This is a genomic window from Anaerostipes sp. CAG:276, from assembly GCF_000432215.1.
Lineage (GTDB): Bacteria > Bacillota > Clostridia > Lachnospirales > Lachnospiraceae > Anaerostipes > Anaerostipes caccae.
Window position 1 is genome coordinate 26,004 of sequence record NZ_FR889199.1, and the last position, 57,671, is coordinate 83,674.

Here is a 57,671-nt window from a genome sequence, read left to right on the forward strand (position 1 = left end):
CTTACATCCAATAAGGTCTGCCCGTCTGCCGCCTTTTTTATGGGCTTCTGCATCTGCATGATTTGTTTCTTCCCAGTCTTTTTGATCTTGGGCTGCTCCTGCTTTTCATCTGAAATCTGCTCTCTGGCAGTTTCCATGAGCACTTCCGTCTTCAGAAGTTTGTCAGCCTCTGTTGTTGTTTCTGTCACAGCTTCTGCTGTACTACCGGACTCCTGGTCCTCTGCAAAAACAGTTCCCTGTACTGCCGCCACAGCTAACACTGCGGCCAATATCCAAATGCGTCTTTTCTTCTTCATCTCTGTATTCCCCCTGATTTTTTACCACTTCGAGTTTTTATATCAGGTGAGACGGTTCCAAAAAAAAGTTAGTCCAATCAGCAGGATTCCTTCTCTTCCAAAAGCATCTCTACAAGATAAGCGGTCTCAGAATCCGGTATCTTCATATGCAGACAGTCCTCCAGAGGCCGAAGGCTCCTTTTTACCGTTTCAAATATATGTTTATATTTCTCCTTTAAAATTTCCGTTTCCTGGTGAGGCAGAACTTCCTCCTGGATCAGGCGCTCCAGCATACAGCACAGATGAATCACATACCGCACAGCCAGTTCTCTTGTCACTTCCATATGTAATGCCCTGACAGATTCCTTTAAGCATTCCATGGCCTGGCCTGCCATTTTTTTAGGATTCAGAAAATATAAAAGCTGTTCCAGAGTTCCGGTCAAAAGCTTTTCATCCATGACTGCTTCATCTTTTGTCTCACAGACAGTTTCAGCCTGTCCCTGTATCATCTCGCTGAGCCTTGCCATTCCGTCTCCTACAACGAACTCGTCCACGGAGATAAACGGGACATTGGGAAGTTTCAAATCAACCGTACCGACCACTGCATCTGCCCCGGACAGATCTTCCTGCCCTTCTGCTTCCTTTACCGCATCCATCCCTTCAAAATCCATACAGCGGATCTTAAACCGGCTCTGCTGCTCTGCCGGGATCATATCCCTGATAATTTCGGAAAGCTTCAATGCCGTTCCCTGCCCTGTAAAACATGTGACCAGGATTGTATGGATACTTTGTTCTCCATGCTTTTGGTCAAACACTTTTCCGATCTGTCTCATCTCCTTCGCAAGCCGGTCGATGTCCGCACCCCTGAGCATCGCTTTTCTTACCGCCTCAATGACCATGATGGTGGACACCATGGGAACTGTTTTCACAGGGATTCCGGTCCGTTTCTCGATCATTTCCGGGAACATGAGAAGGGAGCCCATATCTGCAAGCACAAGCACTCCTCTGCCTTCATCTGTTTCTTTTGCCAACACCACCGCCTTTTCCAGTACCTCCTCCGCAGGCACATCCAGAGGCATGTCGATGGCATGGCAGTGTCCAGTCTTTAAAAGCTTATTTGCTACCTCTGCCATACTGCTGGCTGTGCTCTCCCCATGGGCCATGACGATGACCGCTATTTTCGGATAGATCGCCTCCTCATCCATGGCACACAGAAACATGGTAAAATATCCGATCTCCTGCTTTGGAACCTGTATCCCGAGTTCTTCTTCCAGGAGCCTTAACATGACCTTTGCTGTCTGAAATTCCTGGGGATGATTCAGGACAATGTCATTTAATTCTTTTTCCTTAAGCATGATCCCTTTGGAAATCCTCTCGGTCATGGCATTGACATGCATGGCAATTCCGACCTTGATCCGCTCCGGCATCTTCCTTCCAAGTTTTATCTCCGCAAACTGCAGGATGTCCTCCACCGCGTAATACACTTTTGCGTCAATAATCTTGAGAAGATTTTTCTTTTCATAGTGTTCCTTCTTCATATCATACTTTTTGAGCAGCGCATTCATATACTGCTCCAGATCATCCTCGATGATATCGCTGATCTCACCGCCGGATCTTCCCTGCTCCAGGAATTTTTCGTACTTTTTGGAAATCTCCATGTATAGATTCTCGGTTCCCGGCTCACCGTCAGCCTCGCTGTCCAGAAACATATGATAATCTTCGGAGTACTGCAAAAATTCGATCAGATCGCTCTTTTTCTTTGAAGATTCCAGGCGTCCGTTCTGTATATAGGACGGCAGGATTTCAAAGTTGATCTCCACCACTTCCTTCTGTTCTACCTTGAATTCCAGAAATGCTCTGGCGCATAAGAGCTGGATATCGGCAGAAAGCTGCCCGATGTTCCCCGGACAGGAATACAAAAGAAGGGCAATGACCACATCTTTATATACCTGGATGGGCGCCCCGATCTTTTTCTGTTCTGCCGAAAAAAACTCCTCAATCAGCCGAAGCCGCTCGATGAGCGGCCGCTTTTCCAGCGATGGCAGATGAATGACCACCGGCATTCTCCGAAGGAAGGTCTTAAGGAGGGTCGTATTCAGATTTTCCGTCGTAGCGCCGATGATCAGGACACTCGCCTTTCTCACTTCCTCTGTCTCGCCGAGCCTCCGGTAGCATCCCTTATCCATGAGGAGAAACAGCATTTCCTGTCCATAGGGAGGCAGGCGGTGGATCTCATCCAGAAACAAAATGCCTCCGTCTGCCTTTTCCACCAGTCCGGGTTTGTCCTTTTCAGCTCCGGTAAAAGCGCCTTTTTTGTGGCCAAACAGCTGGGAAAGAATCAGTTCCTGATTCTGGGCATACTCCGCGCAGTTAAAGACAATAAATCCGGCATCTTCCTTCATCACCTTCATGGCTTTGGCATACTGGTACAGTTTCTCCGCAAATGTAGTCTTACCTGTTCCAGTCGGACCTGCCAGCAGCGTGTGCAGACCATTGGGCGGATACAGCACCGCAGACTTCCCCTGTTGAATCTGCGTTTTCAGCGATCCGTCCTCCCCGATCATAAAAGCAAATTCTTTCGATTCCCTCTTCTCAGGCTCCGGTTTCCGGTAAAATTCTGCGGGAACAAATTTGACCGGTCTTCCGTCCAGCTTCACTGTCAATCCCTCCCGCGCAAGTTCGTTCAGATCTCTGCTCACATTGCTCCGGTCGAGTCCCAGCCTTTCTGCAATATAGCCTGAGTCCGCCTCCGGCTCAAAGCCGCTGTCTGTCTGTATTCTTGCATATTCTGATAAATACTGAAATATTTTCTCCTTCCGGTTCATACGCTCTCTCCCTGCTCTCTCTTTGGCGTCCTGGTTTTCTTATGACTATTGTACCGAATGAAGTACATAAACTCAAGAAAGGGCTTCTTCCATTATCTCCCGTCAGTCAAATACTATAATTCCTTTTACATATTCTTCAGGATTATTTTCAAGCAGTTCAAATCCCCGGGAAATCTCCTCAAACGGAATTCTGTGGGTGATCAGCCGGTCCGTGGGGAAGATTCCTTTTTTGTAGGCACTCACTGCTTTTTCCAGTGTGTCCATATAGTCTTCGCAGTACCACGGATGTACCACATGGAGGATCGGAGAGCGATACATCATATGATAGGCCATTTTCTGCGTAAACACTTCATTCCTCGTATACATAGACGGGAGAAGGATCTTTCCTCTTCCGCTGATCCTGGAAATAGACAGGGCAGAAGCCAGTCCTCTTAGACTTCCTGTGATTTCCACGATGACGTCAAATCCCTTTCCTCTTGTAATCTTCATCATGGTTTCCTCTAAAGACTCTTTTGCCGGATTCACCGTATGGTCCGCTCCATATTCTCCTGCCACAGCCAGCCGTCCGTCCATCAGATCAACAGCCGTTAGACTTCCCAGACGGTCATTCTTCAGTCCGGCGATGGTCAAAAGGCCCATGAACCCGCATCCGATCACCGCCACATGGTCACCGAATGCCGGTTTGGCAGCCTGAACGATATTTGCCACACACATCATCGGCTCTCCAAGACAACATTCAAAAGGTTTATCCATTTCCGGCACTCTGATGATTCTCTCCTCCTCCCTGATGATCTTGTGTGTCGCCATACACTCTGATGTCACTCCAGTCACCTGGTCGCCCGGTTTGAATTTTGTCACAGCATTTCCCACGGCTTCCACCACAGCGGTCGGTTCGTGGCCGATTCCTATAGGATAATGAGGTTTAACCACATCTTCATATCCAAGAGGATTTCTTCCCATGGCGCTGGTGCCCATATACGCTGGAATGTCAGAATGACAAAGTCCCGCGCTGACCATTTTGAGCAGTATTTCGTCTGATTTCAGCTCCGGCAGGTCTTCTTCAAAAAACTCAAATGTTTTTGGTCCGGTCAGCTTTGCAATCCTGCGTTTCATCTCTCCACCCGCTTTCTCTCTATGGCTTTTCTAACTTTCTGAGCGATATCATCTGCCGTGAGGCCAAACCGTTTTTTCAGATACTCCATATCTCCCACTTCACCGAACTCATCTTTTATTCCCACGGCCTCCACCGGGACAGGATTTGTCTTTGCCAGCACCTCACAAACTGCACCATACAGTCCTCCGTGGATATTATGGTTTTCCGCCGTCACGACAGCCTTCGTCTCCTGTGCACAGCGCACTGTCAGTCCACAGTCCAGCGGTTTAATCGTAAACATATCCACGACTCTTATGGAAATACCCTCCTTCTCTAATATGTGGGCTGCTTTCAGCGCTTCTGCCACCATGATGCCGCTGGCGATTACAGATGCATCCGTTCCGTCTTTCACGATATTTCCTTTTCCTATTTCAAACTCGGAACCTTGTTCATAAATCCTGGGTACATTTTTTCTCGCACAGCGTATGTAGCACATTCCTTTCTTCTCTGCCAGCTGCTTTACCAGATCTTTTAACATCACATGATCCGTCGGCTCAACAATGGTCATCCCGGGAAATGCCCTTAAAACTGCCACATCTTCAAAAGGCATGTGAGTTCCGCCATTGTATGCTGCCATGATCCCCGGATCAGATCCCACAAGTTTTACATTGGCACCCGCATAACATCCGGAAATAAAAATCTGATCATTGGCCCTCCTGGAAATAAACGGCGCAAAAGAATGGGCAAACGGGATTTTCCCGGCAAAAGACAGGCCGCAGGCAACCCCTGTCATGTTTGCCTCCTGAATTCCGCAGTCAATGATCTGTCCCGGAACTTCCTCTGCCAGTTCATTCATCTGGTTTCCCATCAGGCAGAATCCCAGGTCCGCCTCCAGCTCCACAATGTCCCGGTTTTCTTTCATCAGTTCCATCATGGTCTCTGAGTAGACCTCCGCCATGGATCTCTCTCCGTTTTCATGTGTATTGGATATTACTACGCTCATATTCTCCCTCCTTACGCCATTAAGGCTTCGATCGCTTCTTTGGCCTGCTCTCCGGTCACATTGATATGATGATTCCATATAGTTTCCGCAAACTTACATCCTTTTCCTTTCAGTGTATCAAGAATCACCGCTGTGGGCCGCTCCTGTTCCTGTATAGCCTGGCCAACCGCATCGTCTATGGCTCTGCAGTCATGTCCGTTTACCCGGACTGTATGCCAGCCGAAACTTTTGAATTTCTCTTCAAAATCCTCCATGTCACAGATTTTTTCTGTGTCATTGTCCAGCTGTTTTTTATTGTTATCCACAAACAGAGTCAGGTTCCCCAGACGGTTCTGTGCCGCAAACATTGCAGCCTCCCAGTTCTGTCCTTCCTGGCTCTCGCCGTCGCCGATGATACAGTAGACCCGTTCTTTCCTTTCGTCCAGTTTCTTTGCCAAAGCCACGCCGCAGGCTGCTGAGAGCCCCTGTCCCAGAGAACCGGTCGTCACATCGATCCCCGGTGTCTTTCCCGCGTCGCAGTGGCTCGGCAGCCTTGTGCCCGGCTGGTTCAGCGTACACAGCCACTCCTTCGGGAAGAATCCCTTTAATGCCAGTGCCGCATACACCGCCGGCCCTGCATGTCCTTTGGAACATACCAGCCAGTCCCTCTCTTCAAAGGAAGGGTCCTCAGGACAAACCTTCATCCGTTTCCCGTATAACACACTCAGCAGATCGCAGATACTCATAGCCCCTCCCATGTGTCCGAACCCTCTCTCTGCCATCTGCCGTATTGTCCAGATCCTGATTTCCTGCGCAAAATCAGTAAGTTCTCTTAACTCCTGCTCTGTTACCATACACGTACCTCCTTTTTGTTCCGTTGATATGACAAAATAGAAAGCAAAAACCATGCCAACATAGTGTGTTAATGGGAAAATCTCTCTGTAAGTGGTATCATTATAAAAATTGAGCAAAAAACAACTTAACTCCCATTACATAAGTTGTTTTTTGCTCAATTTTTTAACTTCTATTCCTATGAATAAAGGTGCTTTAAAGCCTTATTTTATCAGGTTTTTTTCAAAATTATTTGCTGCAGGAAAAATGCTCTTGTTCAGCATCATATGGAATACCGCTTTATAATGTTCTTTTTGTATCGCTGTTATAATCTGTATATCTTGAAAATTCTCAGGAATCTCTTCGACAATCCTATCAATTTCTCTTACATCCAAATGCTTTACAAACCTTAATAATGCAGCTGTACAGTCAGGATTTTCAGCGCTTTCGATATACTGAAATGGATGAATATTTTTATCGTTTTTATCTGTAAAATAAGAAACACCGGTACCAAGGGCATCCTGATAGATATCTCTTTCATTTGCAATTCTCCTTTCTGCCACAGAAGGATTGCATTTATTAAACAGACAATTTCCATTGTCATAAACAGGTGCCAATTTTCCTGTTCCGTCTGCATTAATAAAAATGCCCCAGTTTCCGTTATCGCGGTCATTATTCCGAATAAAGGCATCTGCAATAAACATATCCCAAAATCTTTCTTTCACCCCAGGAGTCTTTTGAAAAACCGGCGCTGTGGAAATAACATTCAGTACATCCATCAAAGCTTCTCTCTGCTGGCCTGATGAACTATGCACCGATTCTATCTCTGTGTCTGTCAATGAGTTTTTTATCTGTCCATATTCTACCAGCCTGTGTAAAGGATCAAAATCTTTACATGCCACAACTAATTTGTTATCTCTTATTCCTAACATTGTCTCATGCACAGGAATACCTAATGATTGGTAAATCTGAGAACCAATATTCACTCAATGGACTGGCTGTATAGGATGGAAAGTGGGCGTTCTTTTTTTGTCTTCCCATAAAATCCTTTGTACTCTCTGGGAACTTTATCATCCATCGTTCTCCGTCAATTATAATCGCATATTTAGACCCACTTCTCCCTCCATAATAAGTAGAAAAATCACGCTCGTATTTATTTAGATCTTTTATATCAATCATTCTTTCCCTTTCCATATCCTTTTGTCCAATTTTTTGCAGCCATTATACCAGAGCTTCTATACTGTATAGTATGCCACGTAAATACGTGGTTATCAATTCATTTTTCTCTCCCCAATCATCAACGCAGGCAGTATATAAATTGCCGACATAAAGACCCCTCTCATGACAAAGATCATATCGTGCATATGACTTTCCAGGTTCTCCAGATAATAATTCGGGAACATTCCCGCCAGCACGCTGGTCTCGTCGAGCATCAGCACAGAAGATATGACTGCTTCCAGCAGAAGGAACAAAAGGCTCATCCCCAGTCCCAATCCCCCGTTTTTAAAAGAAAAGCACAAAAGCCCGAAGACTGCCGCATAGACACTCATCAGCAGGAATTCAAAGAGCAGTTCCAGGATGAACATCCACACATCCGGCTTTCCAAGCCCAAAGTTAAGCGTCAGCCCTATGACATAGAGCGCTGTCTGAAACAGCAAAAGCCTTGCCATCGTATTTTCTACTTTTATGTATTTCCAGAAAAATGAGGACGGCTCCCTCCGCCTCATCACATCTGCTGTATAAACTGCCACGCATAGTTCCAGGATTCCGGAGGACATGGAGGTGAGATGGACCGCATTGATCCCTTTTGGAAGAAATCCGTAAAGAGCTTCCAGACTCAGCTGGTATCCCTTTGGAGAAGGCCCGGTGCTCAGGTACGAGAGCACTGCCATGTCCATGACCGCATAGCAGGACAGAGCCGTGACACAGGCCACGAGAATCTTCCCGCTGTGATATTGAAAATCTCTTCCCTCCGAATAGACTTTAAAGCAGGCCACAAGGATACCGGCCAGTGCCGCACACGGTGCCGCGATGGAAAAATTGATTTCCTGAAGGAATAGAGATACGAACTCATCTTCCATCATCATCTTGACTGCTGTGTAGACAAGGTATCCGGCGCAGATATCGTTTAGGACCGGAAACTCTTCCATCCACTCTGCAATGGTTCCGCTGAACCAGAGAAGCAGCGGCACACAAAATGCCAGGCCGCCGAAGATCAGCAGAAATTCTCTCATATGCAGACCGCCGCCGTCCGCAGACACGACTCCGAGGATAGCCAGCACGTTGTCAAAACTCATACTCACATCTGCTGCCACGATCGAAATGATTGCAAACCAGAAGCTGTCCTTCCGTCCTGTCTGTTCACGCTTTTCACTTCCCGTTCCGCTTTCCATCATCATCGTGAAAGTGACATATAAAAGCATCACACCTCCCAGTATTCTGATGTGAAGCCATGGAATCCTGAACAAAAATCCGATGATCCCCACAAAGATCATCTTAAGAAAGATAGACAGCCAGACGCCCAGATCTCGGGCCGCTTTGGCCCGGCGCTTTGAAAGCCCCCTGGTTGCCATGGCGATGACGCCGATATTATCCAGAGACACGACAAGGTTGATAAAAACAATCTGAAGAAGCGTACCCAAAAGGCCTTCCCCCTGTGCAAACTTTATTATTTACCATATATATGCAAAAAGCCGCCCATTCATTTCTGAATGTACGGCTTTTTTAACTATTAATCTCTTACTTTGATGTGTGTCTCTCTTAACTGAAGCTCTGACACTTCTCCAGGAGCCCCGCACATAAGATCCTGTGCAGTTCCGCTCATAGGGAAGGCGATTACTTCGCGGATATTTTCTTCATTTCTAAGGAGCATGATCATACGGTCGATTCCCGGCGCCATTCCTGCATGAGGAGGGGCACCGAACTGGAATGCGTTATATAGCGCTCCAAATTTTTCTTTTAATGTCTCTTCGTCGTATCCTGCGACTTCAAATGCCTTGACCATGACGTCCAGATCATGGTTTCTCACCGCACCGGAGGAAAGTTCCACTCCGTTGCAGACGATATCGTACTGGTATGCGAGGATATCCAGAGGATCTTTTTCATTCAGCGCTTTCAGTCCTCCCTGTGGCATGGAGAACGGGTTGTGTGTAAAGGTCACCTGACCTGTCTCCTCGTCTGTCTCATACATCGGGAAATCGTTGATGTAGCAGAAACGATAGGCATTTTTTTCACAGAGATCCAGGCGCGCGGCAAGTTCGTCCCTGATCTGTCCCGCAAACAGACAGGCAGGTTTTTCACTGGCTGCGATAAAGAAGATCACGTCCCCAGCCTCAAGATGTGCTTTCTCGGCAAGCTCACTCTTCATATCTTCCGGGATAAACTTGTCGATCGGTCCCTTGTAGGACATATCTTCTTTTACTTCCAGATATCCGAGTCCGGCCATGCCGATGGACTGTGCAAATTTAAGAAGCTTTTCATGGAATCCTTTTGAGAGATTTGCGTGAACTTTCACGGCCCTTACCGTCTTGTCATGAAACGGCTTGAAGGTACATCTCTGGAAAAAGTCTGTCACGTCCACGATCCTTAAAGGATTCCTTAAATCCGGTTTGTCCGTTCCGAATTCCAGCATTGCCTGCTGATAACTGATCACCGGGAATGGCGTGTCTGTCACAACAGACCCTTCCGGCGCAAATTTCTTAAAAGTCTCTGCCAGCACTTCCTCACCGATTTTAAAGACATCTTCCTGTGTGGCAAAACTCATTTCAAAGTCCAGCTGATAAAACTCTCCCGGAGAACGGTCGGCGCGGGCGTCCTCATCTCTGAAACAAGGCGCAACCTGATAGTATTTGTCGATGCCGGATACCATCAAAAGCTGTTTGTACTGCTGCGGAGCCTGAGGGAGGGCATAAAACTTCCCTTTGTATTTTCTGGACGGCACGATATAGTCTCTCGCCCCTTCCGGTGAAGATGCGCAGAGGATCGGTGTCTGAATCTCCATAAATCCAAGGTCATCCATCTTTCTTCTCAGGAAACTGATGACTTCGGAGCGGAATTTGATATTGTCCTTTACTTTGCGGTTTCTCAAATCCAAATACCGATATTTTAAGCGGACATCCTCACGGATCTCTTTGGAACCTGATACTTCAAACGGAAGGTCAGTATATACCTTGCCGAGCACTGTAATCTTATGGGCTTCCAGTTCGATGGTTCCCGTAGGAATTTTCGGATTGTAAGTCTCTTCGTCCCTGTGCTCAATGATCCCTTCGATGGAAAGGCATTCTTCTTTTCTCACTTCATTTAAAAGACTTGCATCCCTTAACACGACCTGCATGACGCCGTACATATCTCTTAAATCAATAAATGAAACTCCGCCGTGGTCTCGGATATTTTCCACCCACCCGGCAATCTTTAACTGGGACCCGATATCACTCTCAGAAATCTTATCCATAGTCTTGCTGCGGTACATATCTGACATTTCTTTTTCTCCTTTTACTTTCATCGTGATAAACTTTTTTGTAATAAAAAAAGTCGTCTATCCTAAAAAATCATTCAGGACGGACAACTGTACAAGTTCCGCGGTACCACCTGATTTGCTGCCCTGCAGCCTCTCTGGTATGCTGAATAACGCACAGCCTGCGGCGCACCTACTAATCCTTAGGATGTTCAGATTACAGCTCCTGAGTGTTCTTCACATAAATTCACTCTGCGGAGTTCCCACTGTCTCCCGCTCACTGGAAGCGATAATTTATGCTACTTTTCTCAATCTACGCTTTTTGGATCATTATAGTTCAGTTTTGTCTGTCTTGTCAATTTATTTTTCTCTTTTTCTATATTTCCTCTCTTGTGATTGACTGATTTACACAAAAAATACTATAATAATAAAGTACTATATAGTAAATCCGCCTGACAGGAATATACATATGAATTCTAATAATTTTACTTCGGAAACGAGTATTTATATCATTGACGATCATTACAGGATCGTGCATTTCAACAGGGAGCTTCAGCAGGTCTTTCCACAGATCTGCTGCGGCGATATATGCTATGAAGTCTTCTGCGGGGAGAAAGCACCGTGCGGCGGCTGTCCTCTTCATGTATCTGAGAATGAAAGCACGCTCTTTTATAATAAGAAGATTCATCAGTGGATCGATGTGAGCACCGGCACGATAGACTGGCCGGGGAAAGGGCTCTGTCACGTTGTCCTGTCCAAAGCCATCTATGAGGGCAATAAAAATTTATTTTATAACCTCACGAATCTCTCTGCCTATGACGAATTATTTGAACTGAATCTCACAAAAGATTCCTTCAAAGTTTTATTTCATCTTTCTGACAAATATATTATTCCCTCAGAAGAGGGATCTTTATCCACGATGATGGCAGAAGTTATATCCCGGGAATTAGTTCATCCCGATGATATTGCGGACTATCTTGACTTCTGGAATCTGGATACGATCATGGAACGGCTCAGCAGCGCGTCTCCGTCTCCGTTTCTTTTAGGCCAGTTCCGGAAAGCAAAAAAAGACGGCAGCTACTGCTGGGTTGCCCAGACTGCCGTGGCTGTCCGCCAGAGCAGAGATGATGACCAGATCATTATGTGTTTTGTTCAGGACATTCATGAGCAGAAGGAAAAAAGCCTGGAAATCAAGGAACATAAGCCGCTTCCTTCCACTTCTATTGACCCTCTGACAGGACTTTACCGAAAAAATATATTCGTTCAGAAAGCAGTCCGGCTGCTGCAGACATCAGGAACACATGAGCACTGTCTCATGGTCATTGACATAGAACATTTCAAGCTTTTCAATGAATGGTACGGACAGGAGGCGGGTGACCAGTTTCTCATAGACATCAGCCTCCATCTGAAAAAGGCACAGGAGGAGCACGAAGGGATCGCCGGCTATATGGGAGACGATGATTTCTGTATTATTCTCCCCAACGATCAGGCAGTTATTTCTTCTCTCCAGCAAAAGATCATGGGTTATATCAGGCACTATCAGGGCAATGTAGGGTTTCTGCCTGCCTTTGGTTTATATATGATCGAAGACTGCGGCGTACCCATTCAGACCATGTATGACCGTGCAGCCATTGCCATGTCTTCTGTCAAAGGAAATTACACAAAGAGGTCCTGTATTTATGGCAGCGGCATGATGCAGAAAATGAAGAATAACCATATTCTCCTGTCGGAAGTCCAGCATGCCCTGGAACAGGAAGAATTTACGTTTTATGCTCAGCCGAAGTGCAACATGGCTACCGGAAAGATCATCGGTCTGGAATCTCTGGTCCGCTGGAATCACCCAAAACGCGGCATGATATCTCCGGGAGAATTTATCCCGCTTCTGGAAAGCAACGGATTTATTACAAATCTGGATCTTTATGTGTGGGACAGGGTGTGCCGTTCGGTCAGAGACTGGATTGACCGGGGCCACAGAGCCATTCCGATCTCTGTCAATGTTTCCAGGGTAGATGTTTATTCACTGGACATCGTACAGACTTTTAAGGATCTTACAGAAAAATACCGTCTGGAACCGCATCTGATCGAGATCGAAATTACAGAGAGCGCTTATACGGAAGAATACGAGCTCATCAACGATACGATTGAAAAACTCAGAGCCTCTGGATTTACTGTCCTGATGGATGACTTCGGAAGCGGTTACTCTTCCCTGAACATGCTGAAAGACGTCAACGTAGATGTCTTAAAAATTGATATGAAATTTTTGGAGATGGATGAACAGAGCGCTGAAAAAGGATACGGCATTTTGGAAGCCATTATCAGCATGGCCCGTTTCATGGGTATGAAAATCATAGCCGAAGGCGTTGAGACAAAGGAACAGATGGATTATCTTTTAAATATGGGCTGTACCTATGGACAGGGCTACTACTTCTACCATCCTATGCCCATCAGCGTGTTTGAGCCTTTACTGGCCGATAAGAACAATCTCGATCTCAGAGGCATCAAGGCACGCCAGCTGGAACGTCTCCATATTAAAGAGCTGCTAAATGAGAATATTGTCAGTGAGGCAATGCTGAATAATATTATGGGCGGTGTAGCTTTTTATAAAATCCATGGACGTGAAATCGAACTTGTGCGCTGTAATGAACAATATTTTAAAGTTACGGGTTCCAATGCCGTTGATCTGGAAGAACAGCGCAGAATCATCCTGGAAAATATTTATGAAGAAGATCATCAGACAGTCTTTGATTTATTCGACAGCGCTGACCGCAGTATTTTAAACGGAGCCGAAGCGGACGTCCGGCGTCTTAAAGATGACGGGAGCACCATCTGGATTCATATGCATGTGTACCTTCTGAAGAAACAGGGAGGGGATAAACTCTACTATGGTTCCATCAGTGACGTGACTGAGCAGAAACAGAGAGAACAGAGGCTGAATGCATCCCAGCGGGCTCTGTCTGCTGTTGTCCATATCTCGGAAAAAGATCCGTCCTTTATGAAACTTACGGAAGAAAACCGCAGGACTGCTGCCTCCATCTTCGCCCAGATGTCGCCGGGAGGAATGATCGGCGGCTACTGTGAAGACGGTTTCCCTCTCTATTTCGCCAACCATGAAATGGTCCGGCTTTTGGGCTACGGTTCCTTTGAAGAATTCGAGCAGGCCATAGACGGCAGAGTCATCAATACCATTCATCCGGATGACAGGGAACAGGTGGCAAAAGATATCGGGCCGGAATACTACGCCGGGCTTGAGTATACGACTACATACCGGATGCCCAAAAAAGACGGTTCCTGGTTCTGGTCCCTGGACAAAGGAAAGGTCATAGAAGCAGAAGACGGCCGCTTTGCTATCGTCAGTGCCTGCACTGATATTTCTGAACCGATGAGCGTCCAGCAGCAGCTGGCGGAGCGCAATGCCATACTGATGCGTAAATCCCAGGAGCTGGCATTCCTGAACAATGATATGCCCGGAGGCTATCACCGGTGTGAAGACACTCCGGATTATGATTTTCTCTATATAAGTGACCGATTCCTCCAGATCTTTGGCTTTACCAGACAGGAGATAAAGGACCGCTTCGGCAATAAGTTTATGAACATGGTCCACCCTGACGACAGACACCTGGTGTCAGCCGGAGTAGAAGAACTTGAGCGGCAGGATGTGATAGTCAATTTTGAATACCGTATGCTCAGCAAAAACGGATACATCTGGGTCATAGATCAAAGCAGGTATATGGAGTATCAGGGCCGGCAGTTTTTACAGGGGATCATCACGGACATTACAGAGACTGTCAATCTCCGAAACCGAATGAGCCATCTGTTTGTCCATCTTCCGGAAAGTATTTTCCTGCTTCGAATAAGAGAAGGCAGAATTGAATTCAGGCTGCTCTCTGAGGGCTTTTTTGCGGAATATGGCTATACGGCAGAATCATTGGACCAGTATGTCAGAACCCGTTTTTACAACGATACCGTGTATCCTGAAAATCTAAGACAGATAAGACAGGACCTTTTAAAAGCTATGAAAAAAATTCAGAATTTAAGGCTTCTGTCAACATACATTTTCCTCAGAAAGAATCATTCGCTATATCACTGGAAGCCAGCCCGATAAACGGAAGTACAGACAGTTTTTCTTACATGTGCATCTGCAGAAGAACAGAATCTTTATGATCATCCAAAAGAGCTGCCGGGACCGGCAGCTCAATTAAATGTGAAACAGAATCATTTTTGGCAGTCTTTGATATGCAGCTGATAGTCACTTGTCATTTTCCCCTGCTCATACATCTCTATTTTATAATCCAGGCGTTCCAGTGTTTCCTGTATATCCTGCATTTTCCGTACCAGACGTTTTCTCTGTTCAATGAGAATCGTTTTCCGGGCATCCATCGTTTCGTCACCCTGACGAAACAGCGCTACGTATTCGATCAGTGCCTCGATCTGCACCCCGGCTTTCCGCATGCACTTCATCAGTTCCACCCACTGGCAGGATGCCTGGTCATAGTCCCGGATGCCGTTCGGCTTCCTCGGGACAGCGGGTATCAGCCCAATCCTTTCATAATATCTCAGCGTATCTGCGGTTATGTCATACTTCTTACTCACTTCTGCGATCGTCAAAATACATTCCTCCATTCAATTCAAAGTCCTGGAAAATGACAGCGGCAGTTCCATCCCATTGTCTTCCAAAAGTGTTTGATCCCTTAATATTTCTCCCGTAGGTCCGTCTGCTGCAAGTCTTCCGTCTGCGATCAGGATAGTCCTCTCACACGTATCATAGATGAAATCCAGGTCATGGGACGCAATGATTTTCGTCCCGGAAAGTCCGTTCAGGAGATGAATCAGGCTGCGCCTGTTTTTCGGGTCCAGAGCCGCCGACGGCTCATCCATAAGGATCACCTCCGGCTCCATGGACAGGATTGATGCGATGGATGCCCTTTTTTTCTCTCCTCCGGACAGCCGGTAGATATGCCTGTCTTTCATCTGCTCCATATGGACACTCTCCAGTGCTCTCATCGTCCTCTCTCTTGTTTCCTCCTCAGAGAGCCCGTAATTGCGCGGCGCAAAAGCCACATCCTCGTATACCGTAGACATAAAAAGCTGGCTTTCCGAGTCCTGAAATACATATCCCATCCTTCTTCGGATATCCGCCAGAGAATCTTTCTCCACACTGACCCCGCCGATTCTCATATCTCCTTCATAATCTGTCAGAAGCCCTACCATGAGTTTGAGCAGTGTAGACTTCCCCGCTCCGTTAGCCCCGATCAGGCCGATGCGCTCTCCCTCCGCTGCCGTAAAGCTTAAATCGGAAAGCACATTTATTCTGCCTGATGAAGCTCTTTTTTCATAAGAAAAAGTGAGACCGTTTACTTCTATTTTGTTCATACTTCCTCCGTATTTTATTTTAGCAGGCTTCCGGCAAGTTTAAAAACAGAAACATACCGCAGCAAGACAACGATACCCAGCCAGCCTGCCAGATAAACGGCACTGCCCGGGTCCATTTTCTGTTTCTTTGACAGATGAAAGCTTCCGTCAAAGCCCCGGAGCAGCATGCTCTCATAGACCGTCTGGGCCCGGTCGATGCTTCTTAACATCAGCTGTCCCAGCAGGGTCCCCCATGCCCGGTAATGGATTCCCTTCTGAGCCGGCGCTCTCAATGAGTACGCCTGGGAGATCCGTTCGGCTTCTTTCAGCAGCACGATCACATACCGATAGATCAGAAGCACCATGGTCACCATGATCTTCGGCACATGCAGGAGACGCAGAGCATAACAGATGCTCTCCATGGACGTTGTCAGGATCAGCAGGTAAGACGCCAGCACCGCAAAAACTCCTTTGAGCATCAGCGTCGCCATGGAGATCATGCCGCCAGTTACAGGCAAAGGTCCTGCCCGAAAGAGTACGGCCCGGTCAAAAAACGGATTCGCGATCCCCACCGCACAGACGAGCAGAAGAACCGGACCTAATTTTCTTATGCTTCTGACCACAGAAATGTTTCCTGCCCGCATGATTACTGCGGGATACAGGATCATACAAAAGGTTCCGCTCAGGTCACAGGCCGGAAATAACATGGTAAAAGCGATATACCAGACCGTCACGAGAAGCTTACTCAGAGGATGAATCCTGTTGATCCGCCCCTCTCTTTGGGCCATGGCATCCAGATGGTGTATTTCATGTACTGCCTCATTGATTCTGCTCATGTTTCCCTTTCTTCCTAAACAGGCCGAACAGGTAACAGACGGCTGTGCATAACACGATCACCGCGATTCCTCCGAAGATGCCTGACAGAGAAGTTCCAAGCATCGTCTCCCGATCCGGGATAGAATAATCCGGCAGGAGGGAGGTCAGGCCCTGAATCCTTTCGGCCGCAGCGTGAATCGGACCGGAAGCCGCAAGCTCCGCGGATCCTGTGATTTTTTGTATAGACCATTCAAGCCCGTCCGGATTTGAGGATGCAGCCAGGGATAATGCGCCTCCGATCAGTACAAATGCGCCTGCAAGTGCAAGCAGCACTTTTCGGAAAGAGAGCTTCGGCTTCTTTGCGCCTGCCGCAGATTTCCCGGAGTCTCCGGTCCAGATAAGCTCCGGCCTGGCCTCGTACAGGAAACAGAGCACCGCAGCAGTGATCAGTCCTTCCACCAGTCCGATGGCCAGATGGATCGGCTGCATAGCAGCTGCAAACACTCCAAAAGGCAGCTCTGTAATGCCCGAAGCAAGTGTCTCTGCTGTCACGGAAAGTGCTCCCAGCTGTAAGGTAAGGATACATCCGATAACGGATGCATATGTAATTTTCCTTTTATCCGGTCCGTTTTTCATGAACCGCCTCCAGAGAAGCCCGGCTCCTATAAAACAGCCGTAAAACGCCATGTTCCAAATGTTGCATCCAAGTGCGAGAAGCCCTCCGTCCGCAAAAAGAAGGCACTGGATCAGCAGTACCCCGATCATGGTCAGGAATCCCGCAAATGGTCCCAGTACTGCCGACGCGAGCATTCCTCCGCACAGGTGCCCGGAAGAACCTGTTCCCGGGATCGTAAAATTGATCATCTGTCCTGCGAACACAAAGGCTCCCATGACCCCCATCAGCGGAACTTTTTTCGGGTCATCTTCCTCCTGTACTTTTTTTACCGCCCATCCTGCTGCCGCCGCAGAACAGGCATACATGGTGCCTGCCACCGCAGGGGCCACAAGCGCATCTGCCATATGCATATCCTATTTCTCCTTTCCCTGTTTCAAGTGAGTGTCCATGCTGCCGGACCTGAATCCCTCCAGATCCACCGTAATGTATGTAAAGCCTATTTCTTTCAGCCGCTTTACCGCAGCCGCTCTGTTTTTGACCAGACCGGGAAGATCTTTCTCGTCCACTTCGATCCTCGCCGTATCTCCGTGAATACGGACACGAACATTGTAAAAGCCCAATGTTCTCAGAAACTTCTCCCCTTCCTCTGCCATCTTCATTTTCTCCCAAGACAGTCTGGTCCCATAGGGAAATCTCGTGGCAAGACAGGGACTTGCCGGCCGCTCTGCCACAGAAATCCCATATTCCGATGCCATCCTGCGGATATCGGCTTTGGTCATCCCGGCCTGCACAAGAGGACTGAGAATTCCCAGCTCTTTTACTGCCCGGATTCCCGGACGGTAGGCGTTCAGGTCATCCGCATTGGTTCCTTCCAGTACAGTCTGTATCCCCAACGCTTTCGCCGATTTCAGCAGTTTTGTATACAGATATCTCTTGCACAGATAACACCTGTTTTCCGGATTGTCCATGATCCCCGCATGGGAAAGTTCATCCACATGAATGACACGGTGAACGGCTCCCGCTTCCCCGGCAACTCTCTCCGCAATTTTGGCATCCCCAGACGGGTGAAGTTTTGTCACCATCGTAAATGCCGCCACCTTTTTCCCGGTTTTCTCTGCCGCAAGGCACAGAAGCTTTAAGAGCAGGCTGCTGTCCACTCCTCCGGAAAAAGCAAGCGCCACATCTTCCTTTACAAAGCCTCTGACTGCCTCTTTTAAATTTGCGCAGTGTTCCTCATATCTGTCCATAGCATTCCTCTTCGATCCTTTGGTAGGTTTCCTGGAAAGAAAGCCCGTTCTTTCTGCACAGTTCCCTGACACTCTCATACTCCGGATAGGCTCTCATTCCGTTTTCCATAAAACACACCTTGATCCGGGCTTCCCCCAGAGAAGTCTTCACTGTTTTCACCTGCCGTTTCAGTACACTTCGTTCCATCTTCTGTCTGCGGATGCCGATGGTCGTCGTCTCCCGGAAAATGATCCCCTCAAGTTTCTCTATGTCTTCCTCCTTGCAGATAACATTGAGCTGATAGGCCGGTCTGTTCTTCTTCATAAATACGGGTGTATAGTGGACATCTCTTGCCCCTGCCTTCATCAGCCGCTCCATCACGTATCCCAGCGCTTCCCCGGTACAGTCGTCAATATTGCTCTCCAGCTTGTATATATAATCGCCGGCGCTTCCGTCTTCTGTTTCCCGGATCAGCATGGCCCGCAGCAGGCTCGGCCGTTCATACTCTCTCTTTCCGGCCCCGATCCCGGTTTTCTCGATCACAAACCGCTCCGGCAACCGGGCGGAAGTCCGGATGGCCGCTGCGATAGCGGCGCCGGTCGGAGTGACCAGTTCTCCCTGCACATCCGTCATGTGCAGGGGAATGGAGTATTTAGACGTGACGGCGGTAACTGCCGGAACCGGGACCGGGATCACACCGTGCTGGCAGCGCACAGACCCGCTTCCCTCACAGAGCACAGGAATAATGACCTTGTCAATCTGAAGGTTGTCGAGGCAGACAGCTGCTGCCGTAATATCCACGATAGAGTCCACGGCTCCCACCTCATGAAAATGGACCTTTTCTATACTGGTCCCGTGAGCCTTGGCCTCCGCCTCTGCGAGTATCTCAAAAATTCTCACCGCCTTCTCTCTTGCACCGTCCGTGATCTGTGCCCTGCAAAGGATCTCAAGAATTTCTGCGAGCCCCCTGTGTTCGTGGTCATGAGAATGATGTCCGTGATCTCCGTGAGAATGGTCGTGGCTGTGTCCGTGAAGATATTCCATATCGTGGTCGTGGTTCTCATGTTCGTGATCCAGAATCACATGGAAATCACATGCGTCCAGCCCAGCCTTTGATACTCTTCTCACCTCTGTCCGAACTCCCTTTACAGGAAGGCTTTCAAGAGCCTCTGAAAGGACCTTTTCATCGGCCCCGAGATCCAACAGAGCCGCTGTCATCATGTCGCCGCTGATCCCCGAATAACATTCTAAATAAAGTGTCTGATTCATGATCGTTCCCCCAGTCTGTTGATCTGTGATGCCATGTAGCCGGCACCGTATCCATTGTCAATATTTACAACCGCAATGCCGTTGGCACATGAGTTAATCATCGTGAGCAGAGCCGAAATGCCGTTCAGACTGGCCCCGTAGCCCACAGAGGTAGGCACCGCGATCACCGGCTTGTCAACAAGTCCACCGATGACACTTGCCAGAGCGCCCTCCATTCCCGCCGCCGCAACGACACAGTTGGCACTCTGAATCACATCCAGCCGGGACAAGAGCCGGTGAAGGCCGCTGACTCCCACATCATAGATGCGGTCCACGTGATTGCCGAAGAACTCCGCTGTCTGGGCCGCCTCCTCGGCCACAGAAATATCCGCCGTGCCTCCTGTGCATACCGCAATCTTTCCAATCTTCTTTTTCCCGGGCTTTTCAATCTTCATAATGCGGGATACTGCATCGTATGTAAGTTCCGGAAGTTCCTGCCGGACAAGTTCATACTGTGCCCGGGAAGCTCTCGTTCCGAATACTTCCCCGTTCTGTTCCCATAATCTCTGAAAAATACTGACCAGATGGTCATCAGCTTTACCGCTGCAAAAGACAACCTCGGCAGCTCCGTTCCTTAATTTTCTGTGGGTATCCAGTTTGGCATACCCCATATCCTCAAAGGGCTCCCTGCGGAAAAATGCTTCTGCCTCCCCAACGGACATTTCTCCCCGGCTGACTTTTTCTAATACTTCATGTGCTTCCATCTCTGCGCACTCCTTACTTTTTTATTTGAAGGCCGCGGCATCTTCCTGCCGGCCACTGTGTGCTCCTGAATTTACCATATCACCTGGAGCTCACTCCAAGTCAATATTTTTTACAATCTTCCTTAATTGGTCCAACCAATATTATCATATTTTTTCACCAGTGGGAAGACTGGTGAAAAAATCAACTCTCTTATTCTTCTTTTGCCCATCCGTATGAATAGCGGACTGCCCGTTTCCATCCGGATACTTTTTTCTCTCTTTCTTCCTCACTGATCTGAGGTTCAAAGACACAGTCGATCTCCATGTTCTCGGACAGCTTCTCTTTGCTGTCCCAATAGCCGACTGCAAGGCCTGCCAGGTATGCCGCTCCCATAGCTGTCGTCTCCACACAGGCCGGACGGTGTACCGGGGCACCGCTGATATCTGCCTGCATCTGCATTAAAAGATTGTTCTGGCTGGCGCCTCCGTCTACCTTGAGAGAACTTAAATGAATGCCTCCGTCGGCCTCCATAGCCTTCAGCACATCGTTGACCTGAAATGCAATAGACTCTAATGTCGCCCTGATAATGTGGCACTTGTTGACTCCGCGGGTAATGCCGAGGATCGTTCCCCTGGCATACTGGTCCCAGTGAGGAGCACCCAGTCCCGTAAACGCCGGCACTACATAACAGCCGTTGCTGTCCTTCACTTTTTGGGCCATATACTCAGAATCCTGGGAAGAATCGATGAGTTTTAACTCATCCCTCAGCCACTGGATGGCAGCTCCCGCCACAAAAATAGATCCTTCCAGCGCATAGTCCACCTTACCGTCCAGGCCCCATGCGATCGTTGTCAAAAGCCCGTGCTGAGAATTCACCGGCATCCGGCCCGTATTCATGAGAAGGAAGCCTCCCGTACCGTATGTATTCTTGGCTTCACCCGCCCTGAAACAGGTCTGTCCGAACAGAGCCGCCTGCTGGTCTCCCGCCGCGCCAGCGATAGGAACCGCACCGCCGAAATATGACGGGTCTGCCTCACCGTATATCTCACTTGACTGGACAGGTTTCGGAAGCATCGCTTCCGGGATATCAAGAATCTCAAGGATCTCCTTATCCCATGTGAGATCTTTGATATTAAACAGCATGGTTCTGGACGCATTGGAATAATCCGTCACATGGACTTTTCCTTTTGTGAGTTTCCAGATCAGCCATGTCTCCACGGTTCCAAAGAGAATCTCTCCCTTTTGCGCCCTCTCCCTTGCTCCTTCCACGTGGTCCAGAATCCACTTAACCTTCGTCCCGGAAAAATAGGCATCGATAATCAAACCGGTCTTATCCCGTATCTTTTCTTCCAGTCCCTGTTCTTTCAGGGAATCACAGAGCTCTGAGGTCCTGCGGCACTGCCACACAATAGCGTTGTAGATCGGCTCCCCTGTCTCCTTGTCCCAAAGGATCGTAGTTTCCCTCTGGTTGGTGATGCCGATGCCCGCGATCTGTTCCGCCGTGACACCGATCTTCTGCATGGCCTCCACCGCCACTCCAAGCTGCGTAGACCAGATCTCTCCCGCATCATGCTCCACCCATCCCGGATTCGGAAATATCTGAGTGAATTCCTTCTGAGCCACACTGCAGATCTTGCCCTCTCTGTTGAACAGGATACACCGGTTGCTCGTTGTTCCCGCATCCAGTGCCATAATGTATCTCTCCATATTGCCCTCCTAGATCTCCATTATTTCTCTGTGCTCCCACACGTTATGTCTGATTTATTATAGCATATTGCACAAATATATCCAACAGAACAGCAATTATTTATAAACTTTTCATCCATGCAGAAGGACGCAGACAAATCCTCTTCATTAGATTACGACCGGTCAAACACCGCCAGGGATGTTACCCCTCCGATGATCAGGGCGAATCCCAGAACATCCACACCGACAAAGACCTCTCCCAGCAGCAGCGCGGACATGACTGCCGCCACCAGCGGTTCCACACACGCAAACATACTGGCTCTCACGGGTCCCAGCAGACGGACGCCTTCCAGATAACATCCAAACGGAATCACCGTTCCGAAGATGATAACGGCCAGTGCCAAAAGGACCGTTGTCATATCCCATATACCGGGTACATGAAAAAATCCCGTCACAGGTATCATAAGAAGTCCCCCTATAAACATCCCCCATCCCACGGTCTCCATGGACCCAAATTCATTGAGGAGCTTTTCCGGCTGAATGTTATAGACAGCCAGAGCCACGGCAGCCGCAAGTCCCCAGAACAAAGCCCTGCCTGTGACGGCCAGGCTTCCCGGATCTCCGTGAGTCGCCAGCAGGAAAACACCGGCTATAACGCAGACTAAAACAATCACTTCCAGACGCTTCGGCTTTCTCTTTTCCACTGCCAGACAGAACAGCATGATCAGCGCCGGGGCAATGTACTGGAGCACCGTGGCTGTCCCCGGGTTAGAATACTGGATTGCAAGAAAATAAGACATCTGGCAGGCTGTCATCCCAAACAGACAAAATACCAGCTGGCTGACTGCCGTCCGTTTCTTTTTCCATACACGGAATATATCCCCCTTCTTCTGGACTGCCGCCAGCATAAGCATAAGCAGTCCTGCTGACAAAAGCCTCAGCGTCACAAGCCAGACGGCCGTGAGCTGCTTTTCGTCAAACAGATATTTCCCGATAATCCCGGAAATCCCCCAGAAGATTCCGCCCAGCATCGTAAAGATTACACCTTTTGTATTTTGGTTCATAGGTTTCTTAAATCCTTTCTTTTGTAGTTCAGTTTATTATAATATAAAACAGTGATATCGTCTTGCGAATTTTTTAAACTTCCATCACTATTTATACACAATTCACAGATACTATAAAGACAGAATCGGAAACATCGTTTTTATAAAGAGGTATCCTATGGAAACAAAAGATCATTACGCCCTTTCAAAACTGCTGGCCCGCCGAATGTTCCTGGACAAGCCCAAAACATTTGCATTTATTCTGGGAAATGTTCTGCCCGATTTCAATCTTTTCTCCTATCTGGGCGGCTCCAACGCCGCAGATCTGCAAGGACACAGTTATGACTCCCGCAGACATCTGATGGATCAGGCTTATTCGTCAGGCTTTCGGAATACTTTTACGGGCTGGTTCCGGGCGGGTGAGATGATGCATTATCTCGCTGATTCTTTTACCCGTTCCCATAACAAAGAATTTCACTATTCTCTGAAAGAGCATATAAAATATGAACGCCGGCTCCACCTGGTCTTCTCAAACTATCTGAGAACGGACCAGGTCAGCCGGCGTATAAAATCTGACTCAGGCATCTGCGGATTCGAACCGTGGCTTAAAAACCTGCACCGGCAGTATATCCGCTCCACCTCAACACCGGGAAATGACTGCCGGTATATTCTTCATTCAGCCCTTATCGTTTGCAAAGGACTGGCACAGAAAAATGAGTTTTTGTCCGGGAGATATCATACAGTAAACCCACTTTTATAAATTTCCCAGTCGATATGTTTGAATACATTAAAAACTATACCTTATCACGCAAAGCGCGTCCACCCGAAGGGTATGAAATACGGGATGCCCTGTGGGTATGACATTTTCCACATGATTTCCGTTCGGCTCTTAGAATGCCTCACTCCAATCATGTAGAAAATGGACGTAATATCTGTTGGCACAGGCTGCTTAAAGACAAAAAGCACCATCTGCGATAGTTTTCCCTTTTTTCATAGCAGAAAAACAGGAAGTCCTTTCGGATCTCCTGCTCAGTGATGCTTCTGTGAAAGTAGCGATTATTAAGTTGTTTTATGTTCTATACAAACTGGAAGTTGGCTTGCCTATTTTCTTAAAATCTCATGTGGGGCTTCTATTTCATTTGCCAAGGTATGCTCTGTTAATTCTGACATCAATTTCAGCTTCTTATTAATCAATGGCCGCATACAGTTAGGAACATGTTCTTGATGCGCCCTGTGGATTGCTACACATTCCTTACAGTTTCCATGATAACGACAGGCTTTCAGACAAGGACAATGGTCTTTGTCTTCATATTCCTTGCGGAATTCTGCTGCGAATTCCTCTTGCATCCTCAACCCCTCAACACGGTTTCCCTTATGAAATTCTGCCATTGCGTCCAGTTCCTTCTGGTTCCCTTCAATCTTCATATTGTTGAATCGCCTTCCTTCTTTTATAATTTTCTATTGATAAAATTATGAGTCGTTAAATTTTCTTTCACATTTTCCTATCTTCCGAACAAGAAGCCTCTCTATTGCAGTTCGGTCATTTGCGATTTCTCATTTCTTTCAATTATTCCTCAATTTCTGATAAATCCATGTTTTCCCATCCATAACGGATAATAGATATAATCATAGATACTTCACTAACTATTTCATCTAATATTCCAGCCCAAGAACCAACAACGATATCATATACAATCCACAACGGTGAATTGATCAACATTCCAACTATACGGATTTTCCGTGCGTTGTATGTGTATCCACCTATCGTTGCTGCAATATTGGCAACAACCGGAAGTATCGACCACCATCCGTTCCAAGTAAAAACCAGCGTTGTTACCTGCAATATGCAGAGTATACAACATACCAATCTGCCTTTCAAAAAATCATTCTTACTTCCCAAGCAGAAAGAACGCACTGTATTCAATATATAGCTTATCCCACCAGTAATTGCTCCTAACAGCAATAAATGTATGGTATAACATAAATAAGAAACAAATTGAACTTGAAACAGTGTTTTATTATTTCTACACTGATAAGATAAGAAAAATAAAATGGTTCCCCAAAATCCTATTCCCTGTATCAACAAAAAACGCATTTACATTATTACCTCTCAAAAATCTGATCTCCACTTTGATTCCCAGTTCATTACATATTCTTTTTCGCCAGTGAATTCATCCATCATTTCACACTAAATAGTAAACCCTTCTCTTTGGTAAAAAGACATTGCCCTGACATTCTTCTGATATACGTTTAACTGTAATCTGACTTTTTTATCCTTGATATAATCCAACAAAATTTTGCCAATACCATGTGACTGCATTTCATCAAAAACAAAAATACCCTCAATATATTCATTTCTTACACCTACAAAGCCTTGAATTATTTTATCATCTTCATACACGTAGACTTCCGCCTGTGGCAACATTTCCTTCACTAATTCATAATTACTTGTCCAGTATTGTTCAGAAATAAAAAAATGTACTTTCAGATTGGTCTTTAACCATATGTCAGCAACCCTATTTATATCTACTTTCTACAAATTTCTAATCATAACGGTCATTCTCCATCAAATTTGATTATGGCACGATTAACTTAATTCGGTAAATTCCGATTTGTAATGTTTTCTCACTTTCAAAATCATACCATACCAGATGTAAAAATTCTATGTGATGATACGCTCAATTTACCGCAAGTAATTTTTCGTAGATTTCTTTATCTAAGTCTTTGTATACATTAAAGATAACTCTCTCAATCCTTGTATCCACAGCGAGAACATCTTTGACTGTCTTAATCGCAATCTCGGCTGCCTCCCGGTTTGGAAACATAAAAACGCCGGTTGAGATACAGCAAAAAGCAATGCTCTTGCACCCGGATTCAGCTGCAAGCTGTAAACAGGAACGATAGCAGGACGCGAGCTGCTCTTTCTGCTGCTCACTTGGATGTCCCGTTTCGATGATTGGGCCAACGGTGTGAAGTATATATTTGCACGGCAAATTGTATGCTGGTGTAATCTTCGCCTGCCCGGCAGGTTCTTCGCGGCCTTGTTTCTGCATAATCTCATTGCATTTCAGACGCAGGGCAATACCGGCTTTTGTATGCACGATATTATCGATACAGGAGTGCAAAGCCCGGAAACATCCACACATCTGACTATTCGCTGCATTTACAATCGCATCACAGTTTAACACGGTAATATCACTTTGCCATAATACAAGACGCGGATATTGAGGAACCACGGGAAGGGATGCCGCATCAACAACTCCTGCTGCATCACGTTCATCGGACAAGTAGTTATCCTGCACTTCCATAAATTCGCGGCTGACAGCCTTTGGCGGTCTAACATTCATTAAACTGCGCAGCAGCAGTTTTTGCTGCTGCACATCTTCTGGAATAACTACATCTTTATATTGAATATCCTCATCAAGAAGTTTCTGAATCAGATATTTTCTTTGCTCGTCATGTGTCATTTTTTCTTTCTCCCTTCCTGATGTTTTTACACCCCATCAGTGTAACCCCCATATCCACTTCTTAATTGCAAGAATTCTTTTTTTCGTCAATCAAGTCAATTTTCTGACTCGAAACACAAATATCTATAAGTTTCCCAATATCCCCGTCAATACAAATCGACTGCGCTTCTATTTCCCTTGGAGAGTACGCTTCCCCGGAATTGACACAGACATAGACTGCCTTTGGATTCTCCGCAGTCATCTGCCAGAAAGGGTACTTTATAATCCCCGGTGTATTCATTCCGACGCCAAGTTCCAGAAACAGAATTCTTTTACCTCTGTTCTCACTGAGAAATCTTTTATACCGTCCGGCCGCCTCATGCCACTTCTCATCTTCTATGAAATATTCATCTTTCCTAATGTTTACTTCCATTTCTCCGCCGCAGACCGGACATTTTGGTATCAGGGACTTTGGTATCCTGCAGTTCCTCTGCTCCCGTACCATGGCCCTCACCTGAGTCTCATTATCGTAGAGCTTCGGATGGCACGCTTTTTTACACTGAAACAGGCCGTAATCTCCCTGGACGGCAAAAATTCTCCGATCCTCAAATCCGGACAGCCAAAACTGATGATCTACGTTGGTTGTCAGCACGAAATAATTTTTATCTCTCACTGCCTGAAACAGATCTGTATATGCTTTTCCTGAGGGCATATCATATCGGTTTAAATAAATATGCCTGCTCCAGTAAGCCCACTTTTCTTCCGGGGAAGGAAACGGATAAAAACCTGCGGAATACATATCTCTGAGTCCGTACCGCTCTATGAATTCCTTAAAATTCTTCTCAAACCGTTCTCCGGAATACAGCAGTCCGGCTGCCGCCGACATCCCTGCGCCTGCGCCAATTACAATGGCTCCTGCCTGCGAAAGCTTTTGTTTTAACACCCTTTGATTTTCTGTCCCCATATTTCATCCCCCTTTTGCACCTTTCATTCTCTTCTTTTATTCTAATCGGTCTTCCATACTCCGTAAACCACGCACAAAAAGGTGGCATGGTATCCAAAAGATACTATGCCGCCGCCAGGTTACTTATTGTATTTCTAAATGGGAAGATATAAAATAAACATAGCAAGGAGGAAGTACACAATGTCAAAAAAACGAAACATCCCGGAATGTCCTGTGGAAATGACACTGCAGCTGATCGGTGACAAATGGAAGGTCTTAATCATACGTGATCTTTTGACCGGAACGAAACGGTTCAGCGAACTGATGCGCTCCGTGACCGGAATCACGCAGAAAGTCCTGACCAGCAATCTGCGCTCTATGGAAGCCGACGGACTGGTAAACCGGAAAGTCTACCCTCAGGTCCCTCCGAAAGTAGAATATTCTCTCACTGAAACCGGCCTGAGCTTAAAACCGATCCTGGACTCCATGGTGCAGTGGGGAACCGAATACAGAGACAAAATGCACCGCAGTGAGACCTCATTTCTTTAACACCACATCTATGATCACGTATTCACAGTGGCCTCCCGTGCGGATCGGATACCCCCATCCCGCCATGCCGGATGTCACCACGGTCTGGAGGTTCCCGATCTTCCGGTAACCATAGTTGATCTCATTGATTCCAAGAAGCTGCATCAGCTGCCCGGTCGGCCAGATCTGCCCGGCATGGGTATGTCCGGACACCTGAAGATCGATGCCCTGCCTGTTATTTTCCTTCAGATCTCCGGGCTGGTGATCCATCAGGATTCTGAAACTGTTTTCCGGTGCATCTTTCATGATCTCTTTCAGACTCTTCCGGTCCCGGTCACCGGCATCCTTTCTCCCGATGATACAGATATCCTTCCCTGTCTTAAACACCTCATCCTCCAGCACACGGACTCCGGCTTTTTCTAACGTATTCCTGAGATAACCAGAAGTGTACTCCGGCTTTTCCCTGTACTGATTGGAATCATGATTCCCATATACATAAAAACTTCCATAAGTACTCTTCATATATCCCAAAGCTTTGGCCGCCCGTTCCATCTCTTCTCTCTTTGTATCCTCATCGAAGATATCTCCAGTCAAAAGAACCAGATCCGGCTCCTGACTCTGTATTTTGCCGCACCAATTCTCCAGATCTTTGGCACTCATCGTAACACCCAGATGGATGTCTGACATGAGAGCTATTCTGAGCGTTTCCTCCTGCTGTATCTTAGGAGTCCCGATCCTGTAACTGGTCTTCTTAATCTGCTGCATATTAATATATCCGTAGGAAAAGACAACCGCAATGATGAGAAAAGACAGTATCCCGCTTCTGTAAATCAGATCCCATTTCTTGAAAACAAACGGCGTTCTTTTTAAGAGAAGATTGATCAGCTCAAGGACCAGAGAGACTCCCACAAGATGCAGGACCGCCACTCCTCCCCATCCATAGGCCGGCCATGCTGAAAACACACAAGCCAGTGCCAAAACCGCACTCACCACTTTCACTATGCGTACGTCTCTTTTTAAGAAAAGGCTTAAAATCCTGCGGAAGAAAATATATAAATAAATCCCTGCCGGTATGAGAATCAGGATCGGCAGTATAAAAAATAATAAGTACAATGCGAATTCTCCTTTGGCTTATTGTGCGAATATTTCAGCGGCTTTTTTCATGTTTTCAATGATGGACACTTCAAACGGACACCGATTCTCACAAATACCGCATCCAATGCACTCTGATGCCTTATGTTCTAGAACCGCATAGTGTTCTCTCACTGTTTCAGGAACATCATCCTGAGCCTTTGCCAGATTTAAAAACTTAGTGACAGAGGCCACCTCAATTCCCTTCGGACAAGGCGCGCAGTGGCCGCAGTACATACAGTGGCCTTTCCAGCTGATATTCGGAAACTCAGCCAGGGCACGGGCGTAATCCTTCTCATCTTCGCCTGCCTCTTCATACCTCAGACTGTCTGAAAGTTCTTCGGCAGTGTGAGCCCCAGCCAGGACAGATGCTGCGGCAGGCCTGGTAAGTGCATAGTGAATGCATTGACTCGGTGTCAGCGCTCTGCCTGCGGGTGATAATTCCTCACTCAGCAGATCCCCTCCTCCGAAAGCTTTCATGACGGTAATGCCCACACCCTGTTTACTGCACATTTCATACAGCTCCTCCCTGGCCGGGTCCATATTCACAAGATCCCCTTTATAATTTTTGTCATCCCATAATGCCTCACAGTTTTCCCCGGCGGGCTGCAGATCATAGCAAGGATTGATGCTGAACATAAGAACCTCGATCTCTCTGCTCTTTACAGCTTCCATGGCAGCCTCCGGATTGTGGCTGCTCAGCCCGATATGGCGAATCTTTCCCTGAGCCTTCAGTTCTCTGGCATACTGCATGACCGGGCCCTCGTATACTTCCTTCCAGTCTTTTAAGGAATCTACATAGTGTATCATCCCTACTTCCAAAGAATCGGTACATAGTCTTTGAAGCATATCTTCGAATCCTTCCCTGACTTCATCAATCTGTCTGGTGCGCTTATATTGTCCATCCTTCCAAATCGTACAGAGATGCCCCTGAAGGAAATACTCTTCTCTCCTTCCTTTCAGCATCTTTCCGATTCGATCTCTGAGATCCGGATCAGGCGTATATAGGTCTAAATAATTTATTCCTTTTTTCTGTGCCAGATTTAAGAGTTCTTCTGTTTCATGTTCGTCTTTTCCTACAAAGCCCTCACATCCAAGCCCGATCTCACTGATCTCAAGCCCTGTATTCCCAAGCATACGATATCTCATATTATTTGTCCCTGACCTTTCTTCATTTCAGTGGTTTTCTCTATCATAGCACTTGGAGCTCACTCAAAGTCAACAATTTCCGAAAAAAGGAGCCCTGAAACTAATCAGGACTCCTTCTGCATCATTCTCTCTTATTTTTCCGGCGCTAAAGTATCGAGAAGATATTCTTCTGCCTCTTTGCACCACACATTGTTGTTTGCCTTGCAGATCTCCGCCAGATGTGCAAACATTTCGTTTTCTTTTCCCAGTTTCTCAAAATCTTCGATGGCAGTCAACTCCATCTTGATATGAGGGTAAATCAGCTTTTTGCCTCCCGGAAGCTTCGGCAGATTCAGGATCGTATCCGGCGCCGCGTCAATGCCTCCGATGTGTGTAACCATGTAAGACGGATTGATCTTTCCTGCCGCAGACAATTCCAGAGACTCGATCATATCCGCAGGCGCTCCCCCTGAAGTTCCGCAGATATGGGTTCCTTCATAGTGGACATTGTAGAAATTATACTTTGCCTTGAAGTTGTTGTCCGTAGGACCTGCAAAGAAATTCAGGCAGCCGTCGTTTCCTAAAAGGTCGTCTCCCATCTCGATGAGAGATTCTACCGGTGCGAATACAAATACCTCATCGTATCCCTTTCCGCCGTTTAATTCTTTCAGTTCTTCTACCGCATTTTCTTTTCCTGCAGTGTTCACATAGATGAGTTCCACGCCCTTAGATGCCGCATCCTCCGGAGTGATCAGGGATTTTGCCCTCTCAAGCCTTTCATCATTGATATCTGTTACAACGATGCGCTTTGAATTGTACGGTCCATTTAATGCATAATCAATGGCTCCGATTCCCATCGGGCCAGCACATCCTAACAGCGCAACACTTCCACCGTCCTTTAATCCCATTCTGTGCTCATACACATATGGTGTTGTGTGGTAGGTAGCGTGAAATGCCCCGATGATACATGACATCGGCTCTGCCAGAGACGCATTTGCAAAATAATCACCGTCATATGGAAGTACGCATCCAATGTCGATGGAAACCTTCGGAATGATGCAGTAAGTTGCATTTCCTCCATAGTATTCGTAGCTGTATCCGGCAGAATATCCGCTCGGAAGTCCCATAGCCGGCTGAAGTACGAATTTCTCTCCCGGCTTGAAGCGGTCTTTCAGCTTTTCTCCCACTTCTACGATGTATCCGCCAAACTCATGGCCGGTAATCGTCGGGTGCTCCGGACTCAGATCATCCGGCACTCTCTTGTGCTCCCCGCCTCTCAGTGCCGCCTTATAAGTTGAAAGGCAGATGCTGTTTGACACAACCTTTACCAAAAGTTCTTCTTCCCCGATTTCCGGAAGCTCCACTTCTTTTACATATACCTGATTTTTCCCTGCCAGAACTGCTGCTGTTGATTTCATCCTTTATCCTCCTATATAATCTCCGTCTGCTTCTACTTTTAACATCAGATCCCCGTCCAGAGAAGTCTCCAAAACCCTTCTCACATTCACGCTGTCGCTGTTTATGTACCAGTCCTCTGCCTCTTCTCTCGTAAGTCCGCCCTTCATCTTTCTTCCGATCAGCCGTTCCTTTAACGTCTCTTCTTCTGAGCGGATCATTATTGTATAATCTGCGGTATCCTTTAATGTCTTCCACGGCTCCTCGTCAAGAAGCAGCCAGTTGCCTTCGATCAGCACAATGTCCTTCGTGATCTTTTCTACATCTTCCACCACATCGTGGATGTTTCTGTCATATATGGGCCACAGAATGTCCTCTTCTTTAATCTTTTTCAGCTTGTCTTCCAGTTTTTTAGTATCGTATGTTTCCGGGCATCCCTTGACTTTCTTCATCGGCACTTCTTTTCCCATCACGACCGCATTGTGGGAATTGATGTAATCTGAATGGTAGTGGAAACCGTCCAGGCCTATAGCCTGTATCTCTGTCAGATCTTCATGCTGCAAAGCCAGATATTCCAGAAACTTGGACAATGTCGTCTTTCCCACTGCCGGCGGCGCCGCCAGAAATACGATCAGTCTCCGGCCCAGTTTTTTCTGCATCCCGGTGAGCTTTCTCAGCATGGGCAGAAAAATGGTTTCTATGGCTTCCCCGCTGTAAACCGTATTGATCTGAAATCCGTTGACATCAAACACATACTCTTTCCAATTTTTCATGATCTACCTCATTAAATTTTGTTTACGTTGTTTTATGTCCGTTTATTTTTGTTTTATGGGTAAATTATATGATTTCTTCATTGTCATGTCAATACTTTGCCCTAAATTATGTTTGTTTCTGTTGTTTTGTTTTTGTTTATGTGGATTTCAATTTGAAATGAATCTGAGAATCTGTTATGATAAATATAACAGCAGAAAAGGAGGAACCGACATGGGAAAACTTCTCGCAAAAGAACGGCAGAAGGAAATCATTGAATATATCAACAGCACGGGAAGTGCAAAGATCGGGGAGCTCGCGGACAAGTTTGAGGTGACAAAAGAGACGATCCGGAGGGACCTGACCCATCTTCAGGAGATCGGAGCCATCGAGCGCAGCCACGGCGGGGCTACACTGATCTCCAGTTTCCGTCCCATTCCTATAGAGACACGGATCAGCGAAAACAGCGCCGTCAAATATGCTCTCTGTGAAAAAGGCCTGGAACTGATTCCGGAACAGGGCGTCATCTATCTGGATGCCGGAAGCACCATGCAGTGCATGGCAAAGCTCCTGAGCCAAAAGTCAGGCTATACTATCGTCACAAATTCCATCAATACAACCTATCATCTGAATAACGGAAACAATGTGACGATTCTCACCGGAGGCCAGCTCAATCCCAACAATATGTCCACAGAAGGATTTCAGACGACCAATTTTATCAACACAATCAAGGTGGATATCGCATTTTTAGGCACCAGCGGCTTTGAACAGCACAACGGTCCTGCGGTCTCTGAATTTACGGACGCCCAGATCAAGCAGGCGATCATTCCCCAGTCCAAGATCATTGTTGTCATCTCCGACAGTTCCAAGGCACATATCTGTTCTCTGGTACAGTATGCCAACTGGAAAGATATCGACTACTTTATAACCGATAAAGATTTGCCGTCCGCCACTTATAAGACACTGAGCGAATTAACGGAAGTTATCCTGGTATGACATTTTCCACATGATTTCCGTTCGGCTCTTAGAATGCTTCACTCTAATCATGTAAAAAATAGATATCCTATTTACCGGAGGAGGAGTTCTGTCTCATCTCAGAAAAACCGGCACCAGAAAATTAATTCCGCTGCCGGTCTGCTATTATTTATAAAGTTTTTAACACTTCGATGACTTCTCCCGCTGTCTTTGCTTCCAGCAGTTTTTTCCTGAAATCTGCTTTGATCAGATTTCTTGAGAGTGTTGCCAGCGCCTGCAGGTGCAGGTTGCTGTCTGTATCGGTGGCCGCTATCATGAAAATCAGGTGTGCTTTTGTCCCGTCTTCGGCTCCGAAATCAAATCCTTTGTCAGACTTTCCGAAGGCCACCCGTGCAGTTTTTACTGCTGCGGTCTTGGCATGCGGGATCGCGATGTCAAATCCGAGTCCTGTGGAGGACTGCTCTTCTCTTGCATAGATCGCTTTTTTATAAGCTTCTTTGTCGGCGAGCACTCCGCCTTCGTCCAAAAGGGTTACCATTTCCTCAATAATCTGATCTTTTGTCTCACCCTGTAAGTCAAGATTCATTGTTGATTCATCAAATAATTCCATAATTTCCATAAAAGTTACCAACCTTTCTTATACATTATCGTGCGAAGCACGCCAAGCCCCAAGGGCATAAAATACGGGATGCCCTTTAGGGTAATCTATTATTTCTGCTCTACATCCTTTGCAGTGAGAACATAAAGTACTGCTCCTACTACAGAACCTGCCAAGATACATAATACCCATGTTACAGCCGGATGTACTAACGGAAGGATTAAAAATCCGCCATGAGGTGCAGGAACCTGAACTTTCATCACGTAGGAAAGAATCGCTGAGATAGAGGAACCTACCATCAGAATCGGCAGTACTCTCACAGGGTCTTTTGCCGCAAATGGAATCGCACCTTCTGTGATGTGGGTACATCCCAATACATAGTTTACAAGTCCTGCCGCACGGTCAGCCTTAGTAAATTTCTTCGGTGCGAAAGTAGCTGCAAGTGCGATGATGAGCGGAGGTGTGATACATGCCGCAGATACACCTGCCATAAAGTAGAAGTTACCCTGAGCTAAAAGTGTTGTTCCTGTTACATATGCAGCTTTATTTACCGGACCACCCATGTCAAATGCAGACATACATCCAACAGCGAGTCCTAAGATGATTGGGCTTGAGTTCTGGAGTCCTGCCAGGAAGTCCATCATTCCCTTGTTGATGCCTGAAACCGGCCCAGCAGTAACCTGCATCAGAATACCTACAACCGCCACTGTAATGATTGGTATAAAGAAAATAGATTTTAAACCTTCAAACTGTCTAGGCAGTCCTTTTAATGCATTTACAACAAATTTACAAAAATATCCTGCAACGAAACCTGCGATAATGGCTCCGATAAATCCTGAACCGGTATTATTGGCGATCATACCGCCTACAAAACCTGCGATCATACCAGGGCGGTCACCGATGGACTGAGCGATAAATGCCGCCAGCACAGGAACCATCATTCCCATAGAAGTACCGCCGACTGTCTTGATCGTCGCAGCGATTACATTGTACTGATCTGAGCTCGGATCGAAAGAATAAATACCCCATAAGAAAGAGATTGCTGTCAGGACACCGCCGGCTACAACAAACGGAAGCATATGGGATACACCATTCATCAGGTGCTTATAAATCTGATGTCCGATGGAATCTTTTCCTTCTTCTGCTTTTGTTTCTGTACCCTCTGCTTTTACCTGTCCGCCTCTTACGGCAACATTTCCATTAAGCATTTTCTGTACTAATTCTTCTGCCTTGCTGATTCCGTCTGCAACCGGCACTTCGATGACCGGTTTACCGTTAAAACGGTCCATATCTACATTTTTATCACAAGCTACGATAATTCCGTCACATTCTGCAATGTCTTCAGCAGTCAGTTCATTCTCCACACCGACAGCTCCGTTTGTCTCAACCTTCATTTCGGCACCCAGCTTTTCGGCAGCTTCTTTCAAAGCTTCCTCAGCCATGTAAGTGTGGGCGATCCCGGTTGGGCATCCTGTAACACCTAATAGTTTTTTCATATCATTTCTCCACCTTTCTTATTTTGATGTTGTGAAAGTAAGTATCTACTTTGGCAAAATCACCGAGCGCGTTGCTCTCCGCCACGTTTGCCCCTGTGGCAGCAGAACGCTTCAATGCATCCTCAACATTTTCCGGATGACCAAGCCAAAGGCTTAAAAAGCTTGCCAGTGCGGCATCTCCCGCACACGCCGAGCTTAATAACTTAACCGGCTGGGAAGATGAATAGTAAACATCTTCTCCGTTGCTGAAATATGCTCCCTTGCTTCCGAGCGTCAGCAGTACATTTCTTGCTCCCTGTTCTTTCAGGAAGGTAAGAACATGAAGGATATCTTCCTCGTTCTTAATTTTAATTCCGAAGATTTCTTCGATCTCTTCGTCATTGGGTTTGATCAGCAAAGGTTCGTATTTCAATAAGTCTTTTAGTTTCGGAGAACTGATGTCGAGTACAACATCGACGCCCCTCTTTTTGCATATGGATAAAATGCTTTCATAAAAACTCGGTTCGATTCCGGGCGGAAGACTGCCGCTGATCACCAGACAGCTCAAATCTTCGGCCGTCTCAAACAGATGCAGCATCTCGTCCTGCTGATCTCTCCCCACGAAGGACCCGCTGTTGACAAATTTGAATTCTCCCTCTCCATCATTCAAAAATATATTGATCCTTGTCGTGTCATCAACCCAGACCGGTTTCACCGGAACCTGTCTCTTTTCCAGTTCCTCTACAATATATTTTCCCGAAAATCCTCCAAAAAATCCGGTTACCGTGGAATCCACCCCATAATGTTTCAATGTAAGAGTCACATTGACACCTTTTCCATTGGGTGTGTAAACCGTATCGAATGTACGGTTTACCTTGGCACGTTCCATTCCTTTTGTGGATATGTTCATATCGATGGCAGGATTTGTAGTTAAGGTATAAATCATACTGCTCCTCCATAGAATACAATTTCTTTTTACAGTTTTCATTATAGACAAGTATTCCATGAAAATCTTTTCATATCCTGAAAATAAACTTTAAATTACTGTTTTGGAAATAAAATTTACAATAGTTACTTTTTATTGGTAAAATATAGAAGAAACTCTCAATATCAAAAAAGAAAAGAGACATCCATGGATATACTTTACAATTTACTGCCAACAGCAATTTTCATAATTTCTTTTTTAATCAAAGCTATTTTATGTACAGCTCTCATAGCGACAACTGTCCTGCTTTTTAAAATTTATAAAATATTAAAGTCAAAATAAGAATAATATAGAGGGAACAGAGAAATTTATCGTTTTCTCTGTTCCCTCTATATTTTCTAATCCCTGTGTTCAATATTTTCTACCAGGAAATCCACCAAAATTCTGCACATGATATACAGCGGAAGCCTGGATGTCACCTCATAGTTTCTGATCGCAATATGGGAATGTTTATACCCAAGCCATGTATAGTCCGAATACTCAAACAATTCACTGGAGCTGCTGCAGCACAGAGTGATCACTTTGCAGCCCCGAAGCTTTGCATTTCTCGCCGACTCGATCAATTCCTTCGTCTCTCCGTTCAGAGATAAAATGATTACGACTTCGTCTTCCTGAAGATTCTTCGACATAATTCTCATAATCTGCGGGTCTTCCACATCCACCACAAAAAAGTCCAGTACCTGAAGCTTCATGCTCAGTTCCTGTGCCACCAGGTGTGTCGGTCCCCTGGAGAATATCAGGACCCTCTTTGCATCCTTCATGGTGTGCAGAATATTCAGCACATTTGGAATAGACATGTGCTCAATCACGGAAGTCGCCTCAATCAGAGACTTGTTCATGATTTCATTCAAGTCTTTCACTTCTGTATTTTCCGTCTTCGCCGTTAATTTATACCGAAGCTCGTTAAACCCATTGATCCCGCATTTACGGATGGCTCTGGACACAGTTGCCGGGGAAGAAAATGTTTCAAATGCAATATCTACGATGGACAGTTCTGAGAGCTTGTCTTCATTGTCATTAATATAATTGACAACTCCCAATTCGGTCTTGGAAAGATTTTCGGCAATCTTGCTGTTTATCTCAATAATCATAACTCGTCCTCCTGTCTGTGTGAAAGATCTTTTTTATTATACATGATTTTCATCCGTTTTCATAACTTGAAAAGATTTTCACAGCTGATTTTTTTATAATGTAAATGGTTAAACTAAGACAAAAAGCAGGAAAGCTTTAGGAGGATGAATATGAGTAAGATGGTATCAACCAGACATATGTTATTAGATGCACAGGAAAAACGATATGCCGTGCCGGCATTTAACATTCACAACTTAGAGACGATCCAGGTCGTGGCAGAGACTTCTGCAAAGCTTGGCTCTCCGATCATTCTGGCAGGTACTCCGGGCACATTTTCTTATGCAAACCGTGATTATCTTCAGGCGATCGTCGAGACAACTGCTAAAAAATATAATGTTCCGGTGGCACTTCACCTGGACCACCACGAAGAATTTGACGCCATTAAAGAATCTATTGACCTGGGCACAAAATCTGTAATGATTGATGCTTCCAGCCTTCCATATGAAGAAAATATAGAAAAAGTAAAAAAAGTCGTGGCCTATGCTCATCTCCACGACGTTACCGTAGAGGGAGAGCTCGGACGTTTAGGCGGACGCGAGGATGATCTCGTAGTAGACGAAAAAGACTCCATGTACACAAATCCTGCACAGGCTGCCGACTATGTGGCCCGCACAGGCATTGACTCTCTGGCCGTAGCCATCGGTACTGCCCACGGTTTATATAAAGAAGAACCGAAGCTTGACTTTGACCGTCTGGCAGAGATTAGTGAGGAAGTATCTGTACCGCTTGTGCTCCACGGCGCATCCGGTGTCCCGGGCGACGCTGTGAGGCGTGCCATTGAGCTTGGAATCTGTAAAGTCAACATTGCTACAGAATTAAAAATTCCTTATTCTCAGGAACTGAGAAAAACTTTGGTTGAAAATCCTGAAGCCAACGATCCAAGGATTTATACAAAGGAAGCAAAAGAAGCAATGGCAGCTGTTGTAGAAGAAAAAATCAGGATGTGCAACAGCCAGAACCGTTACTAAATTGAAATAAAGATATTGATACCCGGCCTTATCATTTACAGGCCGGGTTTTTTTAACATTGGGGCGTCTGATTCCTCTTGGCCAGATCGAGAGCGACCCTTTTCCCAGTCTCTGTGACGGCAAGTCCCGCCTGACTTGTCTCTTTGAGTCCTCCAGGCATCATTTCCCCGATTTCTCCCATGGCATCAATTACCTCGTCAAAGGGCACTCTCGTAAGAATTCCGGCCATCGCCATATCTGAACAGGCCACTGCGCTGACGGCTCCCGTTACATTTCTTCTGATACACGGTATTTCCACCAGTCCTCCCAGAGGATCACAGACCAGTCCAAGCAGACTCTTCATGGCAAATGCTCCTGCCGATAAAATCTGTTCATTACTCCCTCCCCGGATGGAGGTCAGTGCCGCCGCACACATCGCAGACGCAGTCCCGACCTCCGCCTGACAGCCTCCCTGTGCACCGGAGATACTGGCTCTGCGGGCTATGACCTGACCGGTCCCGGCGGCCATGAACAGCCCCTCGGTCATCGTTCTCTCCGGTATCCCATAAAACTGTTCATATGTCAGAAAGACTGCCGGCACCACGCCGCAGGCTCCTGCCGTGGGTGCGGCTACGATCCGTTTCATGCAGGCGTTGGATTCTCCCATCTTCAATGCTCTTGTGACGACCATCCCCATGAAGCCGCCGGAAACGGCTTCTCCTTCCCGGACCAAACGTTGCATGTTTGCTCCGTCACCGCCGGACAGGCCGCTGAAAGATTTTAAATTTTCCTCATAGTCTGTATCCGCCTGTTTCATGGCTTGATAGCGCTCCCTCATCTTATCCATTGTCTCTTTCATGGAAACACTGCGCTCTTTCATATCTTCCTCCATGACCGCTTTCCAAAGAGGAATCTTCCCCGCGGCTGCTGCCTTTTCCATATCTGCCATTGATTCAAAGCCCATATTTCTTCACCTCAATCCATACCCGCCAGACTGGCGGCTTTTTGAATTCCTTTCATGTTCTCAATCATTCTCACCGTTTCTTCCGGTATCTCCTGGTCACACTCCAGCACCATGACCGCACTGCCGTTTCTCTGGTCCCTGGAAAGCCGCATGGACGCAATATTTATTCCTGCATCCGCAAGCAGAGAGGCAGCAGCGGCCACATGTCCGGGGCTGTCTTCGTTGTGAACGATCAGTACAGGGATATCCCCGGAAAAAGTCGTGGAAAGGCCATCCATCTGACAGATCTCCACTCTTCCGCCCCCGGGAGAGCTGGCCACAATTTCAAGGTTTCTTCCGCTTTCCCCTGTCAGGCGCAGCTTTACACTGTTTGGATGAACATCTTTCAGATATGCTCTCCCAAATGTCCACTCCATTCCCTGTTTCCTGGCCAGCTCAAAACTTTTCGGAATCCTCAGGTCATCCTGTGCCATTCCCAAAAGTCCCGCGATGACTGCCCGGTCTGTGCCGTGTCCGGTACCTGTGGCCAAAAAGGAACCGTGAAATAAGATCTCAGCTTTCTGGACCTGCTCGCCCAAAAGCTTTCTCGAAATCAAGCCGATTCTGACAGCTCCTGCCGTATGGGAACTGGACGGGCCTACCATAACCGGCCCCATAATATCATATAAATTCATAAGTTTTTCTCCATTATCTCCAGTCAACTCTGGAAAGGCTTCCTTCCGACAATGGAGAAAAACTATCGCAGATGGTGCCTTTTGTCTTTAAGCAGCCTGCTCCAGCAGTTATTACGTCCATTTTCCACATGATTGGAGTGAGGCATTCTAAGAGCCGAACGGAAATCATGTAGAAAATGTCATAAGTTATTTACCACTATTTCCGTCGCGCTTTTGAAATGCGCTCCTCCAATAGTGGTAAATAACTTTCGAAAAGTGGCACCTTTTTTGACAGAGGCCCTTCTCCAACAGACATTACGTCCATTTTCCACATGATTGGAGTGAGGCATTCTAAGAGCCGAACGGAAATCATGTGGAAAATGTCATGAGTTTTTCTCCATTGTCTGTTTTTTACTTTTCATCAGTATGTTTCGTTTTTCCGATTTTATGAATCATTCGGCTTTGAACACAGTAAAATATGCTGGACGAATTGAGTCTCTCGTGTAGAATAAAAGAAGAAAGACTTTATAATCTGAAATTGAAATCAAAAACCGGAGATGATACCAAATGGATTTGAAAAAAACAGCTGAAAATATAAATATCCTTGCCGACTTCTGCGGAGTAAGAGACATTGAGGAACTGAGGCAAAACGCACTGAAAGAAAAATATGGATTTGAAAAAGCGGATGTTCTCATTTTATTCGGCGGGAGTATTCCAGCGGGCTGTGACACGGCCGCAGCAGGCTATTTGAATGGTGCTGCCCGCAGACTGATGATCGTCGGCGGAGAAGGACATACGACAGAGTTTCTGCGCCAAAACATTCACGATCAATGCCCTGAAATTGAGACGAACGGAAGAATGGAAGCCGACATCATGGAGGAATATATTTCACAAAAATATGGAATTCAGAATATTCTGATCGAACGGACCTCCACAAACTGCGGCAATAATATCACGAACGCACTGGAAGTTCTTAAAAACAGCCGCGTTGAAACAAAAAATGTAATCCTTATGCAGGATGCCGCAATGCAGCGCCGGATGTGGGCAGGTTTTGCCAAACATACACCAGACATCACCGCCGTTAATTTTGCCGCATACCGCAATAAAGTTATCGTAGAGAATGAAAAGCTGGAATTTTGCGACAAATCTCTATGGGGAATGTGGAGCATGGAACAGTACATAACACTCCTTATGGGAGAAATCCCCCGATTGTCCAACGATACAAATGGATATGGACCAAAAGGCTGTAACTATATCGCAGAAGTAGACATCCCTGACACGGTCCAAAACGCCTTTGTAGAATTAAAGGATATCTATTCTGAAAATATACGGACAGCCAACCCCAAATATGCATCCCCTAAAATATAAAGCATCTGAAAAAAGTCTGTATCTCTCCCTTCATCGCTCAGGGCATGATACAGACTTTTCTTATTAAGGCCGGCAGACAGCCTTGCATATAGTGATTTCTCTGTTATATATCTGGTCAAACAATTCCTTCAAGTGTTCAAGATCTGCACTGTGGGTGATCAGGTCGTCTACTTTCAGACTTTGATCGGCGATCCTGTCCGCAGTGTACTGCCATTCGTTAAACGGAAGGTCATTATAATAATTGTTCCAGACTCCGGTAAGCCGTAATTCTTTTCTCAGTATCTGGCTGTGGCTGTCAAGTTTGAGCACCGTGTCCTGATGAGGATTTCCAAGGAGCACCAGCATACCAAAAGGCTTTAAACATTCCACGGCCTGATTCCATGCCGGAGAACTTCCAGTCCCTTCGATGACCGCATCCGCCATATGTCCTCCGGTCATCGTCCGGATCTGTTCCGGTATCTCTCCGTCTGCAGGACTTATGACTTCCAGCCCTTTTTCCCTGGCAAACTCTGTTTTTTCCTCACTGATCTCCACCAATACGGCCCGAATGCCGAACATTCCGCACCAGCGGGCCGTCAGGATCCCGATGGGGCCTGCCCCGAAAATCACTGCCGTATCCCCGCCTTTGATCTCCCCCTTGCGGATCGCATGGAGAGCCACACAGGCAGGCTCCACAAGTGCCAGCTGTTCTGGGGAAACCCCTGTATTTTCAGGAAATACAAGGTGTTTCCGAGATGGAAGCAGACAGTACTCGGCAAAGCCGCCGTCTGTTCTGGAACCCAGGTTTTTGTAGCTCTCACACTGAGCATACTGGCCGATCCGGCAGCTGGGACATTCCATACACGGAACTACCGGATAGACAGCCCCGGTTTTACCAATCAGTTCCTGATCCTCATCGTTTCCGACACTCACAACCGTGCCCACGTATTCATGTCCGAGGGTTACCGGATAAACCTTTGTTCCCAGCTCATAGACTCTCGGAATGTCGGAGCCGCAGATCCCGCAGGCGTCCACTTTCACGAGAATCTCCCGTCCCTGCGGCTCTGGAACTTCCACTTCGTCCAATGTAAATTTCCCTATCTCATGAAGTCTCATCGCTTTCATTAATGTATCCCCCATTCTATAAGAGCCCGGCAACATCCACAACCTTGTCGGCAGGTATTACCTGGATCTTCACCTGGATTCCCTGATCCAGAAATTTTCTGATCGCATCCCGTTCCTGAGGGTCGGCTGCGATATTTTTATACAAAGTCTTTCGTTCGCCGCTGATCCCCATGCCTCCGATGTTAATTGCAGGGATGTGAGCTCCCAGGTCTACAATTTTTTCATAGGTAAGCGGTGTTTTTGCCAGCATAATGGACGGGACTTTCAGGCCGTCTTTCAGCGCTTTTGCCGCCTCTTCTACGGAGTAAACTTTCACCTTTACCCCGGCCGGAGCCGCCATAGTCAGCACCTGTGTCATAAATGGGTCTTTTGCCACTTTATCATCTGCAATCAATATTTCTTTTGCAGGCAGAAGCTTCATCCACGCGGTCATCACCTGTCCGTGGATCAGCCGGTCGTCTACCCTCGCAAGCAATAATTGTTCCATTTTTGTTTCCTCCTATTCCAGGTTTGCGTGCTTCTCCCACAGAGAATCCACGTCGTCAATTTCCTTTTCCTGCATAATCATCAGCGCCGCCGCATCCAAGAGCAGAAGAAGACTCTGCTCAAACAGGCTGCTCATGATCTGTGCGGACTCGATCTCGTCCGGCAGGGCAAGCTTTGTCCTGCACGGAATCCTCACGAACAGATCCTCATAGGGAGCCATGGAGCTATCCGCATTGGAACCGATATGGATCACCGACGCACCGAACTGTTTTGCCTTTTTCACAAGCCCCAGGGGAATCAGACTCTCCCCTGAGCCGGAACCGGCAATTAACACGTCTTTCTCGGTGATCGCGGGCTCATTCACATCTCCCACACAAAATGCATCGATACCCAGATGATTCAGCCTTTTAGCAAAAGCCTCCATCATCATAAAGACTCTCCCGACGCCTGTGACAAATATCTTTTCCGAATGAAGCACCATCTCCGTCAGCGCCCGGACCTCCTGTCCGTCTACCGCCGCCAGTGACTGGTCCAGTTCTCCCATAATCAATTCTTTAAAATCTTTATATTCCACGTTAACCTCCCTGTCACCCCAGCGCTGCTTTATAACTTTCCGTCATTTTCGCACAGGCTGTTTTCAGGTCTTTGTCCAGCCCGAACAGCCCGGAGCTTCCGAGGATTAAAATGTCCGCACCTGCCTCGGTGAGTTTTTTAAATGTTGAAGCTTTACAGGACCCGTCGATCTGTATCTGGTAGTGGTATCCCTTTTCTTCCCTTATCCGCTTTGCCTCCCGGATCTTATCGAGCATTTCTTCGATAAACGGCTGCCCGGCAAAACCCACATCCACGGTCATGATAGTCAGCAGGTCGATCCGGTTCAGGTAATGGGCGGCCTCAGACAGGGGAGTTGCCGGGTTTAAAACAAGCCCTGCTTTTAATCCCAGTTCCTCAATCCTGTTGTACAGGCGGAATGCCTGACCGTTGATGGTCTCAGCATGCAGTGATATGATATCCGCACCTGCCTCTGCCACCGGGTCAATCCAGTCTTCCGGATTTGTCGTCATCAGATGTACATCCAGCGGAAGTTTGGAGACCTTTTTAAAACTTTTCACCAGGTCCGGTGACAGGGTGATGTTTTTACAGTAATGACCGTCCATGATGTCCACATGGTACATTCCCACCCAGTCATTTAATATGTTAAGCTGTTCCCCGACTTTCAGAAAATCCATACACATCAGGGAGACGGCAAACTTCTCTTTCATAAAATCGTCTCCTTTCTCTCAAGCCTTAGAGCTGTAAATTGCCTTGCAGATCGTGATTTCTTTCTGATAAATCTGCTCAAACAGCTCACTCAAATGTTCCAGATCGGACGTATGGGTGATCAGATCATTCACTTTAAGCCTGCCCGCATCGATCATATCCGCCGTATACTGCCATTCATTGAGAGGCATCTGTGCGTAATAAGAATTCCATACTCCCGCGATATCGACTTCTTTTCTCAGAATGCTGCTGTGATTTGCAAGTTTTAAGGAAGTGTCCCTGTGGGGATTTCCGAGCATGGCGATCCGTCCGAAGGTTCTTACGATTTCCACCGCCTGATTAAGTGCTGCGGAAGTTCCGGTTCCCTCGATGACTGCATCCACATGATCCGTTCCCATCACTCTCAGGAGGCCGTCTTTTGGATCTTCTTCCATGGAATTTAAAATCGTCAGTCCCCGCTCTTTTGCAAATGCAATTTTTTCTTCGCTGATGTCAAACAAGACCACTTTCCCGGCGCCGAAAATTTCTGCCCAGCGGGCCGCCATGATTCCTATGGGTCCTGCGCCAAAAATGGCAATGGTCTGCCCGGCTTTGATCCCTGATCTTCTCACCGCATGCTGTGCCACTGTGGCCGGTTCCACCAGACTCAGTTCTTCCTTTGTCACTTCCGGATTTTCTGAAAATACCAGATTCCAACGGGAAGGGATGACACAGTACTCCGCAAAACCGCCGTCACACCTGGACCCCAGGTAGTTATAATTCGAACACTGGGCGTAGTGCCCGGTTTTACAAAATTCACACTCTCCGCATGGGATGAGCGGGAAGACGGCTGCCGTCTTCCCCACCAGTTCCTGGTCCTCTTCCCTTGCTGCTTTTACGATCGTCCCCGCGAACTCATGTCCTATGGTAATAGGGTGAACATGTGCTCCCAGCTCAAATACTCTGGGAAGATCGGATCCGCAGATCCCGCAGGCCTCCACCTTCACGAGAAGTTCTTCTCCCTTTACCTCCGGAAGGGGCACTTCTTCCATCCGGAAATCTCCGATTTTGTTTAGTCTCACTGCTTTCATCTTCACGCCGTTCCTTTCTCCTGAATGTCGAGCCTCTTTATACCGTCATGTCCCGCCTGTTCACAGATCTCCGCAAGTTCTGAGAGTGTCGTGTCCTCCTCCCTCTGAAGCGCCGCGGCGATCCCCATAGCCATATTGGCTCCGGTGATGACCGCTGCCGGATATTCCTGGCACAGCATGGCAATGCTGTTAAACGGTGTCCCTCCTAAAAGATCCGTCAGCACAAGGACTCCCATGCCGGTGTCCAGCTCTTCCACTGCCTGTCTTACCTTTTCCTTAAACTCCCCGGGGTCCTGGCCCGGTTTCAGAGATATACATTCTGACTGCTCTATGTTTCCTGCTACCATGGAGACGCTGTCAGCAAGTCCCTGGCAGAGCAGTCCGTGACTGATTAATAAAACTCCAACCATGTCTCATTCCTCCGTCTTATGATGCCACAGCCAGCAGGCCGATCAGGGATGTGATAACACCTACCACAAAGATAATAACGATGATATAGGTCGGCTTCACCTTCTTGCTCAGAAGCTTCCACACGAGCAGCGTCGCGATCAAAGGCAGCATTCCAGGAAGCAGAGAATTTAAGATATTTTGAAGATTGATTCCTACTTCCCCGACTTTAAATGCGATCGGAGTCTTGATATTAACCCTTGTAGCCGCCATATTTCCGACAACCATCAGTCCCACGATACTGAATGCTTCGGTGATTCTGTTTAAAGTTCCTGCACTTAAGATTTTTACGATGGCACTTTTTCCCTGTTTATATCCCATCATATACATGGCATATCCCATACCGATCATCAGAACTTTGTACGCAACCTCAAACAGGATCGGTCCGGCTACATTTCCGGCCAATGCCAGGCTGCAGGCGATTCCGGCTAAGATCGGATAAGCGATACCCTGGGAAACTGTGTCCCCGATTCCCGCCATCGGTCCCATTAATCCTGTACGAACCGCATTGATGTCTTCCGCGTCAATGTCCGCTCCGTTGGCAGACTGTTCTTCCATAGATGCGGCGACTCCATGAATCACAGTTCCAATCCATGAAGGCTCCGTGTTGAAAAATACCATATACTTCTTTAATGCTTTTGCCTGCTGTTCTTTTGTCTCATAGAGCCTTCTCACGATCGGTACCATGGCATTGGTTGTACCCAGTGCCTGGAGACGCTCATAGTTATAACAGGTCTCGCTGGAGTATCCGAGAAGAAAATGTTTGACCAGATCTTTTTTCAAAAGTTTTTTGCCGCCGGTCTGCACATCGGCCTCCTCAGGAGAAGCTGTTTCGATTTGTTCCGCCTCAGCGGCCTGTTCTGATTTTCCTGTAAAGAGATAGATCAGGACTGCTACAGCCGCTGCAAATACAGTCACCGCCATGGTATCAACTTTCGCGTAGATGGTCAGGAAGTAACCGATAAAGAAAAATGCCACGATTTTCTTTTTGCCGAGAAAGCTTAACAACATTGCGATTCCAAGTGCCGGCATCAGTGCCCCAACCACATTTAACGCTGCGATCATCGGCTCCGGTATTGCCTTTAAGGCGTTGGTTGCAAAATCTCCTCCGAAATATACGAGGGCAAATGCCGGAATTCCGTAGAGGACTGTGGCAGTGATTCCGGACGGCAGGTAGTTCATAAGCCTTAATCCGCGGATGTTGCCTTTCTCCAAGTACTGGTCTGCCTTATGTACCCAAAAACTGTTGATAGTCATATAGGCCTGGTTGATCAGGATTCCCAGCAGACTGAACGGCACCGCAAAGGTCGGCGCCAGGTTCGGAGATGCCCCGGAAATGATGGTCAGCGCCGTTCCGAACACTCCGGCTACCATCAGGTTGCCCGGCATGGTTCCTCCGGCTGTGATCCATCCAAGGTATGTAAGCTGGATATAGGCTGCGGCCTTCATGCCAAGGACCGGTTCTCCCATAGCTACCGCCACAAGGAAACCTGCCCAGATCGGATACAGCCATGTACGGGTGATTGCGTGGCTGAACCACCACTGGCTTCCAATGGCGATCAGCGCGACTAAGATTGCTGAAATTAACATAATACTTTCCTCCTTTTCTGTTATCTGATATGTATAGTCTACCGGCATAAGAAAACTGCCGCCATACCAATTAATTTCCTGAAATGCGGAAAGCGGGGATCTGCCCCGGCGCAGATCCCCGCTTTCCCCTGTTATTTCTTATTCGCCATTTTTGATTCTTTTAAGATCTCATCGGTGTCAAATGAAAACCATTCGTCCTGGTTTTCTTCCATGTCATCCATCATTTCCGGGATCAGGATCATGATGATCACAATGCCGATCAGAATGGTCAGAGTCCCGTAGCTTCCGATCCGGTTCAGCCAGTCTCCCAGAAATGCTCCCGCAAATCCCATATCCGCATCCGGAAATGTGACAGAGGCGTTTGCCAGTTCCCCCAAGTACGGCAGAAAAATCACCGGAAGAAACGAAATCAGCACTCCGTTCAGGAAGCCGCCCAGAATAGCTCCCCTTCTTCCTCCCGTAGAATTTCCATAGACTCCTGCCGTGGCTCCGCAGAAAAAATGCGGAACAACTCCCGGAAGAATCACGGTGAGATTACATGCGATCATGATACCGAGAGAAAGAAGCCCTCCCAAAAATGACGAGATAAACCCCACGATCAGGGCATTGGGCGCATACGGAAAGACGACGGGGCTGTCCACTGCCGGTTTGGCATTGGGAATCCAGTTATCCGCAATCCCCTTCACTGCGGGCACGATCTCATTGATAAACCAGCGCACTCCTGTGATGACCACAGTAAATCCCACGGCAAAGGTCAGCCCCTGGACGATGGCATAGACCAGATAATCTTTTCCTTCTGACAGATTCTGTTCTACAAATTCACTGCCGCAGGCAAGAGCAACCACCACATACATGACAATCATCGTAATGGAAACGGTAACAGAAGAATCCCGCAAAAATGCAAGTTTTTTCGGAAGACGCATTTCCTCCGTGGACTTAGAGTTTTCTCCGTAGATTCCTCCCAGCCATGCAGCCAGAAAGTAAGCACTCCCGCCGAAATGTCCCAAAGCCACCGAGTCATTTTTACAGATCTGCCTCGTATATTTCTGCAGAATGGCAGGAGAAAATACCATCAGAATCCCAAGAGCCAGGGCCCCGATGGCATAAAAGATCCATCCGCTGATTCCCGCGCCTTTCATGCATACGACGATCATGCCTGCCATGAATAACGTCTGATGGCCGGTCACGAACACATAGCGGAATCTGGTGATCCTGGCCAAAATCAGATTGACCGCCATCCCAAGCAGCATGACGACGGAAATCTCCATCCCAAACCTGCCCACTGCAATTCCCGCGGCTCCTTCCACACTCAGGATCACGCCGGATACGTGAAATCCGTACTGAAACATCCTTCCGAAAGGTTCCACACTCTCTGTGATGATATTTCCCCCGATCCGGATGACCATAAACCCTATGACCGATTTAAGAGTCCCCTTTACCGTGGTCTCCAGGCTCTTTCTCTGCAGCACCAAGCCTAAAAAGACGATGCCTCCGACCACGATGGACGGTTCCAGTACCAGGTCTCTCAGCATTTTTAACATATATATCCCTCTTTTATCTTTAAGACAAGAACGTTGTCAGTTTCTCTCTCAATTCCTCTTCGTCAATCAGGGATTCCAGTACGATCAGATGTTCCACAGGCGGAATACTGTCCTTTAAATCGTTTGCAACGATAAAATAGTCTGCGTCCATGGCACTCATTTCATATACTGAGGAATGGCATGTCTCAAACTCCTGCTCTCTCCCGAGCTCTCTCAGGATCTTCTGTATATTCATTTCCACCAGGAAGCTTGATCCGAGGCCGGTGCCGCAGACTGTCATGATTCTTTTCATTGTTCTTCCTCCATCATCATAAGCATCTCCTCACTGCTTCTGCATTCCAGCATCTTTTTCAGGCTCTGCTTTTTCGAACAGATTTCCGCTATCTGCTTCATCAGCACAAAATGAGCCGCCTCATCCCTGGCCGCCAGCGTAAAAAATATGCGCACTTTTTTTCCTTCAAAATCCACCGGTGTGTTTAGTTTTATGATGCACAGTCCCGTGGACAAAACACCCGTCTCCGGTTTCGCATGGGGCATGCATACCCCTTCTCCCAGATAGAAATATCCACCGTATTCTCCGATATTGTCAATGATCCCCCGGTAATATTCCCCGGTCACCATCCCATACCGCTCGAGTATCTCACAGCTTTTTCTGATAGCCTGTGTATATTCACTGACTTCCTCCAAGATTTCGGCACAGATCATAGGCTGCCGCCTCCCTCTTCAGATCTAAGAGAAAGAAGTTCCTCATAAGAACTGATATGCTTAATTCTTTCCATGTTGTTCTCCCACGCCAGAATCCGGACCAAATCTGCCAGATTCTCGTTCTCGGTAATATTTCCGAGGACAATGATGACTTTCACATCTACCTTTGCCTTGCTCCCAAAATCAATGGGATGTTTTAGCTTCATCAGGCTGATGCAGTTTTCCCGAACATTGTCTTTCCTCCCGTGAACGAAAGCAATCTCCGGAATAAACACCATATAGTTCCCCAGATTCTGCACAATGTGGATCATCTCTTCCACATACTCCGGCTTCACAAGTCCATTTTTGATCAGCGGCTCACAGGCCATGGCAATGGCCTCCTTCCAGTCATCTGTTTCTGCATCAAACCGGCAGTATTCTTCTTTTAAAAGGTCCCCGATGCCCCTCTGCATCGTCTGGTGGATTCTGTGAACCAGATACTGGTTCTTTCTGTTGTATGCGAGGACGGAAATAATATTTTTCACCCGGTCGATATCCGGAGAATTCAAGAGCGGATTTACGTGAATGACCTGCTGATTTCTAAGACTCAGCGGAACTGTGCTGATGATAAAGTCGGGCCGGTTTCTTTCAGTTTCCTCCTCCACATCACTGACCCTGCAGATTTTTCTGACCCGAAGTTCCGGAAAGTATTCTGAAATCCGCTGTTTTAAAAGCACTGCTGTCGCCGTGCCTCCCCCGCAGACAAGCACGACCTCCGGTGACAGATTCAGGCTGAAGTTTTCCTGAAACAGCACTTCAAAATACATGGTCGTATAGGCAATCTCAGCGTCGGGAAATACCACGCCCAGCATTTCTTCCTGCCCTTTAAGCAGCCGTTCCGTCAGCTCATACATAAAGGAATGGGAGTACTTGATATCCTCCATCAGGGGATTCTTGATCTTTATTTTATTTTTCAGCCGGAACACCGCCACTTTTAAATGCATCATGATCTGTCTTTGAATCTCCGGGTCAATCTCACTGCTGATCTTTAAATCACTGCAAAACTTCCGGATCAGCTGCTCTGTAGCCTGCATCACCCTGCCGTCCTCATCCCAATTTTCAAGACTCTCCCCGTCCATCCGCTTCGTGCTCTGGAACAGCATGACAAAATAGCTCAGATCCCCTTTTGTCACCTGAAAACCGGGGAGGCCTGAAAGAATCGCTTCTCTGCAAACGCCGTCCGCGTCGTCCAAAGTGCGGCCCCTGACATGAAACCCGCACCGGATTCGGCACAGTGATGCAAGAATCATGCTTTCCAGTTCCCCGATGGATTCATCCGCAAACCGGATGCCCATGGCCGCCTCCACTCTCCGGATCATGTTCCTTCCTGCTTCCGGGTCCACTTCTGCATGATCTTTCAAAATGTGCAGTATGTTCAGGGAGCCTTCGCTGGCCGTCTTTATATATAAATTAAACAGTGTATTCCGTATTTGTTCTTCCTCGCCTTTCAGGGACATGCCGTAATAGGACTTTTTTATGAGCCGTACCTCATGCTTCTTTAAAAATTCTTCCGCCGGCCTCAAATCCTGTACAACCGTATTCTTGCTGACCTGAAGCTTCTCAGCCAGCTGCTCGATGGTCACTTTCTCTGAGATCATCAGCAGAACAGTAATAATGATAACTCTCTCTTCCCTGGAATGGACTTTGATCTCATTGCTGGAATAAAGGCTTGTGATATCGAATCCCTTTTTGACAATGAGACGGACACCGAGTCTTGGTGTGCGTTCGATTTCCACCGGCAGTTCTTTCAAATAATATTGGACTGCATCCAGATCGTTGCGGATCGATCTGCTGCTGACATGAAACACCTCTGCCAGTTTTCCCGCCGTCGTATAACCATCACATTCCTGCAGGTATTTTACTAATTGCAACTGTCTTTCCGTCAACAATGTCCTCTCTCCTTCTACTGGGGTTTATCAAAATTGTAGCACATTTGAAAGCCTGAAAGCTATGCCAAAAGCTTTCCACATATGCAGAAGTTCTTAAGATGTTCCAAAACGAGAAACCGCCTCTTCATATCAATATAGTACAAAATAATGATTTTATAAGACAAGAAATGCAGCTGAAATGATGATATATTGCAATTACAGTGATAAACAATGAAAATACAGGAGGTATACTATGAAAAAGATATCAAAAAAGGCTGAAGAAATGACAGTAAAAGAACTGGCTTCTTATATCGACTATTCCGTTCTGAAACCGGAGTTTACAGAAGAACAGATCATAGAACTGACAAAAGACGGAGTGAAATTAGGATGTGCCACCATCTGCATCAATCCGGGTTATATTGAGCTTTGTACCCCGTATGTGGAAGGCACTGAAACGGGCCTCTGTCCGGTCACGGATTTTCCTTTCGGAACCAGCTCTACCGAATCCAAAACCGCACAGGTCGAGATCGCAGCCGGATACGATACCGTGACGGAGATCGATGTTGTGGCAAACTTTGGCCTGATCCGCTCAGGAGAATATGAAAAGGTCACTGCGGACCTGAAAGCCTGTGCCGATACTGCACACAAATACGGCAAGGAATTAAAAGTGATCTTTGAGACTGATGCTCTCACAGAAGAACAGATCAAAAAAACCTGCCGCTGCTGTATGGAGGCAGGTGCAGATTTTGTGAAGACAAGTACAGGTTTCCTCACCGGATATGAACTGCGGGGAGCGGCGCCGGATGTCATACAGCTCATGATGGACGAAGTAGGTGAGAAGTGTAAGATCAAGGGAAGCGGATGCATCCGCACGAGAGAACATTTCTTACAGCTGATCGATATGGGAATCGACAGAATGGGTGTCGGCTACAAATCCGTTCCTGTTGTTTTAGGACTGGAATCCTGAATGTAATTTCCATTCATCTTCCGGAACCTGGACGGCGGAGACTGGTATTTCTTCTTAAACAGATGATAAAAATGACTAAGCGAAGAAAAGCCGCACAGCATACTGATCTCTATGATCTCTTTGGAGGTCTGTGTGAGAAGATAAACCGAATATTCCAGACGCTTACTGTTGATATACTCGGTTGGAGTCACGGACATAACAGACTTAAAGACCCTGCACAGATGATTGGAAGAACATGAGGACAGTTCGATCATTTTCGGAAACCCAATCCTCAGATTATCGAATTTCTGCATTTCGTTCAGCATGGGCTGAAACCAGGAGGGGCTGCTGACTGTGGGAATCTCCTCCGTGTCATAGGAAAAGAAATACCTTGTGAATACGTCTGCAAGACAGCATTTGGCATAAAATACGGTCTTTTGGATCTTTGGTGTGTCCATGAGGGCGCCGATCTCCTCAAACCGCACACTGATTTCCTCCCTGCCGGATTTATCTAAGCGGACACACGGCGGCAGCTCCGACTCCGTCAGCGTCCGGAGCATGGCCGTGTGATCCAGAAATAACCGTATATTCTGCAGCAGCTGTTCACTGAATCCGATATTTATAATACGGAAGTCATCCGAATAGTAGAACTGATAGCTGTGGGTATCTTTCGGCCGTATAAAGACAAGATCCCCCTGTGTGATCGTCTGGATGGAATCATTGACAAGGTGCAGGGCACTTCCTTCTGCGACGATAAAAAATTCATAAAAGGTGTGGGTATGGATGGACGCCGTCTGCCGAAACCGGGAATTCCGATACAGGAGCCCGGTTTTTTCATCCAAAAATGTATGTTCCATTCCGTAGACAGGGATATGACCCATGATGACCTCTCTTTTTACAAAAATACTTCTTTCTCTGTAACGAGTTAATCTTACACATGGAGTCCCGCATTGTCAATCAGTTCCGCATCACCAAATTTTTAATTCATAGATTACAGCTTTTTCCATCCCCATTCTGTCCCTTGGGAATCACGTTTTGTCACTCCCCAGTGATAGATCGGCTTGTCAGATGGCTTGATCTTAGAATGCGTTGACGGATAAAACTCTGCTCCCAGATTAGAAGAAGAATAAATAAACGGTTTATCATACAGTTCATTTAATGCAGTATAAATACTGATCTGGGACTCAGGTTTTACTTGCTCAATAATATAATCTAATACCGATCCTTCTTCCTCATCATAGAGATAAAATCCTTCTTCTATGGGATCATCCGGTAATTGAATATCCTCTGAATCCTGTATTCCGGTATCTGAAGAAAAAAGATTACCCTCATTATTCACATAACACCAGAACTGCGGGTCAAACTCCTCTCCGATGGAAGAATTCCACCTGCTGTTTCCATACCTGAGATTTTCAGGAGCACTGTTTAAGATATACAGAAGCTTATTCAAACAGTCACATAGGCTCTCCGCCTGTTCCGGACTTTGAGGCTCAAGGTTAACTGCAATAATTTTTATCAATTCTATTGAATTTAGATAGGCTTCCGAGTTTTGATCTAAATGTGCAACTGCAAGAGAAAGGTTATGCAGATTCGCTGCTGCGGCTTCTGGATTATCAGAAAAGTTTGACAGTGTATAAAAAATTGTTTTCTCTATCTGAGAAAAGCTAAAATTATGACACACTGCCGACACATCCGGAAACAAATCTTTGATTCCCTCATCAAATTCCCGCCCTGCATTTTTATTAATATAAACTCCATCTTTAAATGCAAATCTTCAATATGTACCCATAAAAACCTCCTGTCTTTGCTTTTCATCCGGTTTCTTTTATGACGCAAATATAACAGGAGGTTTTTATGATGTAAATGCTTTTCCAGTGATTAACGGCTCTGACAGAGTGAATAACGGCCGATGACTATACCTTCTCAAAGAAAAACAAAAGAACAGGAGCAGTCCATTTTGAAAATATCTCTCCTATATCAACATTGTTTATTTCTACATGATCGGAAACTTCGTAGTCCTCTCCATGATATAAAATCCGATTAATGTATCCGTCATCTGCATAGGTTACTTTTACCCCCTTTTTTGGAACCGGATATTCTTCTCTGATCACAAGTCCTTCTTCTAACTCCGAGTTTTTTGAAAGATTTTTATCTTCTTCTCTCAGTTTTTTGTGCGGAAGTCCCCCTTTTAAAATTTTTATAATGACTGCTGTCTACAAACACAATCTCACTGCCCGGCTGCATTGGTTCAGGTATCTCGGTTGATTCTATTATTTGTTCTCGTCCCTTTGCCTTACTGCCGGTGCCAAACATCAGCAGCAGAAAACAGGAGATTACTAAACACCACAACAATTTTCTCTTTAACATTTATACACCTCCTGCAAGCCTTTTATTTTTTTACAACACATGCATTGTTGATGGCACCTTCTGTTCCGGGATATCGAAACAAAATTTTTTCTTTGTGAGTTTTCAGGTCATAGGATACCAGTTTATCGGGATCTCCCAGTCCCTGCCCCTTTTTCAGCCCATAGAGAGTCGTTCCCTTCTTATCCAGGTAGATAAAACCCATCTGGCACAATGATTTATCTTTCTCTGATAAAACCGTTTTCTTTTTTGACTGAAAATCATAGGATACCACTTCTATGATCTGTTCTTTTAAGCCTTTCATTTCGGGAACATTGGGCACGCTTGTATTTTTCCTTATGTAGAGCATCTTTCGGCTGTTTGCCACAAGAGAACCGATGATCTTCCTTTTCTCTTCTGTGATCAGTCTGAAAGATCCATCCGGTTTGATTTGATAGAATCTTTGTCTGATCCCATTTTCAGGTTCATTAAGCCTTTTATATGATTCTCTGTCGGAATAAAGATTACAGTACAAACCCTTTGTCAAAGGATTGTATGTCACGTAATCCACAAAGAGATCGTGATCCCATGTTAAATCTGTTGGCTTTCCTGTCTCTCTGTCACACCAGTATGATGTAATGATTGTTTTTTTCGTATCCATTGCAGCAAGATACAGCTTATCTTCTTTGATAAACATATAATTCAGGACATCACACCAGTCGGTCAGCTGCCTTGTTTCCTTTGTCCTGCAGTCATATACAAAGACTTCATCCTCATGTGTCCCTTTTAACCTGGATGAATAATAGAGCAGCTTTTTCTGAGGATCATATACAGAAAGCGGATATTGAGAGGTATACGGAACTGTCGCTATCTTTTTTGTTTTCGCAGTTTTTATGTCAAACAGATAAATATCACTCTCAAATGTACCTGCCTTTTGTCCGTTCCTGGTTGTCATAATAGAGATCGCAAGCTGATCTTCCGGATTCGTTTGTAAAGACTCATGTTTCTGACAGCCCGTCAACAAAAACATCAGCGATAATAATGTTATTACTTCTATCTCCTTCATAAATTTCTGCATCTTGCAATCCTCCAACGGCAGTCATTATTAACTAATTTAATAATCAAAACTATCATTATATCATAAGACTATTTTGCCGCAAACTATTTCAAAAAATTACGCCACATAAAAAGACAGATCCTGTCTGCATACAGAACCTGCCTTCTTTCATTATCGTATTCTTTAGAAGTTAAACCCTTCAATCGTAGCAAAATAATCTTCCGGCGTCTCAGCCCTTCTGATCATCTCCGTGCTTCCGTCCTCTTTCAATAAAATCTCCGCTGATTTTAATTTTCCGTTGTAGTTATATCCCATGGCAAAACCATGTGCTCCGGTATCATGGATCACCAGCAGGTCTCCGTTCTCAATCTCGGGAAGCTTTCTGTCGATGGCGAATTTATCGTTATTTTCACAGAGAGATCCGGTGATGTCATACATGTGGTCACACGGCTCATTTTCTTTTCCCACCACAGTAATATGGTGGTAAGCTCCGTACATCGCCGGACGCATCAGGTTGACCGCACAGGCATCCACGCCGATATATTCTTTGTGGGTGTGCTTTTCATGGATCGCCTTTGTCACCAGATGACCGTTCGGCGCCAGCATATAGCGGCCCAGTTCCGTAAAGATCTTCACATCTCCCATACCCGCAGGGACAAGTACTTCATCAAAAGCCTTGTGTACCCCTTCACCGATCACTGCAATGTCATTGCCCTCCTGATCCGGAAGATAAGGGACACCAACGCCGCCTGAGAGATTGATAAATCCGATGTGCACACCGGTCTCTTTCTGGAGTTCCACTGCCAGTTCAAACAGCTGTTTTGCAAGGGTCGGATAATACTCATTAGTCACTGTGTTGCTGGCCAGGAAAGAATGAATTCCGAATTCTTTGACACCCAGTTCTTTCAGTTTTAAAAACGCCTCTGTCATCTGAGCCCTCGTCATGCCGTACTTAGCGTCTCCGGGGTTATCCATGATATCTGTTCCGAGAGAGAACACACCGCCCGGATTGTACCGGCAGGAAATGACTTCCGGGATTCCCGCTGCTTCTTTCAGAAAGTCAATATGTGTGATGTCATCCAGATTGATCGTGGCTCCCAGTTTTTTCGCAAGCACAAATTCTTCAGCCGGTGTGTCGTTGGAAGAAAACATGATCTCACTTCCATCAAATCCGCAGCGGTCAGACATCATAAGTTCTGTCAGTGAAGAACAGTCGGTTCCGCATCCCTCTTCCTTTAAAATCTTTAAGATCGTAGGATTCGGTGTCGCTTTCACAGCAAAATATTCTTTAAATCCTTTGTTCCAGGAAAATGCCTTATTTAAATTCCGTGCAGTCTCCCGGATTCCTTTTTCATCATATAAATGAAACGGAGTCGGATACTTCTTTACGATGTCATCTAATTGCTCTTTTGTTACAAACGGTTTTTTTGCCATTTTATTGATTCCCTTTCTTGATTTCTAATAGTTTTATCTCATTGGCGAGAGCGTCTTTGAATACCTCTGCCAGGTTATGATTGCTGGAATACAGACAGGCTGCATTATACCGGTCCACAAGATCGCCCGTGAGCACATAGGTAGAGTCTGTGATCAGGCGGATCTGTTCTTTCTTA

Annotated in this window: 56 protein-coding genes, 1 pseudogene and 1 other annotated feature (1 of these 58 only partly in view); of the genes and pseudogenes, 7 read left to right on the forward strand and 50 right to left on the reverse strand. The window is 46.5% G+C overall.

The window, feature by feature from the left end:
• From QVP35_RS11860 to aspS, 8 genes are all read right to left on the reverse strand, one after another.
• Positions 1 to 296 (reverse strand): hypothetical protein (locus QVP35_RS11860; RefSeq protein WP_288187890.1); only part of this gene is annotated, 296 nt, incomplete at its 3' end.
• 77 nt (positions 297 to 373) lie between these two features.
• Positions 374 to 3,100: a sigma 54-interacting transcriptional regulator gene (locus QVP35_RS11865; protein WP_022261186.1), complete on the reverse strand. Its 2,727-nt coding sequence runs from the start codon at positions 3,098 to 3,100 to the stop codon at positions 374 to 376.
• A 102-nt stretch (positions 3,101 to 3,202) separates the two neighbouring features.
• Positions 3,203 to 4,213, reverse strand: coding sequence for a zinc-dependent alcohol dehydrogenase (locus tag QVP35_RS11870; RefSeq protein WP_009289225.1), 1,011 nt, complete (start codon positions 4,211 to 4,213; stop codon positions 3,203 to 3,205).
• Positions 4,210 to 5,196, reverse strand: coding sequence for a transketolase family protein (locus QVP35_RS11875; RefSeq protein ID WP_009289226.1), 987 nt, complete (start codon positions 5,194 to 5,196; stop codon positions 4,210 to 4,212). Before QVP35_RS11875 ends, QVP35_RS11870 begins: the two co-directional genes overlap by 4 nt.
• 11 nt (positions 5,197 to 5,207) lie before the next feature.
• A complete protein-coding gene (locus QVP35_RS11880) occupies positions 5,208 to 6,029 on the reverse strand; it encodes a transketolase (protein WP_009289227.1) in 822 nt (273 codons plus the stop codon).
• A gap of 201 nt (positions 6,030 to 6,230) precedes the next feature.
• Entirely contained in the window at positions 6,231 to 6,992 is a 762-nt protein-coding gene (locus tag QVP35_RS11885) for a hypothetical protein (protein ID WP_009289228.1), read from the reverse strand.
• A 285-nt stretch (positions 6,993 to 7,277) separates the two neighbouring features.
• A complete protein-coding gene (locus tag QVP35_RS11890) occupies positions 7,278 to 8,648 on the reverse strand; it encodes a YjbE family putative metal transport protein (RefSeq protein ID WP_009289229.1) in 1,371 nt (456 codons plus the stop codon).
• Between the two features lie 89 nt (positions 8,649 to 8,737).
• Positions 8,738 to 10,483 (reverse strand): aspartate--tRNA ligase, encoded by a 1,746-nt coding sequence (gene aspS / locus QVP35_RS11895; RefSeq protein ID WP_022261188.1) that lies wholly within the window; start codon positions 10,481 to 10,483, stop codon positions 8,738 to 8,740.
• A 72-nt stretch (positions 10,484 to 10,555) separates the two neighbouring features.
• Positions 10,556 to 10,784 (reverse strand) — a binding site (T-box leader).
• 144 nt (positions 10,785 to 10,928) lie between these two features.
• Between aspS and QVP35_RS11900 the strand changes: the two genes are divergently transcribed.
• On the forward strand, positions 10,929 to 14,561 hold the full coding sequence (locus QVP35_RS11900; protein ID WP_009289231.1) for an EAL domain-containing protein: 3,633 nt from the start codon (positions 10,929 to 10,931) through the stop codon (positions 14,559 to 14,561).
• 110 nt (positions 14,562 to 14,671) lie between these two features.
• On the opposite strand, the gene QVP35_RS11905 is transcribed toward QVP35_RS11900, so the two are convergent.
• From QVP35_RS11905 to QVP35_RS11945, 9 genes are all read right to left on the reverse strand, one after another.
• Positions 14,672 to 15,079, reverse strand: coding sequence for a MerR family transcriptional regulator (locus QVP35_RS11905; protein WP_009289232.1), 408 nt, complete (start codon positions 15,077 to 15,079; stop codon positions 14,672 to 14,674).
• Positions 15,080 to 15,829, reverse strand: a complete 750-nt coding sequence (locus QVP35_RS11910) for an energy-coupling factor ABC transporter ATP-binding protein (protein ID WP_009289233.1) — start codon at positions 15,827 to 15,829, stop codon at positions 15,080 to 15,082.
• Between the two features lie 14 nt (positions 15,830 to 15,843).
• Complete coding sequence (gene cbiQ / locus QVP35_RS11915) at positions 15,844 to 16,644, reverse strand: cobalt ECF transporter T component CbiQ (protein WP_009289234.1); 801 nt, start codon at positions 16,642 to 16,644, stop codon at positions 15,844 to 15,846.
• A complete protein-coding gene (locus tag QVP35_RS11920; RefSeq protein WP_009289235.1) occupies positions 16,628 to 17,650 on the reverse strand; it encodes an energy-coupling factor ABC transporter permease in 1,023 nt (340 codons plus the stop codon). Before QVP35_RS11920 ends, cbiQ begins: the two co-directional genes overlap by 17 nt.
• Positions 17,651 to 17,653: 3 nt before the next feature.
• Positions 17,654 to 18,487, reverse strand: a complete 834-nt coding sequence (gene larE, locus QVP35_RS11925; RefSeq protein ID WP_022261189.1) for an ATP-dependent sacrificial sulfur transferase LarE — start codon at positions 18,485 to 18,487, stop codon at positions 17,654 to 17,656.
• On the reverse strand, positions 18,474 to 19,736 hold the full coding sequence (gene larC / locus QVP35_RS11930) for a nickel pincer cofactor biosynthesis protein LarC (RefSeq protein WP_009289238.1): 1,263 nt from the start codon (positions 19,734 to 19,736) through the stop codon (positions 18,474 to 18,476). The genes larE and larC overlap by 14 nt, the downstream gene beginning before the upstream one ends.
• Complete coding sequence (larB, locus tag QVP35_RS11935; RefSeq protein ID WP_006567423.1) at positions 19,733 to 20,479, reverse strand: nickel pincer cofactor biosynthesis protein LarB; 747 nt, start codon at positions 20,477 to 20,479, stop codon at positions 19,733 to 19,735. Before larB ends, larC begins: the two co-directional genes overlap by 4 nt.
• Before the next feature lie 190 nt (positions 20,480 to 20,669).
• On the reverse strand, positions 20,670 to 22,166 hold the full coding sequence (gene glpK / locus QVP35_RS11940) for a glycerol kinase GlpK (protein ID WP_009289239.1): 1,497 nt from the start codon (positions 22,164 to 22,166) through the stop codon (positions 20,670 to 20,672).
• Between the two features lie 152 nt (positions 22,167 to 22,318).
• Positions 22,319 to 23,209: a DMT family transporter gene (locus tag QVP35_RS11945; RefSeq protein WP_009289240.1), complete on the reverse strand. Its 891-nt coding sequence runs from the start codon at positions 23,207 to 23,209 to the stop codon at positions 22,319 to 22,321.
• A 157-nt stretch (positions 23,210 to 23,366) separates the two neighbouring features.
• Between QVP35_RS11945 and QVP35_RS11950 the strand changes: the two genes are divergently transcribed.
• A complete protein-coding gene (locus QVP35_RS11950; protein WP_009289241.1) occupies positions 23,367 to 23,948 on the forward strand; it encodes a zinc dependent phospholipase C family protein in 582 nt (193 codons plus the stop codon).
• 341 nt (positions 23,949 to 24,289) lie between these two features.
• Here the strand turns inward: QVP35_RS11950 and QVP35_RS11955 are convergent, their stop codons facing one another.
• From QVP35_RS11955 to QVP35_RS11975, 5 genes and pseudogenes are all read right to left on the reverse strand, one after another.
• Positions 24,290 to 24,613: a hypothetical protein gene (locus QVP35_RS11955; RefSeq protein WP_009289242.1), complete on the reverse strand. Its 324-nt coding sequence runs from the start codon at positions 24,611 to 24,613 to the stop codon at positions 24,290 to 24,292.
• A gap of 142 nt (positions 24,614 to 24,755) precedes the next feature.
• Entirely contained in the window at positions 24,756 to 25,283 is a 528-nt protein-coding gene (locus QVP35_RS11960; protein ID WP_009289243.1) for a YgjV family protein, read from the reverse strand.
• Positions 25,284 to 25,298: 15 nt separating this feature from the next.
• Positions 25,299 to 25,712: pseudogene (locus QVP35_RS16650) on the reverse strand (GNAT family N-acetyltransferase).
• 154 nt (positions 25,713 to 25,866) lie between these two features.
• Positions 25,867 to 26,655 carry a protein-ADP-ribose hydrolase gene (locus QVP35_RS11970; RefSeq protein ID WP_009289245.1) on the reverse strand — a complete coding sequence of 263 codons (789 nt, stop codon included), beginning with the start codon at positions 26,653 to 26,655 and terminating at the stop codon, positions 25,867 to 25,869.
• 61 nt (positions 26,656 to 26,716) lie between these two features.
• Positions 26,717 to 27,598: a hypothetical protein gene (locus tag QVP35_RS11975; RefSeq protein WP_009289246.1), complete on the reverse strand. Its 882-nt coding sequence runs from the start codon at positions 27,596 to 27,598 to the stop codon at positions 26,717 to 26,719.
• Between the two features lie 180 nt (positions 27,599 to 27,778).
• On the opposite strand from QVP35_RS11975, the gene QVP35_RS11980 reads away from it, so the two are divergent.
• Positions 27,779 to 28,126, forward strand: coding sequence for a winged helix-turn-helix transcriptional regulator (locus QVP35_RS11980; RefSeq protein ID WP_009289247.1), 348 nt, complete (start codon positions 27,779 to 27,781; stop codon positions 28,124 to 28,126).
• Here QVP35_RS11980 and QVP35_RS11985 read toward each other — a convergent pair.
• The 4 genes from QVP35_RS11985 to QVP35_RS12000 form a co-directional block, all read right to left on the reverse strand.
• The gene (locus tag QVP35_RS11985) at positions 28,115 to 29,218 is read right to left on the reverse strand and encodes a metallophosphoesterase (RefSeq protein ID WP_009289248.1); all 1,104 of its coding nucleotides are present in this window, start codon (positions 29,216 to 29,218) and stop codon (positions 28,115 to 28,117) included. The genes QVP35_RS11980 and QVP35_RS11985 overlap by 12 nt on opposite strands.
• 18 nt (positions 29,219 to 29,236) lie before the next feature.
• Positions 29,237 to 30,385, reverse strand: coding sequence for an aldo/keto reductase (locus QVP35_RS11990; protein ID WP_009289249.1), 1,149 nt, complete (start codon positions 30,383 to 30,385; stop codon positions 29,237 to 29,239).
• Positions 30,386 to 30,516: 131 nt separating this feature from the next.
• On the reverse strand, positions 30,517 to 31,782 hold the full coding sequence (locus QVP35_RS11995; protein ID WP_009289250.1) for a zinc-binding dehydrogenase: 1,266 nt from the start codon (positions 31,780 to 31,782) through the stop codon (positions 30,517 to 30,519).
• Positions 31,783 to 31,785: 3 nt separating this feature from the next.
• Complete coding sequence (locus QVP35_RS12000; protein WP_006567434.1) at positions 31,786 to 32,532, reverse strand: nucleoside/nucleotide kinase family protein; 747 nt, start codon at positions 32,530 to 32,532, stop codon at positions 31,786 to 31,788.
• 211 nt (positions 32,533 to 32,743) lie between these two features.
• Here QVP35_RS12000 and QVP35_RS12005 point away from each other — a divergent pair, with 211 nt between their 5' ends.
• Complete coding sequence (locus tag QVP35_RS12005) at positions 32,744 to 33,505, forward strand: DeoR/GlpR family DNA-binding transcription regulator (RefSeq protein WP_009289251.1); 762 nt, start codon at positions 32,744 to 32,746, stop codon at positions 33,503 to 33,505.
• A 148-nt stretch (positions 33,506 to 33,653) separates the two neighbouring features.
• On the opposite strand, the gene QVP35_RS12010 is transcribed toward QVP35_RS12005, so the two are convergent.
• From QVP35_RS12010 to QVP35_RS12025, 4 genes are all read right to left on the reverse strand, one after another.
• Positions 33,654 to 34,103, reverse strand: a complete 450-nt coding sequence (locus tag QVP35_RS12010) for a PTS sugar transporter subunit IIA (RefSeq protein ID WP_006567437.1) — start codon at positions 34,101 to 34,103, stop codon at positions 33,654 to 33,656.
• A gap of 89 nt (positions 34,104 to 34,192) precedes the next feature.
• Positions 34,193 to 35,578, reverse strand: a complete 1,386-nt coding sequence (locus tag QVP35_RS12015) for a PTS fructose transporter subunit IIC (RefSeq protein WP_006567438.1) — start codon at positions 35,576 to 35,578, stop codon at positions 34,193 to 34,195.
• Position 35,579: 1 nt separating this feature from the next.
• Positions 35,580 to 36,503 carry a 1-phosphofructokinase gene (pfkB, locus tag QVP35_RS12020; protein ID WP_022261191.1) on the reverse strand — a complete coding sequence of 308 codons (924 nt, stop codon included), beginning with the start codon at positions 36,501 to 36,503 and terminating at the stop codon, positions 35,580 to 35,582.
• Between the two features lie 377 nt (positions 36,504 to 36,880).
• Positions 36,881 to 37,633 (reverse strand): MurR/RpiR family transcriptional regulator, encoded by a 753-nt coding sequence (locus QVP35_RS12025; protein WP_006567442.1) that lies wholly within the window; start codon positions 37,631 to 37,633, stop codon positions 36,881 to 36,883.
• Positions 37,634 to 37,783: 150 nt separating this feature from the next.
• Between QVP35_RS12025 and QVP35_RS12030 the strand changes: the two genes are divergently transcribed.
• Complete coding sequence (locus tag QVP35_RS12030; protein WP_022261192.1) at positions 37,784 to 38,641, forward strand: tagatose bisphosphate family class II aldolase; 858 nt, start codon at positions 37,784 to 37,786, stop codon at positions 38,639 to 38,641.
• A gap of 52 nt (positions 38,642 to 38,693) precedes the next feature.
• Here QVP35_RS12030 and sdaAA read toward each other — a convergent pair whose 3' ends face one another.
• Together sdaAA and sdaAB are read right to left on the reverse strand one after the other, a co-directional pair.
• Entirely contained in the window at positions 38,694 to 39,584 is an 891-nt protein-coding gene (gene sdaAA / locus QVP35_RS12035; protein ID WP_006567444.1) for an L-serine ammonia-lyase, iron-sulfur-dependent, subunit alpha, read from the reverse strand.
• 11 nt (positions 39,585 to 39,595) lie between these two features.
• Complete coding sequence (gene sdaAB / locus QVP35_RS12040; RefSeq protein ID WP_006567445.1) at positions 39,596 to 40,258, reverse strand: L-serine ammonia-lyase, iron-sulfur-dependent subunit beta; 663 nt, start codon at positions 40,256 to 40,258, stop codon at positions 39,596 to 39,598.
• Positions 40,259 to 40,804: 546 nt separating this feature from the next.
• Here sdaAB and QVP35_RS12045 point away from each other — a divergent pair.
• Entirely contained in the window at positions 40,805 to 41,605 is an 801-nt protein-coding gene (locus QVP35_RS12045) for an ElyC/SanA/YdcF family protein (RefSeq protein WP_006567447.1), read from the forward strand.
• Between the two features lie 63 nt (positions 41,606 to 41,668).
• On the opposite strand, the gene QVP35_RS12050 is transcribed toward QVP35_RS12045, so the two are convergent.
• The 11 genes from QVP35_RS12050 to QVP35_RS12100 all read right to left on the reverse strand — a co-directional run bounded on the left by QVP35_RS12050 (position 41,669) and on the right by QVP35_RS12100 (position 51,736).
• The gene (locus QVP35_RS12050) at positions 41,669 to 42,709 is read right to left on the reverse strand and encodes a galactitol-1-phosphate 5-dehydrogenase (protein WP_022261193.1); all 1,041 of its coding nucleotides are present in this window, start codon (positions 42,707 to 42,709) and stop codon (positions 41,669 to 41,671) included.
• Between the two features lie 16 nt (positions 42,710 to 42,725).
• Positions 42,726 to 43,196 (reverse strand): PTS sugar transporter subunit IIB, encoded by a 471-nt coding sequence (locus tag QVP35_RS12055; RefSeq protein WP_006567449.1) that lies wholly within the window; start codon positions 43,194 to 43,196, stop codon positions 42,726 to 42,728.
• Positions 43,197 to 43,208: 12 nt separating this feature from the next.
• Positions 43,209 to 43,769: a 6-phospho-3-hexuloisomerase gene (gene hxlB / locus QVP35_RS12060; RefSeq protein WP_006567450.1), complete on the reverse strand. Its 561-nt coding sequence runs from the start codon at positions 43,767 to 43,769 to the stop codon at positions 43,209 to 43,211.
• Between the two features lie 13 nt (positions 43,770 to 43,782).
• Positions 43,783 to 44,457 (reverse strand): D-allulose 6-phosphate 3-epimerase, encoded by a 675-nt coding sequence (gene alsE, locus QVP35_RS12065; RefSeq protein WP_006567451.1) that lies wholly within the window; start codon positions 44,455 to 44,457, stop codon positions 43,783 to 43,785.
• 18 nt (positions 44,458 to 44,475) lie between these two features.
• A complete protein-coding gene (locus QVP35_RS12070) occupies positions 44,476 to 45,525 on the reverse strand; it encodes a galactitol-1-phosphate 5-dehydrogenase (protein ID WP_009289254.1) in 1,050 nt (349 codons plus the stop codon).
• Between the two features lie 2 nt (positions 45,526 to 45,527).
• Positions 45,528 to 45,935, reverse strand: coding sequence for a PTS sugar transporter subunit IIA (locus QVP35_RS12075; protein ID WP_006567453.1), 408 nt, complete (start codon positions 45,933 to 45,935; stop codon positions 45,528 to 45,530).
• 16 nt (positions 45,936 to 45,951) lie between these two features.
• Positions 45,952 to 47,562 (reverse strand): PTS system mannose/fructose/sorbose family transporter subunit IID, encoded by a 1,611-nt coding sequence (locus QVP35_RS12080; protein ID WP_006567454.1) that lies wholly within the window; start codon positions 47,560 to 47,562, stop codon positions 45,952 to 45,954.
• A 131-nt stretch (positions 47,563 to 47,693) separates the two neighbouring features.
• Positions 47,694 to 49,103: a PTS ascorbate transporter subunit IIC gene (locus QVP35_RS12085; RefSeq protein ID WP_006567455.1), complete on the reverse strand. Its 1,410-nt coding sequence runs from the start codon at positions 49,101 to 49,103 to the stop codon at positions 47,694 to 47,696.
• Between the two features lie 19 nt (positions 49,104 to 49,122).
• The gene (locus tag QVP35_RS12090; protein WP_006567456.1) at positions 49,123 to 49,395 is read right to left on the reverse strand and encodes a PTS sugar transporter subunit IIB; all 273 of its coding nucleotides are present in this window, start codon (positions 49,393 to 49,395) and stop codon (positions 49,123 to 49,125) included.
• Positions 49,392 to 49,808 (reverse strand): PTS sugar transporter subunit IIA, encoded by a 417-nt coding sequence (locus tag QVP35_RS12095; RefSeq protein ID WP_006567457.1) that lies wholly within the window; start codon positions 49,806 to 49,808, stop codon positions 49,392 to 49,394. The genes QVP35_RS12090 and QVP35_RS12095 overlap by 4 nt, the downstream gene beginning before the upstream one ends.
• Positions 49,805 to 51,736 (reverse strand): BglG family transcription antiterminator, encoded by a 1,932-nt coding sequence (locus tag QVP35_RS12100; protein WP_022261194.1) that lies wholly within the window; start codon positions 51,734 to 51,736, stop codon positions 49,805 to 49,807. Before QVP35_RS12100 ends, QVP35_RS12095 begins: the two co-directional genes overlap by 4 nt.
• 232 nt (positions 51,737 to 51,968) lie before the next feature.
• Between QVP35_RS12100 and deoC the strand changes: the two genes are divergently transcribed.
• Complete coding sequence (gene deoC, locus QVP35_RS12105; RefSeq protein WP_006567459.1) at positions 51,969 to 52,682, forward strand: deoxyribose-phosphate aldolase; 714 nt, start codon at positions 51,969 to 51,971, stop codon at positions 52,680 to 52,682.
• Here deoC and QVP35_RS12110 read toward each other — a convergent pair.
• The 7 genes from QVP35_RS12110 to QVP35_RS12140 form a co-directional block, all read right to left on the reverse strand.
• The gene (locus QVP35_RS12110) at positions 52,643 to 53,542 is read right to left on the reverse strand and encodes an AraC family transcriptional regulator (protein ID WP_009289257.1); all 900 of its coding nucleotides are present in this window, start codon (positions 53,540 to 53,542) and stop codon (positions 52,643 to 52,645) included. The two genes, deoC and QVP35_RS12110, sit on opposite strands and share 40 nt — an antisense overlap.
• 110 nt (positions 53,543 to 53,652) lie before the next feature.
• Entirely contained in the window at positions 53,653 to 54,111 is a 459-nt protein-coding gene (locus tag QVP35_RS12115) for a hypothetical protein (RefSeq protein WP_147342244.1), read from the reverse strand.
• A gap of 463 nt (positions 54,112 to 54,574) precedes the next feature.
• Positions 54,575 to 54,772 carry a hypothetical protein gene (locus tag QVP35_RS12120; protein WP_022261195.1) on the reverse strand — a complete coding sequence of 66 codons (198 nt, stop codon included), beginning with the start codon at positions 54,770 to 54,772 and terminating at the stop codon, positions 54,575 to 54,577.
• Positions 54,773 to 54,809: 37 nt separating this feature from the next.
• Positions 54,810 to 55,028, reverse strand: a complete 219-nt coding sequence (locus tag QVP35_RS12125; protein WP_022261196.1) for a hypothetical protein — start codon at positions 55,026 to 55,028, stop codon at positions 54,810 to 54,812.
• A 22-nt stretch (positions 55,029 to 55,050) separates the two neighbouring features.
• Positions 55,051 to 56,082: a hypothetical protein gene (locus tag QVP35_RS12130; RefSeq protein ID WP_022261197.1), complete on the reverse strand. Its 1,032-nt coding sequence runs from the start codon at positions 56,080 to 56,082 to the stop codon at positions 55,051 to 55,053.
• A gap of 162 nt (positions 56,083 to 56,244) precedes the next feature.
• On the reverse strand, positions 56,245 to 57,495 hold the full coding sequence (locus QVP35_RS12135; protein WP_009289260.1) for a diaminopimelate decarboxylase: 1,251 nt from the start codon (positions 57,493 to 57,495) through the stop codon (positions 56,245 to 56,247).
• 1 nt (position 57,496) lies between these two features.
• Positions 57,497 to 57,671: the end of a TrmB family transcriptional regulator gene (locus QVP35_RS12140; RefSeq protein ID WP_009289261.1), read on the reverse strand. The gene runs 524 nt beyond the window's last position; only the last 175 of its 699 coding nucleotides appear in the window; its start codon lies beyond the right edge, outside the window; it ends in the stop codon at positions 57,497 to 57,499.

Excerpts from the sequence above, each read along its gene's own strand:
- QVP35_RS11865 (WP_022261186.1), bottom strand. The coding sequence starts at position 3,100 with ATGAACCGGAAGGAGAAAATATTTCAGTATTTATCAGAATATGCAAGA.
- QVP35_RS11870 (WP_009289225.1), bottom strand. The coding sequence starts at position 4,213 with ATGAAACGCAGGATTGCAAAGCTGACCGGACCAAAAACATTTGAGTTT.
- QVP35_RS11875 (WP_009289226.1), bottom strand. The coding sequence starts at position 5,196 with ATGAGCGTAGTAATATCCAATACACATGAAAACGGAGAGAGATCCATG.
- QVP35_RS11880 (WP_009289227.1), bottom strand. The coding sequence starts at position 6,029 with ATGGTAACAGAGCAGGAGTTAAGAGAACTTACTGATTTTGCGCAGGAA.
- aspS (WP_022261188.1), bottom strand. The coding sequence starts at position 10,483 with ATGTCAGATATGTACCGCAGCAAGACTATGGATAAGATTTCTGAGAGT.
- QVP35_RS11900 (WP_009289231.1), top strand. The coding sequence starts at position 10,929 with ATGAATTCTAATAATTTTACTTCGGAAACGAGTATTTATATCATTGAC.
- QVP35_RS11905 (WP_009289232.1), bottom strand. The coding sequence starts at position 15,079 with ATGGAGGAATGTATTTTGACGATCGCAGAAGTGAGTAAGAAGTATGAC.
- QVP35_RS11910 (WP_009289233.1), bottom strand. The coding sequence starts at position 15,829 with ATGAACAAAATAGAAGTAAACGGTCTCACTTTTTCTTATGAAAAAAGA.
- cbiQ (WP_009289234.1), bottom strand. The coding sequence starts at position 16,644 with ATGAGCAGAATCAATGAGGCAGTACATGAAATACACCATCTGGATGCC.
- QVP35_RS11920 (WP_009289235.1), bottom strand. The coding sequence starts at position 17,650 with ATGCATATGGCAGATGCGCTTGTGGCCCCTGCGGTGGCAGGCACCATG.
- larE (WP_022261189.1), bottom strand. The coding sequence starts at position 18,487 with ATGGACAGATATGAGGAACACTGCGCAAATTTAAAAGAGGCAGTCAGA.
- larC (WP_009289238.1), bottom strand. The coding sequence starts at position 19,736 with ATGAATCAGACACTTTATTTAGAATGTTATTCGGGGATCAGCGGCGAC.
- larB (WP_006567423.1), bottom strand. The coding sequence starts at position 20,479 with ATGGAAGCACATGAAGTATTAGAAAAAGTCAGCCGGGGAGAAATGTCC.
- glpK (WP_009289239.1), bottom strand. The coding sequence starts at position 22,166 with ATGGAGAGATACATTATGGCACTGGATGCGGGAACAACGAGCAACCGG.
- QVP35_RS11945 (WP_009289240.1), bottom strand. The coding sequence starts at position 23,209 with ATGAACCAAAATACAAAAGGTGTAATCTTTACGATGCTGGGCGGAATC.
- QVP35_RS11950 (WP_009289241.1), top strand. The coding sequence starts at position 23,367 with ATGGAAACAAAAGATCATTACGCCCTTTCAAAACTGCTGGCCCGCCGA.
- QVP35_RS11955 (WP_009289242.1), bottom strand. The coding sequence starts at position 24,613 with ATGAAGATTGAAGGGAACCAGAAGGAACTGGACGCAATGGCAGAATTT.
- QVP35_RS11960 (WP_009289243.1), bottom strand. The coding sequence starts at position 25,283 with ATGCGTTTTTTGTTGATACAGGGAATAGGATTTTGGGGAACCATTTTA.
- QVP35_RS11970 (WP_009289245.1), bottom strand. The coding sequence starts at position 26,655 with ATGACACATGACGAGCAAAGAAAATATCTGATTCAGAAACTTCTTGAT.
- QVP35_RS11975 (WP_009289246.1), bottom strand. The coding sequence starts at position 27,598 with ATGGGGACAGAAAATCAAAGGGTGTTAAAACAAAAGCTTTCGCAGGCA.
- QVP35_RS11980 (WP_009289247.1), top strand. The coding sequence starts at position 27,779 with ATGTCAAAAAAACGAAACATCCCGGAATGTCCTGTGGAAATGACACTG.
- QVP35_RS11990 (WP_009289249.1), bottom strand. The coding sequence starts at position 30,385 with ATGAGATATCGTATGCTTGGGAATACAGGGCTTGAGATCAGTGAGATC.
- QVP35_RS11995 (WP_009289250.1), bottom strand. The coding sequence starts at position 31,782 with ATGAAATCAACAGCAGCAGTTCTGGCAGGGAAAAATCAGGTATATGTA.
- QVP35_RS12000 (WP_006567434.1), bottom strand. The coding sequence starts at position 32,532 with ATGAAAAATTGGAAAGAGTATGTGTTTGATGTCAACGGATTTCAGATC.
- QVP35_RS12005 (WP_009289251.1), top strand. The coding sequence starts at position 32,744 with ATGGGAAAACTTCTCGCAAAAGAACGGCAGAAGGAAATCATTGAATAT.
- QVP35_RS12010 (WP_006567437.1), bottom strand. The coding sequence starts at position 34,103 with ATGGAAATTATGGAATTATTTGATGAATCAACAATGAATCTTGACTTA.
- QVP35_RS12015 (WP_006567438.1), bottom strand. The coding sequence starts at position 35,578 with ATGAAAAAACTATTAGGTGTTACAGGATGCCCAACCGGGATCGCCCAC.
- pfkB (WP_022261191.1), bottom strand. The coding sequence starts at position 36,503 with ATGATTTATACCTTAACTACAAATCCTGCCATCGATATGAACATATCC.
- QVP35_RS12025 (WP_006567442.1), bottom strand. The coding sequence starts at position 37,633 with ATGATTATTGAGATAAACAGCAAGATTGCCGAAAATCTTTCCAAGACC.
- QVP35_RS12030 (WP_022261192.1), top strand. The coding sequence starts at position 37,784 with ATGAGTAAGATGGTATCAACCAGACATATGTTATTAGATGCACAGGAA.
- sdaAA (WP_006567444.1), bottom strand. The coding sequence starts at position 39,584 with ATGGGCTTTGAATCAATGGCAGATATGGAAAAGGCAGCAGCCGCGGGG.
- sdaAB (WP_006567445.1), bottom strand. The coding sequence starts at position 40,258 with ATGAATTTATATGATATTATGGGGCCGGTTATGGTAGGCCCGTCCAGT.
- QVP35_RS12045 (WP_006567447.1), top strand. The coding sequence starts at position 40,805 with ATGGATTTGAAAAAAACAGCTGAAAATATAAATATCCTTGCCGACTTC.
- QVP35_RS12050 (WP_022261193.1), bottom strand. The coding sequence starts at position 42,709 with ATGAAAGCGATGAGACTTCATGAGATAGGGAAATTTACATTGGACGAA.
- QVP35_RS12055 (WP_006567449.1), bottom strand. The coding sequence starts at position 43,196 with ATGGAACAATTATTGCTTGCGAGGGTAGACGACCGGCTGATCCACGGA.
- alsE (WP_006567451.1), bottom strand. The coding sequence starts at position 44,457 with ATGAAAGAGAAGTTTGCCGTCTCCCTGATGTGTATGGATTTTCTGAAA.
- QVP35_RS12070 (WP_009289254.1), bottom strand. The coding sequence starts at position 45,525 with ATGAAAGCAGTGAGACTAAACAAAATCGGAGATTTCCGGATGGAAGAA.
- QVP35_RS12075 (WP_006567453.1), bottom strand. The coding sequence starts at position 45,935 with ATGGTTGGAGTTTTATTAATCAGTCACGGACTGCTCTGCCAGGGACTT.
- QVP35_RS12080 (WP_006567454.1), bottom strand. The coding sequence starts at position 47,562 with ATGTTAATTTCAGCAATCTTAGTCGCGCTGATCGCCATTGGAAGCCAG.
- QVP35_RS12085 (WP_006567455.1), bottom strand. The coding sequence starts at position 49,103 with ATGTTAAAAATGCTGAGAGACCTGGTACTGGAACCGTCCATCGTGGTC.
- QVP35_RS12090 (WP_006567456.1), bottom strand. The coding sequence starts at position 49,395 with ATGAAAAGAATCATGACAGTCTGCGGCACCGGCCTCGGATCAAGCTTC.
- QVP35_RS12095 (WP_006567457.1), bottom strand. The coding sequence starts at position 49,808 with ATGATCTGTGCCGAAATCTTGGAGGAAGTCAGTGAATATACACAGGCT.
- deoC (WP_006567459.1), top strand. The coding sequence starts at position 51,969 with ATGAAAAAGATATCAAAAAAGGCTGAAGAAATGACAGTAAAAGAACTG.
- QVP35_RS12110 (WP_009289257.1), bottom strand. The coding sequence starts at position 53,542 with ATGGGTCATATCCCTGTCTACGGAATGGAACATACATTTTTGGATGAA.
- QVP35_RS12125 (WP_022261196.1), bottom strand. The coding sequence starts at position 55,028 with ATGTTAAAGAGAAAATTGTTGTGGTGTTTAGTAATCTCCTGTTTTCTG.
- QVP35_RS12130 (WP_022261197.1), bottom strand. The coding sequence starts at position 56,082 with ATGCAGAAATTTATGAAGGAGATAGAAGTAATAACATTATTATCGCTG.
- QVP35_RS12135 (WP_009289260.1), bottom strand. The coding sequence starts at position 57,495 with ATGGCAAAAAAACCGTTTGTAACAAAAGAGCAATTAGATGACATCGTA.